Consider the following 55,581-nt stretch of genomic DNA (forward strand, 5'->3'; position numbering starts at 1 on the left):
TCCGCCTGCCTCGATACGCAAGAAGCTTATGCCATCGCCCCCCTCCACACAAAATCCACCCTCCGATTGTCAAAGCGGAAAGTCTGTGTTGCCAGGTGCTTTCGCGGGTCGCCAACCCCGCTTTGCTGGAGTAGGAGTTTCGGTTCGCTCTGGAGTTGTCAAAGAACGGTAGCGCGGGGCGGGCGGCGGGCGGGGCGGGAATGCGTGGTGGTCAGTACTGGTGGGGCTGGGTGGTGTAGTGGCGGCCCTGGGGAGTGACCCAGTGCAGAGTGCCGTCGTCGTCGAGGGTGACGGTGTGGTCGCCATGCTTGATGTGGTGGTGGTGTTGGCAGTAGCCCTTGAGCTGGTCCGGATTCGTCTTACCCTGGGGCCAGGGAACGGTGTGGTCGATTTCCTGGATCGGGTTGACACAGCCCGGTGCGCAGCAGGTACCGCCGTCACGGAGCTTGGTGAACTCCCGACACCGCGCCGGGGGCTTGTAGAGGTGGGTGGCCAGGGCGGCGGCCCGCTGATACTCATCGAGCAGGACCCCGCGCCACGGGCCGAGCATCGCGAGTTCGCGGGCGGAGTCGGCGCTGATCGGGCCGTAGCCATCGAGCAGACCCGGGTCCTCGGTCAGGCCCATGAGGGTTTCCATGGAGAGGGTGACGTGGACCTGGACTTTGCGGTCGATGCCGTACCCGAGGAAGCGGTCCAGGAACGCGTCGACTCGTTTCTGGTCGGTGGTGCGGCAGTCCTTGCACAGCGCGCGGGCGTCGGCGGTGGTGATGTCGTAGCACTGGCGGGCGTCGATGGCGGACATGCGGATGCGGAGTTCGGCCATGCCGTTGGGCAGCGGGTAGAACTCGATCCGGCGTTCCTTGTCACGGGCCTTCTGGCGGCGCTGCTCGTAGCCCAGCGGGTCGGCCTCGGCGACCAGCTTGGTGGTCCGGCGCGCGAGTTGGGTGCGGGTCAGCTCAGCGGCCACTCCGACCAGTTGGTCTTCGATGTGGGGGATCGTGGCGGGGTCGAGGTGGACCACCCGCTCGTCCACGGTCTCCACCCGGCGCAGGTCGATCTCCCCGCGTCGCAGCTGCTCACACAGCCGAGGAAGCCGGTCCAGGACCTCGGCGCGCTCCTGCTGGCGGAACAGGGACTGTTCGGACTCGTGGGTGGCCATGGACATCTCGGCCAGGTCCTCGAAATTCCGGAGAATGCACAGCCGAGCATGGTCGGCAACCGCTGTAATCTTGCGGGCCATGACGAATGCGGTGACTTGTTGCTCGGGTGTGAGGGTGGAGAGATCCGCGCCGAGGAGCAGGTCCAGCATCGCTCCCGAAGGCTCAGCAGACTCCAGCTCCCGGGCGATTTCTTCCATACCCCAACGATACCCCTATTGAAGATCCAAATCGAACCACTAACGGGTGAAATCCCGTTTCATGCATAATCGCGACGACGACCCCACAGAAAGCACCACGGCGACCATCATCTACACCTCCAGGCTCCGGAGGGTGGATTTTACGCGGAGGGGGGCGATGGCATAAGCTTGTTGCGTATCGAGGCAGGCGGAGCCTGCCCGATAGCGCCTTGATACGCCATCGCCCAGAGGTCTCCGCGTAAAATCCACCCGGAGTCAGCTGGATAACGGCCCCTCACCCCTCAAACAGACGCCACCCCGCCGCCACCAACCCAAAACGATCCACCCCACCCCCAGCCGGACAACCCCCACCCCTCACCGCAATCCACACCCCCGGCAACCGCGCGGCGCGGGCACAAGAATCACACCCACCCCACAGACACCACTCACGCCGCCGACCCGAACTTGGCGTCGATATCGCGAACCGCAAGATCAGCAATACGTGCCGCCGCCGAGCGCGGAGTGATGGCAGCACGGTCGGCCTCATCCAGAACCGCCGCCACCAGCCGGCGCATCGCCGCGCGGATCTTGGCGAAGGCGCTGTCGGAGTCGGGCTGGACGTCGCCGAACAGGGTCCACCACCACCAGGTGCTGGTGGCGGAGTTGGCGACGACGTCGGGAATGACCAGCGCGCCCCGCTGCACCAGCCGGCGTTCGGCCTCGGGCAGCACGGGCATGTTGGCGGCCTCGACGACGACCCGGGCCCGCACCTGGTCGACGTTGCGCTCGTCGATGGCGTAGGAGAACGCGGCGGGCACGAGGATCTCGGCGTCGACGTCGAGCCAGCGGTCGCCGGGCAGCAGGTGGTCGCCGGGGCTGAGGTCGTCGCGGTCGAAGGTGCCGTGGGCGTCCCGGCCGCGCAGCAGCCGTTCCACGTCTAGACCGTCCTGATTGGCCACGATGCCTTTGACGTCGGCGATGCCGACGACCCGCACGCCGGCTTCGGACAGGAATCGGGCGCTGGCCCCGCCGATGGCCCCGAAGCCCTGGACGAACGCGCGCACGCCATCGGCGGGCAGAGCCAACCGGTCGAGGGCGGCAAGTGCGGCCTCGGCGACTCCGCAGCCGCCGACGAGCTCGTCGAGCGTGATGCCGCCGACCCGGACCTGGAAAGCCTTGCGCAGCCGGGCCCGCGCGGCCCGCTCGTCGTCCAGCAGCGGGTACACGGCCTGGATCGACGAGGAGAAGCCGAGTTCGGCGAGCACCTTGTCGATCGTGGACTGTCGCAGCCCGAGATCTTCGCCCATGGTCCAGAACCGCTCGACGTAGGGCCGCATCGCGGTCAGGTACCGCCGCAGCACGTCGGTCGCCCTCGGGTCGTACGGATCCCAGTCGATGCCGCCTTTCGCGCCACCCAACGGGATGTAGCGTCCGGACGGGTCGTAGTTGAGCGCCTCCCGCACCGATGTGCCGGCGGCCAGGCCGCGCACCTCGTCGAGGGTGCAGCCCGCCCGCATCCGCAGTCCGCCACTGCTCACTCCGCGCACCAGCCGGTCGATCACGAGATAGCCGTGGCAGCCGGTCACGGGGTCGGTCCAGGTGACCTGAAGGTAGGGTTCGCGCACCTGGCCACCTCCTCGCTGGTGACGTGCGGATATGCAGGTACCGCACAGTTGACCCGACGGCTGACTGATGTGTCAATCAACGCGCCCCGACCGCAACCGATGCGTCAGCTGCCGGACACCAAAGCCGAGGCCACGGGTGGTGAGGCGGCGGCGACGATACGTGCTCACACCGCCCCGACGGTCGCGCACAGTGATCATGCGATGACACTTTGAGTCCACTGTGGACCATCCGAAGAGAACCGTCCGCAGTGGACTATTCGACGCCGATCAGGGCCACGCTCTCGTTCTGGCCGCCGGAATATCCGGTCAGTTCCACCTCCGGATGGCTCAACCGCAGGTGCCGACCCAGCTCGTCGCCCAGACCGGCGGGCGCGTCGGCCCCGTCGAAGACCGTGACCAACTCGCCGCCGGCATCCAACATCCGGTCGACCAGACGGCAGGCGGTGGCGACCAGATCGGCCGGCGCGGGCTCGATGAGCACCACTTCGCCGTCGATCAGCCCGAGCGCGTCCCCCGGTTGGCAGCGGCCGACCCAGGTCATCGCCTCCCGCTGGGCGATGACCAGCTCGCCCCGCCGGGTCGCGGCGGCGGCCTCGGCCATCGCGACGACATCGTCGCCCGAGCGCCGGCTCGGGTCGTGCACGGCCAGCGCGGCCAGGCCCTGCACCGGCGATGCGGTCGGCACGAGAACGACGTCACGGCCGTCGGCCTCGGCCAGTTCGGCCGCCTCGGAGACCAGACCGGCCAACGCGATGTCGTTGGGCAGCACCACAACCTGGGCCGCGCCGGTCTGGGCCAGCACCTCGAGCAGATCGTCGACGGCCGGTTCCCATCCCTGCTGCCGTTCGAGCACGATCGCCCCCTCGGCCCGGAACAGTTCGGCGACGCCGTCGCCGGCCACCACGGCGACCACCGCCCGGTCACGTTCGAAACGGGCTTTCTGATCGGCGAACCGCGTGACGCTGATCCGGTGCGGGCGGCCGTTCTCGATGCCGACCTCGATCGCCGCGCCGATGTCGTCGCAGTGCACGTGGACCGACCACAGCCCGTGCCCGTCGCCGGCCACCACCACGCTGTCGCCGAGCTCGGCCAGCCGGTCCCGCAGCGCCTGCTCGTCGGCGAGACCGTCGAGCAGGTACATCACCTCGTACGCGAAGCCGCTGCTCTCGTGCACCAAGGCGGCCTTGGTCGCACTCATCGGCGGCAGGTCGTGGTCGACGTCACGCTCGACCCGCTCCGCCACGACCGTGGCCAACGCGTCGAGCAGCACCAGCAGGCCCCGGCCGCCGGCGTCCACGACCCCGCGTTCGGCCAGCACGGCCAGCTGGCGCGGGGTGTCCGCAAGCGCTTGCGCGGCCGCCTTCACGGCGGCGGTCGCCACCTCGTCCAGCAGGTCGGAGCCGCATTCCTCGGCTGCGTCGGCGGCCGCCGTGAGCACCGACAACACGGTGCCGGCGGCCGGCTTCGACACGGCGGCGGTGGCCAGTTCGTCCGCCCGCCGCAGCGCCGACCGCAACGCCGCCCCGCTGACCGTGCGGGCGCCTTCCCAGCTCTCGGCCAGCCCGCGCAGCACCTGCGAGAGGATCACGCCCGAGTTGCCGCGGGCCCCCGCCACCGCCCCCTTGGCCAGCGCCGACACCGCCGCGCCGACGGCGTCGGCCGGGTCGCGGACCAGGGCGTCCAGCGCCGACCGCATGGTGTGCAGCAGATTGGTGCCGGTGTCGCCGTCGGCGACCGGGAACACGTTGATCCGGTCGATCGCCTCGCGGTCGGCGTCCAGGGCGCGCACGACGGCCGCCGCCCACCGGCGGACCGCGTCGGCGTCCAGCGCCTGAAGCACGTCCGGCCCCTCCTCTCCCAGCCCTCCGCGGCGAGGGTAGCGGGGGCGGTTTGGAGCGGCGCCGGATCACCGGTTACCCTGTCCAGGTTGCTCTGGTCCGTGATTGGCCCGGATCAGCGCGTCCGCACCGGTGGCAACGATCGGTCGGATGCCACCTGAGGACTCGCATTTACTTGAAGGAGTGTCTGACATGGCTGCCGTCTGCGACGTCTGCGGCAAGGGGCCGGGCTTCGGCATGTCGGTCTCGCACTCGCACCGCCGGACCAACCGCCGGTGGAACCCGAACATCCAGTCGGTGCGCGCCAAGGTCGCGCCCGGCCAGCGTGCCCGGGTCAACGTGTGCACCTCGTGCCTGAAGGCCGGCAAGGTCGTCCGCGGCTGAGAAAGCTGACGCTGCACCACAGGCGGTGAGGCCAAGCCTCACCGCCTTTTGGCGTGCGGGCAAGACGAAGAGCCCGAGGGATGTCGGTCCCTCGGGCTCTTCGCCGCGTCCTGGTCAGGCCACGAGCGCGGGTTCCGGGCCGGGCGCGGGGGTCCGGGCGAACCGCTGGGCCAGCCAGGCGCAGACCATGAGCTGGATCTGGTGGAACAGCATCAGCGGCAGCACGATCAGGCCGACGCTCTGCCCGGCGAACAGCACGCTGGCCATCGGCAGGCCGCTGGCCAGGGACTTCTTCGAGCCGCAGAACATGATCGTGATGCGGTCCTCGCGGGAGAAGCCGAGCAGCTTGGGCCCGAACCAGGTGACCGCCAGCACCAACGCCAGCAGCGCCGCGTTCACGCCGACCAGGACCAGCAGGCTCGTCACCGACAGCTGGCCCCAGATGCCGGCGACCACGCCCTCGCTGAACGCCGTGTAGACGACCAGCAGCACCGAGCCGCGGTCGACCAGCCCCAGCACCGCCTTGTGCCGGGTCACGAAGCCGGTGAGCCAGCGGCGGGTCAGCTGTCCGAGCACGAACGGCAACAGCAGTTGCAGCATGATGTCGCCGACCGCGCCGGCCGAGAAGCCGCCGCCGTTGGTGGTCAGCAGCGCCCCGACCAGCAGCGGCGTCAGCACGATGCCGACCAGGTTGGAGAACGACGCGCTGCAGATGGCCGCCGACACGTTGCCGCGGGCGATGGACGTGAACGCGATCGAGGACTGCACCGTCGAGGGCAGGCAGCAGACGTAGAGCAGGCCGATGTAGAGGTCCGGCGAGATCACCCCCGGCGCCAACACCCGCAATGCCAGCCCCAGCAGCGGGAACAGCACGAACGTCGAGGCGAACACGATGCCGTGCAGCCGCCAGTGCTTGATGCCGGCCAGCGCCTCGCGGGGCGACAGGCGGATGCCGTACAGGAAGAACAGCAGGCCGATCGCCACCGTCGTCGCGTTGCCGAACACCGGTACCCACAGTCCCCGCGCCGGCAGCAGGGACGCGAGGGCGACGGTGCCCAGGATGGCCACGATGTAGGGGTCGATTCGACGCATACGTCCAGCATCGGCCCTACCCAGCGATTCGGAAACACGCTAACCGCTCTGACTGTGTTCACGAAACGCGATAACGTCGGGGGCGGTCGCACAATGGCCGCATGTGCCGAAGCATCAAGACCCTGCGCCCGCCGTTCACCGACCACGTCACCGACGCCGACGTCCGGGCCGCCGCCCTCCAGTACGTCCGCAAGCTCTCCGGCTTCCGCCAGCCCGCCGCCCACAACGCCGCCGCCTTCAATCAGGCCGTGGACGCCGTAGCCGCCGCGACCGCGGAGTTGCTGTCATCCCTGGAGGTCCGCGGCCACCAGCACTAGCGCTGCCTCAGCCTCCGCACCACGACCAGCGCCAGGAGCAGATAGAAGACGGTCGCCACAGCCGGATGCTGCGCGCCGCCGCTGGCACTGGGCTGCGGCTGGTCGGCGACACTGACGATCACCGCGCCCCAGCCGACCACCGTCAAGCAGATGAGCGCCGCCCGCCCGATCGTGGCCAGTCGCCTGAACGCGAGCCCGTCCAAGGCCCACAGCACGAACATCCCCAACGACAACTGGCTCCGGCTCCGCGTGACCAGCCACCACACCGAACCGATCGCACCCAGGACCACCACGCCGACGACCAGGCCGGCCAGCCGCGCCCCGACCGAATCGTCGCCGGCGATGGCGAACGCCAGGAAGCCCGGAAGGATCGACAACCCGAAGATCGGGGCGAGGCTGAGCAGCCATTCGCCGCACCATCGCGCGAACCGGGCCAGCCACCTCCGACGGGGCTTGGCCGGCAAGGCGTAAGGGATCGCCGCCGCGGCGGCGGGCGTGACCGGCGACGACATGCCCAGCGGCGGGGTGGCCGGCGGCTGGTAGCTCAGTGGCGGCGGCGTGGCCGGCGCAGACTGCTGGCCCGGCGGTGTCAGGGCCGCGCCGTGGTAGTGGATGTGGTTGTGGATGCCGCCGGCGACGTCCCCCGTCTGGAACAGCGCGCCGTGCACCTCGCCCGACATGTCGTTGTCGGTGCTGCGGGTCAGCCGCCGGGGGTCCTCGCCCGGCGGCTCCGGTCTTCCGCTGGTCATGGCAGTTTCCAGTCGATGGGCTGCGCGCCCTGGCGGGTGAGCAGGTCGTTGGCGCGGCTGAAGGGCTTGGAGCCGAAGAAGCCCCGGTCGGCCGACATCGGGCTGGGGTGGGCGGACTCGATGCACGGCACGCCGGACAGCAGGGGGGCGAGGCTGCGGGCGTTGCTGCCCCAGAGGATGGCGACCAGCGGGGTGCGGCGGCCGGCGAGGGCGCGGATGGCCTGCTCGGTGACTTCCTCCCAGCCCTTGCCCTTGTGCGAGTTGGGGCGGCCGGGGGCGACGGTCAGGGACCGGTTGAGCAGCAGCACTCCCTGCTCGGCCCACGGCGACAGGTCGCCGTTGGACGGCCGTGGCAGGCCGAGGTCGGACTCCAGCTCGGTGTAGATGTTGGCCAGGCTGCGCGGAATCGGCCGCACCTCGGGCGCGACGGAGAAGCTGAGGCCGACGGCGTGCCCGGGGGTGGGGTACGGGTCCTGGCCGACGATGAGCACCCGCACGTCGGCGAAGGGCTGCTTGAACGCCCGCAGCACGTTCTCGCCGGCCGGCAGGTAGGTGCGGCCGGCGGCCACCTCGGCCCGCAGGAAGTCGCCCATCGAGGCGATCCGGTCGGCCACGGGGGCCAGCGCCTGCGCCCAGCCGGCTTCGACAACTTCGGTCAACGGACGGGTAACCATGCCGCGAACTGTATCCGCCGCCCCCGACACTCCCGACGCCAGCGGTTGCGCCACATGTGGCCCACAATCCGCATCGGATGTCGAATGTGGTCCACATGTGGCGAAAAAAGACCGGGCCGGCGGCGCGGCAGCCGCCCGCGCCGCCGGGGAGGAGCCGGGTGGGCGGGCCTGTGGCCAGGACAGGACCCCGAGGACCCGCCCACCCGGTTCAGGCGCTGGCGAGCGCGACGGCCTCCTTGCGGGCGCCGTACCGTCGCGCCAGCCAGGCGCACACCATGAGCTGCAGCTGGTGGAACAGCATCAGCGGCAGCACGGCCAGGCCGACGGTGGCCGCGGGGAACAGCACTGTTCCCATGGGCAGGCCGCTGGCCAGGGACTTCTTGGAGCCGCAGAAGACGATGGCGATCTCGTCCTCGGTGGCGAACTTCAGCCGCCGGGCGGCGACGGTGGTCGCGACCATCACGATCGCCAGCAGCACCGCGTTGACTGCCAGCAGGACCACCAGCGACACCCACGACAGCCGGCCCCAGATGCCGGCCACGACGCCCTCGCTGAAGGCGGCGTAGACGACGAGCAGGATGGAGCCGCGATCGACGTAGCCGAGCACCTTCTTGTGCCTGGTGACGAATCCGCCGATCCACCGCCGCAGCAGCTGGCCGGCGATGAACGGGGCCAGCAGCTGCACCATGATGTCCCGCACCGCGCCGAAGGAGATGCCGCCGGCGCCGGTGAACAGGAACACGGTGACCAGCAGCGGCGTGAGCACGATGCCGACCAGGTTGGAGAACGAGGCGCTGCAGATGGCCGCGGCGACGTTGCCGCGGGCGATCGAGGTGAACGCGATCGAGGACTGCACCGTGGAGGGCAGGCAGCACAGGAACATCAGCCCGGTCCACAGCTCCGGCGTCAGCGCCCACGGCACCAGCAGCCGACACAGCAGGCCCAGCAACGGAAACAGCACGAACGTGGCCGTGAAGACCAGGCTGTGCAGTCGCCAGTGCTTGAGGCCGTCGATCGCCTCCCGGGTGGAAAGCCTTGCCCCGTAAAGAAAGAACAGCAGGCCGATCGCGATCGTCGTCGCGTGGCCGAAGCCGGTGGCCACCGCCCCGCTCGCCGGGAGCAGCGAGGCGACGGCCACCGTCAACAGCAGTGCGACGATGTACGGATCAACCCGCAACCGGGACATCGACACGGTCCTGCTTGGGGTGGTGCCGGGAGATGTTGCGCTCCATGAGCTCGATCGACGCGGCCACGCCGACGTCGCCCTCCTTGACCTCGGGCAGCCGGCCGTCGTTGGCCCGCAGCTCCAGCAGCGCGTTGTCGATGGCGGTGTGCGCGGCGAACAGGCACGGCGTGGAGTAGATGGCCACGTTGACGCCGAGGTCCTCGAGCTCGGTCAGCGACAGCCGCGGCGACTTGCCGCCGGCGATCTGGTTGAACAGCAGCGGCTTGTCGCCGATCACGGCGCGCACCTTGGTGATCCAGTCCACGCTGCGCACGCCGTCGACCAGCAGCACGTCGGCGTCGGTCTGGGCCAGGGCCTCGGCCCGGCGCAGGATCTCGGCCTCCTCGGTGGCGTCGGTGCGGGCGACGACCACCAGGTCGCGGCGGGTCTCCAGGACCAGGTTGAGCTTCTCGAGGTACTCCTCGAGCGGGAGGATCTGCTTGCCGTCGACGTGGCCGCAGCGGCGCGGCCGCTTCTGGTCCTCCAGGATCACGCCGGACGCGCCGATGCGCTCCAGGTTCTCCACCACATGGCAGGCGACCTCGGGGTCGACGTAACCGTCGTCGATGTCCACGAGCAGGTGCTGCTGCGGGAAGGCCAACCGCAGCCGCTGCACGAAATTGACCATGTCCGGCCACGCGATGAACCCGATGTCCGGCAGCCCGTAGTAGGACGCCGCGAAACCGAATCCGGAGATGAACATGCCACCGTAATGCTGCGCGGCCAGTGATGCGGAGAACATGTCGAACACACCGATCAGCGGCGTGATGCTGTCGCCCTGAACGTCGCGGCGCAGTGCGCTGCCGTAAGTCATGCGTGAACCCCTTTGAATGAGCGAAGACGTCTCATTGCCCCACAGTGAGATGCATTCGAACCGCGAAGGTCAAGAGAACATTACCTTGACCGTCCGCACCGACGGTAGTGACTGAAGATCGGGACTACCAGCGTCCAAACGGGCAAACATCCCATGTGAGCGTCACTCACAGTAGTCAGATGCCACTCTTATGCAGTAACGATCGATCCGCTGCCCGACCTGCGAAAAAAAACGGAATGGCGGACTGTAAAACCTAAGTAAAGTATGCGAGTGATCTGGAACACCGATTGGTCGTAATGGGTTCCGCGATCACCGGACCGGCGGTCGTCGGCGGTCCGATGCCCACGGTAAAACGCGCTCGATCGGCGTCACCATAGACCGACCGAGTGACTCTCATGTCTACTCAGCGTGTCAGCGAAGCCGACCACTCACTCGGGTGAGCACAACGGCGGGCCAATCTGCGCCGTAAAGAAGTATTTCGACGTCACCGGGCGCCTCGGGATCCATGCGCCACTTCGGCCGCACGGCCACCAGCGAGGCCAGCGGACGGGTGGCCAGCCGGCGCGCCGCCCACGGCAGCCGGGCGTGGGCCAGCAGGGCGCCGTCGTCGGGATCGGCCAGCACCACGCGGGTCCAGTCGCCGCGCACCGGGAGCAGCCGGACGTCCGTCCAATCAGGACCGTCCTGGAGCCACTTGGCCGCCATCGCGGCCTTGCCCCGCAGCCGCAGCGGGACCAGCACCGGCGCGGTCGGGCCGGGGGCCTGGAACACGTGCCCGAACTGTCGCGGGCGCAAGAACTTGCGGCCCTTGGGCTGGTACGGCAGTGACAACGGCAGCACCTGCTCGTTGCCGTCGAGCACGAGCACCCCGTGCTTGCCGTGCTCGATGTCGCCGAGCAGCACCGCCGACGCGGGCTCGCCGTCCACCCGCAGGCCGCCGAGGTCGATTCCCTCCGGCACGCCGAACAACTGGTCGACCGGGCCGCCCTGCTCCGAGCCGACGGAGATCTCCGGCATCGCCCGGCCGCCCGGGCTGTACCAGCGCATCTGGGCGTAGACCCGACGCCTCGGCTCGCGGTGGGCGACCAGCGAGATGAGCTCGTTGCGGCGGGGTTCGCGGGCGCTGTCGCCGCGGATCAGGGACAGGCCGGCGGCGCCGAGCGCGATCGCCGCGCCCACCAGGACCAGCCACAACGGCAGCCAGCCGGACACCAGGACGATCGCCAGCGAGCCGACGACGCGTAACCACATGGGCACCCGGGAGTGGGTGATCGGCGGCGGCGCGTCAAAACGTGCCGGCAACACCAGCTCATCCGGTAACGCGTCGTCCTCGACGGTGGCCACAACGCCCCTCTCCAGTGTCCCCCGGAAGGGTACTAGTCGAGGCGACGCAGACCGTGGCGATACGCCCGCGCGTTGCCGACATAGAGCTCGACGATGCCCTTGGTCATGTCCTCTGGGACCTCATGCCCCTCGCGGACGCGGGCCGGCACGCCCAGCGCCATCGACCGCGGCGGCACCACGCCGCCGAACGAGACCACCGCGCCGGCTCCGACCACCGCGCCGTCGCCGACGACGGAACCGTTGAGCACCACCGAACCGGAGGCGATCAGGCAGCGGTCGCCGACGGTCGCGCCCTCCACGTGCGCGTTGTGCCCGAGCACGCAGTCGGAGCCGATGACCGTCGGGTGGATCTGGGTGCAGTGCAGCACCGTGCCGTCCTGCACGCTGGTGCGCTCGCCGACGGTGATCGTGCCGTAGTCGCCGCGCAGCACCGCGTGCGGCCACACCGAGGAGTCGGCCCCGATGGTCACCGCGCCGATCACGGTGGCGTCGGGATGCACGTAGGCACCGGGGTGGATGGAGGGGACGAGATCGCCCAACGCGTAGATCGCCACGAGAACTTCCTTCACTGCCAGACAGTCAACGCCAGTGTTCCCAGCCGGAGGTGCCCTCGTACGGCCGGCCGTCCACCGTCACGCCGGCGCCGCGGCGCACGGTGCCGATGGTGGCCCAGCCGTCGGGCACGTCGGCCGGTTCGGGGAAGGTGGCGGCCAGGGCGTGGTCCTCGCCGCCGGTGAGCACCCAGTGCCGCGGGTTCGCGCCCAGCGCCGATCCGACGTCGATCAGCCGCTGGTGCACCGGGAGGAGATCGGTCCGGATGTCGATCGCCACACCCGAGGCTTCGGCAATGTGGCCGACATCACTGAGCAATCCGTCGGACACATCGAGCATGGCCGACGCGCCCGCCTCGGCCGCCTGCGGGCCGGCCGCGTAGGGCGGTTCCGGGGCCTGCTGCGCGCCCACGATCGCCACCGGCGACCGGAAGCCGCGGCCCAGAACCGCGAGCCCCGCGGCGGCCCAACCGAGCCTTCCGCACACCGCCAACACGTCCCCGGGGGCCGCGCCGGAGCGGGTCACGGGGGCCAGTCCGCGCATGTCTCCCAGCGCTGTAATAGAGATCACGAGCGTCGGACAGCCGACCATGTCGCCGCCGACGACCCCGGCGCCGGCTCGGCGGGCCTCGTCCCACAGGCCGTTGGTGATGCCCTCGACCAGCGCGGCCGGAGTGTCGGCGGGGCAGGCCATGCCGACCAGCAGCGCGGTCGGGGACGCCCCCATGGCCGCCACGTCGGCCAGGTTCACCGCCGCCGCCTTGCGTCCGACCTGCTCGGGCGTCGACCAGTCGAGTCGGAAGTGGACACCCTCGACGAGCACGTCCGTGCTGGCCACCACCCGACCGTCGGGGGCGGCCACCACCGCGGCGTCGTCACCGGGGCCGAGCAGGGTCGAGGAGGGCTGGGCGCGGCCGCGCGTGACCCTCCTGATGAGACCGAACTCACCCACTCCGGCGACCGTGTCCGCGTCTGGGGGCGGCTCCGGGCGCAAGATTGCCTCCGATCATGAGCAGTCGGAACCCCGACTGAGGTACGTTCTGGCCACGTTCCTACCCCGTGCCGGCTGATCGAGACGAAGGGGCGCGCCGTGGTCCACGCGTACATCCTGATCCAAACCGAGGTCGGAAAGGCGGCTGCGGTGGCAGCTGAGATCTCCGGCATAGCCGGCGTCACCACCGCGGAGGACGTCACCGGCCCGTACGACGTGATCGTGCGCGCCGACGCCGACACCGTCGACCAGCTGGGGCAGCTGGTGGTGGCCCGGATCCAGAACGTGGAGGGCATCACCCGGACCCTGACGTGTCCGGTCGTGCACCTGTGATGGAGTAGCGGGGTGAGCGTCACCCCGTCCAAGCCCGTGCTGGCCGTCGCGATCGGCCTGCCGGCGCTGCTCGCCGTCGTCGTGGCGGCGTTCGGCGTGATCGGCGGGTCGGCCGCGGCGCCGCCGCCCCCGTCCGCCGGCGACGACCGGACCGGCCCGCTGGCCCTGGTCACGATCGACGCGCCGGACGCCGGGTCCAAGGCGTGCGACGACCTGCTCAAGGCGTTGCCGACGCAGGTCACCGACGCCGGGCAGCAGGTGCCGCGGCGCGAGCTGGCCAAGCCCGCGCCGCCGGCCACCGTGGCCTGGGGCGACGCCCAGCACGAGCCGATCGTGCTGCGCTGCGGCATGGGCCGGCCGCCCGAGCTGACCCAGACCGCCCAGCTCGGCGCCGTGAACGCGGTGCAGTGGCTGGACGTCGTCGGCGACGCCGGCACGCTCACCCACTACGTCGTGGACCGGTCGGTGTACATCGCCCTGACCGAGTCCAAGGACGCCGGCACCGGTCCGGTGCAGGAGGTGTCGGCGGCGGTGAAGAAGGTCCTGCCGCCCCAGGCGGTCGCCGCCAACCCAGGCTGACCTTGCCTGGAGTTGACAGATCAACGAGGCTATCCGGCCAGCAGGTCGATGAGCGGCGGCAGGACGCTGATCAGCTGGTCCCGCGAGCAAGCGGTGTAGCCGATCGCAACGCCGTGCCAGCGCGGCGGTCCGGCATGGCGGCGCTCCAGCCCGTCGAGCCGGACCCCGAGCCGCGCGGCCCGCCGCACCACCTCGCGTTCCCGTTCCACCGACGGCAACAGCACCACGACGTGCGAGCCGGCGTCGTCGCCGAGGATGGGAATCCCGGCGGCGCGAAGGCTTTCCACCACGAGCACCCGCCGCTCGGACAACTCGCGCCGCAGCCGGCGCAGGTGCCGCCCGAGATCTCCGTTGCGCGCCAACTCGACCAGCACCCGCTGCCCGGACGGCGCGGGCCCGATGCCGGTCAGCTCGCGGTAGGCCAGCACCGCGCCGGCCACCTCCGGCGGCGCGACGAGCCAGCCGGCGCCGAGGGTCGGGGTGAGGATCTTGCTGGTGGTGCCCAGGTGCACGACGACGTCGGGGGCCAGCGCGGCCAGCAGCGGCAACGGGGCGACGTCGTAGCGGAGCTCGCCGTCGTAGTCGTCCTCGATGATCAGCCAGCCCTCGCGGCGGGCCCGTTCCACCAGCGCGACCCGGCGGGCAGCCGGCAGCCGGCTGCCCAACGGGTACTGGTGGGCCGGCGAGCAGTAGACCGCCTTGACACCACTGGGAATCTGGTCGACGAGGATGCCGTCACGGTCCAGCGGCGCGGGCAGCACGTGGATGCCGCCGGCCTTGAACGCCTCGACCGCCCGCAGGTAACCGGGTTCCTCCACCGCGACCGTGTCACCGGGACGGAACACGCTCACCGCCATCTCGGCCACGGCGGCGCTGGTGCCGCTGGTGGCCAGCACGGCCTCGGTCGCGAGCCCTCCTCGGATCGTCAAACCCCGGTGCCGCAACAGGTGCTCGGCCACGGCCTCGCGGTACTCGGGCAGCCCCGGCGGATAGTGGCTCACCAGCGGATCGGCGTCGGCGGCCGAGCGCCAGGCCCGTCGCCAGGCGGCGCGGTCCAGCCCGCCGACCCACGGCCGGCCCAGTTCCAGGGAGACGACCTCCGGCTCGGGCGCGGCGGCGCGGGCCCGGTCGGCCGGCTCCGGCGAGGTGCCGGGCGGAGTGGTCGTCACATACGTGCCGGAGCCGTGCCGGCCGGCGATCCAGCCCTCGGCCAGCAACTGGTCGTACGCGGCCGAGGTGACGGTCCGGCTCACCTTGAGGTGGCTGGCCAGCGTGCGGGTGGACGGCAGCCGGTCGCCGGCCCGCAGCTGGCCGGCCGCGGCGGCCGAGCGCAGGGCGTCGGCCAGCTGCACGGCCAGCGGCGTGCGGGCCTCCCGGTCCAGCCTGATCAGCAGCGCGTCGTCCGAGTCCGGCAAAGTGGCCTTCTCAAATCGGGAAGTAGTGGCACTTCCATAATGCCACTTGCCGGCCGATGCTGGTCAGCGTGAGCCGAACTCCACTGTCACCGACACCACGGACCATCGTCAACCGACATCGGGAACGCGCCCAGACCGACCGCGCGGCCCTGGACGCCGTGCTCGACGCCGGCCTGATCTGCCACCTGGGCGTGGTGTGGGACGACGCGCCGGTGGTGCTGCCCACCGGCTACGGCCGCATCGACGACACGCTCTACCTGCACGGATCCACCGGATCGCGGAGCATGGGCCCCGGGCCGGTATGCGTCACCGTGACCATTGTGGACGGCATCGTCTACGCCCGGTCGGTCATGCACCACTCGATGAACTACCGCAGCGCCGTGGTGCACGGCGCCACCCGGTTGGTCGACGACCCGGAGGAGAAGCTGCGCGGCCTCCAGGCCGTCACCGAGCACCTCGCCCCCGGGTCCTGGGACCACGCGCGGCTGCCCAACAAGAAGGAGCTGGCCGCCACCGTCGTGCTCGCGCTGGACCTCACCGAGGCGTCGGTGAAGATCCGCGCCAAGGGCCCGGTGGACGAGGACTTCGACATCGAGGCCAACACCGCATGGGCCGGCGTGCTCCCGCTGAGCAGCCAGTGGGGCGTTCCCGAGTCGGACTCACCCTTGCCCGTGCCGGAGCACGTGCTCAAGCGGTGACCGGGCCGGCCACCGGGTCGAAGCGGTACGGCGTCATGCGCTGCCGGGTCGGGCCGAACACATGGATGCTCACCGCCGGGTCGTCGCCCTCGTTGCGCATCTGGTGCACGTAGTTCGGCCCGAACACCCGGGACTGCCCGGCGCGCAGCACGTGCAGGGCCTGACCGGCGCGCCCGGGCCGGCCGACCAGCTCGGTCAGCACGCCGTGGACCACGGTGAACGCCCCTTCGGCCCCGCCGTGGTCGTGCAGCTCGGCGCCCTGGCCGGGCAGCCAGCTCATCAGCCACACCTCGTAGTCGGGCGTGCTCTGGATGAGCGCGGTCCAGCGCTCGGCCGGGTCGTAGCGCAGCAGGTGGGCCCAGCCGGCCCGGTCGGCAGCGACCTCACGGACGATCTTGGTGGGCTGCTGCGGCGCGACACGGACGGCCGACAGCACGGTGTTTTCCGGAACGGCGAACATGATGGACTTGTCTTCCTGGTGGGTGCGAGCGAAGGCGTCGGAACGATCACCGAGGAAGACACAGCGCGCCACAGACCCGACAGAGGTCGATGTGACCCCGTCGTTCGGTCATGGCACGCAGCAACATGGTCGCTATTGAACCGGCCCCGCCAGCGCCCGGTCAAGGGCGGCCAGCACGTCCCGTACCAGATCGTGGGAATCCTCCAGTCCGGCGGAGAACCGGACCAGTCCCTCCGGAACAGGGTCGCCCCATCGGGCCCGCCGGTCAGCGGTGCTGTGCAGGCCGCCGAAGCTGGTCGCCGCGGCCACCAGCCGGCTCTCGGCGACGAACTTCGTCACATGCTCGGCCGACGGCAGCACGAACGTGAAGACGCCGCCGAACCGCCGCATCTGCCGGACGGCGACGGCGTGCGACGGGTCGGTGGGCCAGCCGGGCCAGCGCACGTCGGCCACTCCCCCGTGCCGGTGCAGCACCTCGACCAGGGCGGCGGCGTTCTCGGCCTGCCGGGCCAGCCGCACGTCCAGGGTGCCCAGCCCGCGGTGCACCATCCACGTCTCGAACGGGCCGGGGATCGCGCCGCCCATCGACCGCTGCCGCTGCAACTGCGTCCACAGCGCCTCGTCGGTCACCGAGATGTGTCCGAAAAGGACATCGCTGTGGCCGGCGACCGCCTTGGTGTCGCTGGCCACGGAGATGTCCGCGCCCAGCTCCAGCGGCCGCTGGCCGATCGGCGTCGCCGTGGTGTTGTCCACGGCCACCAACGCGCCGGCGGCGTGGGCCAGTTCGGCGATCTCCTTGATGTCGCACACATCCAGGCCCGGATTCGACGGCGTCTCCAGCAGCACCAGCCGCGCCCCGGCCACGACTTCCGGCGTCCACGGGCCGACCGTCGGCACCTCGCGCGCCCGGACGTCGAGCTCGGCGAGGAAGGTCCGCACGAGGTAGTACCCATCAGCGGGAACGACTATCACATCGCCCGGAGACAGCAGTGTCCGCAGGAGCGTGGTGATCGCCGCCATGCCGGACGGGAACACCGTGCACAGGCCCCCGTCCAGGCCGCCGATCGCCGACTCCAGCGCCCGCCAGGTCGGATTGCCGGCGCGGCCGTAGAAGTCGTCCGCGCCGAGGTGGCCAGGGCCTAGATGATACGGGGCGGCCAGCACTGGGCCGGCCAGAAAGGGTTGCCCGGCAACGGGTTCGGCCGAACCCGTGTGCACACACCGGGTGCCGTCGCCCCATTCGGTCATGACCGTTCCGCCTTCTGCGCTCGGCCCAACAGCTCGGCGGCCATCCGGCGCGGGTCGAGGCCGTCGTGGCAGACCCGGCGGACGCCGTCGGTGATCGGCATGTCCACGCCGTGCTTGGCCCCCAGGTCCTGGATGGAGGAACACGACTTCACGCCCTCGGCCACCTGCCCGTGCGTGGCCTCCTGGGCCTGCGCCAGCGTCTCCCCCAGCCCCAGGCGCTCGCCGAAGCTGCGGTTGCGGGACAGCGGCGAGGCACAGGTGGCGACCAGGTCGCCGAGCCCGGCCAGGCCGGCGAAGGTCAGCGGGTCCGCCCCGAGGGCCGCGCCCAGCCGTGCGGTCTCGGCCAGCCCGCGCGTGATCAGCGACGCCATCGTGTTGTCGCCGAAGCCGAGCCCGTGGGCGATGCCACAGGCCAACGCGATCACGTTCTTGCACGCGCCGCCGAGTTCGCAGCCGACGACGTCGGTCAGCGTGTACGGCCGGAAGTAGCCGTTGGCGCTCGCGCGCTGGAGCGCCACCGCGCGCTCGTGGTCCGTGCAGGCGATGACGGTCGCGGTCGGCTGCTGCGCGGCGATCTCCCGGGCCAGGTTCGGCCCCGACACCACCGCCACCTGCGCGGCCGGCACCTGCGCGACCTCGGCCACCACCTCGCTCATCCGCTTGCCGGTGCCCAGCTCGATGCCCTTGGCCAGGCTGACCAGCGTCGCACCGGCCGGCAGCAGTTCCCGCCACGGGGCCAGGTTGGCCCGCAGGGTCTGGCTCGGCACCGCCAGCACCACGGCCTCGGCGCCGTCCAGCGCCAGCAGCGGATCGGCGGTGGCGCGCAGCGTCTCCGGCAGCCGGATGCCCGGCAAGTAGCCGGTGTTCAGCTTCTGGTTGGTGATCTCGTCGGCCACCTCCGGCCGGCGCGCCCACAGCACGACGTCGCGGCCCGCGTCGGCCAGCACCTTGGCGAACGTGGTGCCCCACGACCCGGCTCCCAGCACCGCGATGCGCTGCAACTCCACGTCACTCCCCGTTCTGCTTGGCCTTGGCCGGGGAGTAGAAGCCGGCCGGCGCCTGCTCGTCGCGCGCCTGCGCCACCAGCTCCTTGACCTTCTCCATGATCAGGTCGGTCACCTCGCGCAGCACCTGCGCGGTGACCGGCTGGTTCCGGTAGGCCGACAGGTCGATCGGCTCGCCCAGGATGGAGGTGACGGTCTTGCGCGGGAACGGCCGGAACTTCTTGTTGTAGCCGTCGTAGATCTCGCGGGTGCCCCAGCGGGCGGCCGGGATCACCGGCACGTCGCTGGCCAGGGCCAGCCGGGCCGCGCCGGTGCGGGGGGCCATCGGCCAGCCGTCCGGGTCCTTGGTGATCGTGCCCTCCGGATAGATCACCAGCAGCTTGCCCTCGGCCAGGCCCTTGTTGGCCACGTCCAGGCTCTCCTTGGCCGCGCGCAGGCTCTCCCGCGCGTCACCGCCGCGGTAGACCGGCACCTGGCCGGCGCCGACCAGGACCTTGCCCAGCACCGGGACCTTCCACAGCGAGGCCTTGGCCATGAAGCGCGGCACCCGGTCGTTGTTGTGCACCAGGATCGCGTCGAACACCGGGTCGAGGTGCGAGATGTGGTTCATCACCAGCAGCGCGCCGCCGTGCCGTGGCAGCTTCGGCCCCTTGATGACCCGGTGCGCCAGCAGCTTCACCGTCGGATAGAGGACGATGGCGCACATCCTGATCCACGGCCCGCCCTTCTCCTTGCGCATCCGCACTCCCTCGTTCGTTTTCGTCGGGCCGAGTCTGCATGATGGAGATGTGCGGAGCTACCTCGACCTCGTGGTGCCGGTGAAGCGGCTGGAGCGGGCCAAGTCCCGGCTGGTCGGGGCGGCCGACGGCGGCATCGGCGACCGGCGGGCGCACGCGGACCTGGTGGTGGCTTTGGCGCTGGACACGATCACCGCCGCGGCCGGCGCCGACGGCGTGCGGGACGTGGTGGTCGTCACGTCCGATCCCATGCTCACGGCGGTGTTGCGGGCCGAGGGAATTCGGACCGTGCCGGAGGCGGAGCCGGGCCTGAACGAGGCCTACCGGCACGGCGCGTCGGCGCTGGGTGCTCACGTCGGGGCGTTGCAGGCGGACCTGCCGGCGCTGCGGTCGGCCGAGCTGGCCGCCGCCATCGCGGCCGCCGACGGCAAGCGGGCGTTCGTGCCGGACCGTCAGGGCACCGGCACCACGCTGCTGATCTCCGCCCCCGGCGAGCCGCTGGACCCTCGGTTCGGCGTCGGCTCGGCGCAGGCGCACCGGGCCTCCGGCGCGGTCGAACTCACCGGCGACTGGCCGTCGCTGCGCTGCGACGTCGACACCGAGTCCGATCTGTCCGTCGCCGCCGGGCTCGGCCTGGGCCCGCGCACCGCGCAGCGGTTCCGGCTGTCGGCGTGATCCACAGTGGACCGCGCTAACCTCCCTGTCATGGATTCGGCCGGCATGGAGCAGGCCACCGTGCACACCGCCCACGCGGACGGGTCGGTGACCGTGCTCAAGGACGACGGTCTGCTGGTCGACGTGCCCGCGGCGGCAGTCGCCGCCGGCAGATGGCGGTCGCCGCGGCCCGGCCAGCGGGTGACGCTCGACCGGCAGGACGGTGTGATCGTCGCGATGCGGGCCCCGTCGTAGCTCTGGGTGTTCACCGTGTCGTTCCTCCCGAGCAGCGCCTTTTCTCTTCAGCTGGGGAACAATGGCCACCGTGCGTACGGATACCAACGACGAGGCCACGGCCGAGCAGACCAAGCCCGCCACCGCCAGGGCGCGGCAGCCACGAGCGACCCCCAGGCGGACGAGCACCCGTAGCACCGCGGCCACCGCCAAGGCCGCGGCGGAGACGCCCACGCCCAGCCGTCGGCGCAGCACCGCGAAGGCGGAGCCCGAACCAACGCCCAAGCCCGCGCCCAAGACCCGAGCCCGGGCCGCGAAGGCCGCCCCCGCGGCCAAGAGCACGGAACCGGCGGCGGCCAAGACCGCGGCCGCCGCGAAGGGCTCGGCCGAGAAGCCGACCCGCAGTCGGGCGGCCAAGGCGGCCCCCGCCAGCGAGACCACAGCCGAGACCACGGAAACCGCGAACCCCACACGCACGACGCGGAGCCGGGCCAAGGCCGCCACTGCCCGTACGACGGCCAAGCCCAAGGCCGCTCCCAAGACCCGGACGCCGCGTGCCCGGGCCGTCGCCCCCAAGGCGGAGTCCGTCCCGCTGGCCGACGCCAAGACCGCTGTCGTGACACCCGTTCCGCCGGCCGAACGCACCCGGCTGCCGCGCACCGACAGCCCGGCGCACCGCGTCAGCACGCCGCCGGCCGTGACCGACAAGGAAATCGAGACGGACCTGCCCGACGACCGGTACTTCAACCGGGAGCTGTCGTGGCTGGACTTCAACGCCCGCGTGCTGGCGCTGGCCGAGGACGCCTCGCAGCCGCTGCTGGAGCGGGCCAAGTTCCTCGCCATCTTCGCGTCGAACCTGGACGAGTTCTACATGGTGCGGGTGGCCGGCCTGAAGCGCCGCGAGGAGACCGGCCTGACCGTGCGCAGCGCCGACGGCCTCACGCCGAGCGAACAGCTCAGCCGGATCGCCGCCCGCACCCAGGAACTGGTCGACCAGCACGCCAAGGCGTTCCTCAACGAGATCCGCCCCGGCCTCGAGCAGCACGGCGTGCGCATCGTGTCCTGGCAGGACCTGGAGGAGTCCGACCAGCTGCGGCTGTCCAACTACTTCAGCGAGCAGGTCTTCCCGGTGCTCACCCCGCTCGCGGTGGACCCGGCCCATCCCTTCCCTTATATCTCCGGGCTGTCGCTGAACCTGGCCGTCACCGTGCGCTCCCCCGAGGGCGGGCCGGAGCAGTTCGCCCGCGTGAAGGTGCCGGACAACGTGCCGCGGCTGATCCGGGTCGAGGCCGACCGGCGCAGCGGCACCGCCACTTTCCTGCCGCTGGAGGAACTGATCGCCGCGCACCTGCGCGAGCTGTTCGCCGGCATGGACATCATCGAGTGCCACGTCTTCCGCATCACCCGCAACGCCGACCTGGAGGTCGAGGAGGACCAGGACGAGGACCTGCTCAAGGCCCTGGAACGGGAACTGGCCCGCCGCCGCTTCGGCCCGCCGGTGCGGCTGGAGGTCGGCGACGACATGACCGACCACGTGCTTCGCCTGCTGCTGCGGGAGATGGACGTGGAGCCGGACGAGGTCGTGGAGGTGCCGGGTTTACTGGACCTGTCGTGCCTGTGGCAGGTGTACGGCGTGGACCGCAAGGAGCTCAAGGACCCGCCGTTCGTGCCGGCCACGCATCCCGCCTTCGCCGACCGGGAGACGCCGCGCAGCGTGTTCGCCACCCTGCGGGACGGGGACGTGCTGGTGCACCACCCGTACGACTCGTTCTCCACCAGCGTGCAGCGGTTCATCGAGCAGGCCGCGGCCGACCCGAACGTGCTGGCCATCAAGCAGACCCTGTACCGCACCTCGGGTGACTCGCCGATCGTGGACGCGTTGATGGACGCGGCCGAGGCCGGCAAGCAGGTGGTGGCGCTGGTCGAACTCAAGGCGCGGTTCGACGAGGAGGCCAACATCAAGTGGGCCCGGGCGCTGGAGAAGGCCGGCGTGCACGTGGTCTACGGCCTGGTGGGCCTCAAGACGCACTGCAAGACGGCGCTGGTGATCCGCCAGGAAGGCTCGTCCATCAAGCGCTACTGCCACATCGGCACCGGCAACTACAACCCGAAGACCGCGCGGCTGTACGAGGACGTCGGCATCCTCACCGCCGAGCCGACGATCGGCGCGGACCTCACCGATCTGTTCAACGTGCTGACCGGCTATGCCCGGCAGGACAACTACCGCAGCCTGATGGTCGCGCCCTACGGCGTGCGGCGCGGCATCGTGCGGCGGATCGAGCAGGAGATCGAGCACGCGCGGGCCGGGCGGCGGGCGGGCGTGCGGATCAAGGTGAACTCGCTGGTGGACGAGCAGGTCATCGACGCGCTGTACCGCGCGTCGCAGGCCGGCGTGCCGGTCGAGGTCGTGGTGCGCGGCATCTGCGCGCTCAAGCCGGGGGTGCCCGGACTGTCGGAGAACATCGTCGTGCGGTCGATCCTGGGACGTTTCCTGGAGCACTCCCGGATCTTCCGGTTCCTCGGCAACGACGAACTGTGGATCGGCAGCGCCGACATGATGCACCGCAATCTGGACCGCCGGGTCGAGGTGCTGGTGAAGGTGACCGACCCGAAACTGGTGGCCCAGTTGGACAGCGTGCTGGATTCGGCGCTGGATCCGGCCACCCGGTGCTGGGTGTTGTCGGCCAGTGGCAACTGGGATCCGTCCCCGGCCGACGGTTCGCGGGTTCGCGACCACCAGGTCGAACTGATGAAACTGCACAGCGCGAAGGAACAGCAGGTGTGACTATCTCCGCCGCCGGCGCCGTTGTCTGGCGTCCGACCAGTGTGACCGGGCAGGTCGAAGTCGCCGTGGTGCATCGCCCACGATATGACGATTGGTCACTGCCCAAGGGAAAATTGGACGCTGACGAAACGGAGCCGGCCGCCGCGGTTCGAGAAGTGCTGGAGGAGACCGGCTTCTCCATCGCGTTGGGCCGTCGCTTGCCGTCGACCGAATACACGGTCGACGGCAAGACGAAGGTCGTCTACTACTTCGCGGCCCGGTGCACTGATGGCGACTTCGCCGCCAACGACGAGGTGGACCGGCTCAAATGGGTCTCGCCCGATGCCGCCGGGGATCTGCTGTCCTATGGGCACGACCGGCTCGTGCTGACCGAATTCACCGCCCTACCAGCGCGTTTGAGCACGCTGCTGCTGGTGCGGCACGCCAAGGCCGGCAAGCGCGACGAGTGGGACGGCGACGACGACCTGCGGCCGCTGAGCCCGGCCGGACGGCGGCAGGCAGCGGGCCTGGCCCGGATTCTGCCGCTGTTCGGGGCTGATCGCGTCCATGCGGCCCCGCGGACGCGCTGCGTGGACACGGTGGCCGGGCTGGGCCTGGAGATCCGCAGCGAGCCGCTGCTGTCCGAGGAGGGCTACTGGGTGAGCCCGTCGGCCGGGGTGGCCCGGCTGCTGGACATCGTGGCCGGCGGCGGCACTCCGGTGGTGAGCAGCCAGGGTGGCGTCATTCCCGACGTCATCGCCCGTCTGGCCGACATGAGCGGCCTGCGGCTGGCCGAGATCGCCAGCAAGAAGGGCAGTTTCTGGGTGTTGTCGTTCCGGCCGCCGAAGGCCGGGCGGGAGCCGCGTCTGGTCGCCGCCGACTACTTTCCCAGCCCGCTCCCGAAACCGTCCGGCCGCTAGCCCTGGGGGTCGCCAGACCCCTTGGGCCCCAGGGGTTGTGTCGACAACCCCTGCCGGACCTGGACTTTCCCGGTTCCTGAACCCCGACAACGTGATCAGGGGCCCGTGCTGGACGCACAGGCGGGGTGTCCCCCGGAAAACACGCGAGCGAGGTCTGCGCGACAGCGCAGACCTCGCTCACTCGCGAGTTCACGAATCCGGTACGCGCGGGTCGTGCACCGGGGTTCGTTTCACTGCTTCATGACTTCGCCCGGCCGAGCGGGTGACTCGGCCGCGTGAGGTCACTTCTTGGCGGCAGCGGCCTTCTTCGGCGCGGCCTTCTTGGCGGCGGGCGCGGCCTTCTTCGGCGCGGCCTTGGCGGCGGCCGGCTTCGCGGCAGCGGTCGTGGTCGCGGCCGCGGCGGCCGGCTTGGCGGCGGCCGTGGTGCGCTTCGGCGCGGCCTTCCGCGTGGTGGCGGGCTTCGCGGCGGCAGCGGCCGGCTTGGCGGCAGCCGTACGACGCGTGGTGGCCGGCTTGGCGGCGGCAGCGGTGGCGGCCGGCTTGGCGGCAGCGGTGCGGCGCGTGGTGGCCGGCTTCGCGGCAGCGGTGCTGGCAGCGGCCGCCCGCGTGGTGGTGGCAGCGGCCGGCTTGGCGGCGACGACCTTCGGCAGCTTCTTGGCGCCGCTGATGACGTCCTTGAACGTCGTGCCGGCACGGAAAGCGGGAACGTTGGTCTTCTTGACCTTCACGGTCTCGCCGGTGCGCGGGTTGCGCGCGGTGCGCGCGGCCCGAGCCCGCTTCTCGAACACACCAAAGCCCGTGACGTTGACCTTCTCGCCCTTGTGGACGGTGCGGACGACGATGTCGACGATGCCGTCGACAGCGGAGCTGGCGGCCTTCTTGTCGCCGAGACGCTCGGCCAGAGCCTCAATGAGTTGGGCCTTGTTCACTTCAGTCCCTCCCAGGACACCATCGGCCCTGTAGTTGGGCCACTTCTCGCACACGGTAAGCCAACGCGGCAAGAATTTCCACGCGCCACGCCCATTTTTTTGTTGATGGCGCGTTGGATCCGCCCCACCGGGGGACATAAGCCCGGTTTTCGAAGCGGCGATGGCGGCGGGGATGGGCCGCCGGAAACCCCTTCCGGCGGCCCGGTGTTCAGCCCGCCGCGACAGGGTTCGTTGTGGGCAGCCAAGTTGGCCGGCCGCCCTCGAATTCCCCGATCGCGTCGACGTTTCGCAAGGTCAGGCCGATATCGTCCAGCCCTTCCAGCAAGCGCCAACGGGTGTAGTCGTCGATCTGGAAGGGGGCCGAGAAGTCCTTGGCGCGGACCGTCTTCGCGGTCAGGTCGACCGTCACCTCGGTGCCGGGCTCGTTCTCCAGCAGCTTCCACAACAGTTCGATGTCGGACTGCTCACACTGCGCGGCCACGAGGCCCTGCTTGCCGGAGTTGCCCCGGAAGATGTCGGCGAAGCGGGACGACAGCACCACCCGGAAGCCGTAGTCCATCAGCGCCCAGACGGCGTGCTCGCGGGACGAGCCGGTGCCGAAGTCCGGTCCGGCGACCAGAACACTGCCGCCGCGGAAGGGCTCCTGGTTGAGGATGAAGCTCTCGTCGGCCCGCCAGGCCGCGAACAGGCCGTCCTCGAAACCGGTGCGGGTGACGCGCTTCAGATAGACGGCGGGGATGATCTGGTCGGTGTCCACGTTGGACCGGCGCAGCGGGACGCCGACCCCGGTGTGGCTGGTGAAGGGTTCCATCGGTCTACTCCCGTTCTCTCAGTCCAGGTCGGCCGGCGAGGACAGCGTGCCGCGCACCGCGGTGGCCGCGGCGACCAGCGGCGACACCAGGTGGGTGCGGCCGCCCTTGCCCTGCCGGCCCTCGAAGTTGCGGTTGGAGGTGGACGCGCTGCGCTCGCCCGGCTTGAGCTGATCGGGGTTCATGCCCAGGCACATGGAGCAGCCGGCCGACCGCCACTCGGCGCCCGCGGCCGTGAAGACCTTGTCCAGTCCCTCGGACTCGGCCTGCGCGCGCACCCGCATCGAACCGGGCACCACCAGCATGCGTACGTCCGAGGCGACCTTGCGCCCCTGGAGAACCGCCGCCGCCGCGCGGAGGTCCTCGATGCGCCCATTGGTGCAGGAGCCGAGGAAGACGGTGTCCACGTGGATCTCACGCAGCGGCGTGCCCGGCTCCAGGCCCATGTACGCCAGCGCCTTCTCCGCCGCGACCTTCGCGTTCTCGTCGCCGATGTCCTCGGGGTCGGGCACGCGGTCGCCCAGCGGCAGGCCCTGTCCGGGATTTGTGCCCCACGTGACAAACGGCGTCAGCGTGTTCGCGTCGATGTCCACCTCGACGTCGAACGTCGCGTCCGCGTCGGTGGCCAGCGACCGCCAGTACTCCACCGCGGTGTCCCAGTCCGCGCCCCGCGGCGCGTGCTGGCGGCCCTTGATGTAGTCGAAGGTCGTGTCGTCCGGCGCGATCATGCCGGCGCGGGCGCCCGCCTCGATCGACATGTTGCAGACGGTCATGCGCGCTTCCATCGACATCGCCTCGATGGCGTCGCCGCGGTACTCCAGGATGTAGCCCTGCCCGCCGCCGGTGCCGATCTTCGCGATCACCGCCAGGATCACGTCCTTGGCCGTCACGCCCTCGCCCAGGGTTCCGTTGACGTTGATCGCCATCGTCTTGAACGGCTTGAGCGGCAGGGTCTGCGTGGCCAGCACGTGCTCGACCTCGGAGGTGCCGATGCCGAAGGCGATCGAGCCGAACGCGCCGTGCGTCGAGGTGTGGCTGTCGCCGCACACCACCGTCATGCCCGGCTGGGTCAGGCCCAGCTGCGGGCCGACCACGTGCACGATGCCCTGTTCCGCGTCGCCCATCGGGTGCAGCCGCACCCCGAACTCCGCGCAGTTGCGCCGAAGCGTCTCCACCTGGGTCCGGGACACCGGGTCCGCGATGGGAAGTTCGATGTCCACCGTAGGAACGTTGTGGTCCTCGGTGGCGATGGTCAGGTCGGGCCGGCGGACCGGTCGGCCGGCGAGCCGCAGCCCGTCGAACGCCTGCGGGCTGGTGACTTCGTGCACCAGGTGCAGGTCGATGTAGATGAGGTCCGGTTCGGCTCCGTCGCCCTTGCGCACCAGATGCGCGTCCCAGACTTTCTCCGCGAGCGTGCGGCCCATGGTCTCCTCCCCCTTCGGGGATGTCGGTGTCAGATCGGGATTCTCACATGCTGAGCGACTGGACTTCCCACATGCCGGGAAGCTAATATCGCGCTGTGGGACAGCATAGCGGGATCGGCGTTCTGGACAAGGCGGTGGCGGTGCTCAGCGCCGTCGCCAAGGACCCCTGTGGCTTGGCGGAACTCTGCAACCGCACCGGCTTGCCGCGCGCCACCGCGCACCGCCTCGCCGTGGGTCTGGAGGTGCATCGCTTGCTACGCCGTGGTTCCGACGGCCGTTGGCGTCCTGGCGCCGCCCTCGCCGAACTGGCCGGCGGCGCCACCGATCCCCTCCTGGACGCCGCTTCCTCGGTCCTGCCGCGCCTGCGCGACATCACCGGCGAGTCCGTCCAGCTCTACCGCCGTGACGGCATGCAACGCATCTGCGTCGCCGCCGCCGAGCCCCCTTCCGGCCTCCGCGACACCGTCCCCGTCGGCGCCCGTCTCCCCATGACCGCCGGCTCCGGCGCCAAGGTTCTCGCGGCTTGGGCCGACACCCCCACCCAACGCGCCCTCCTGACCGACGCCCTCTTCGGCGAACGCACTCTCCTGGAAGTGCGACGCCGCGGCTGGGCCCAGTCGGTCGGCGAACGCGAACCCGGCGTCGCCTCCGTCTCCGCCCCCGTCCGCGACTCCTCCGGCACCGTCATCGCGGCCGTCTCCGTCTCCGGCCCCGTAGACCGCATTGGCCGCCGCCCCGGCGGCCGCTGGGCCGCCGACCTCCTAGCCGCCGCCGAAGCCCTCCAAAACCGCCTCTAGCGCGGGACGGAGGTAGGGGTCCTAGAGAGAGCCCAAGGGTGAGGGTTTCGAGTACCCCTCCTCCCCCCTCCCCCCACCCCCCACACACACAAGCACACACACAAGGGCGAGCGAAGCGAAGCCCCCCGGATGCAATGGCGAGCGCCAGCGAGCCGAGCCGAAGGGGGGTGCAGGGGGGCGAAGCCCCTCCTGCCTCGGGGTCTGGGGCGGGAGCCCCAGAGGGCACAACGAAAGATCCCCCTGACTTCCGAAGGAAGTCAGGGGGATCCCGGATCTGTAGCCCCGACGGGATTCGAACCCGCGCTACCGCCTTGAGAGGGCGGCGTCCTAGGCCGCTAGACGACGGGGCCAGGACTTCTGTTTTCTTGCTGGGAGATACCCTAGCACATCGCTTTGGGTGCCTCGCGCTGGGGTACCAGGACTCGAACCTAGACTAACTGAACCAGAATCAGTCGTGCTGCCAATTACACCATACCCCATTGGCATTCTGGATCAGCTTGGTGTTACCGGCCGCTGTCCGCCCTGCCGGAATGAATACTAGACCATGGTTGCCCTGATCGTGAAATCGACCCCGCTGGGGGGCGGATCGCGCAGGTCAGAGGCCGTCGGGGTCGGCTCCGGTGAGCTCGCAGACGAGCAGCTCGGGCAGGTCGGCGAGGCTGGTGATGGTCCACACGCCGGTGGGGGCGGCCTGGTCGCTGACGCCGTCGCGGTTGAGCCAGACGCCGTGCATGCCGGCGTCGCGGGCGCCGATGGCGTCGAGGTCGAGCCGGTCGCCGACGTGCACGGTCTCGGTAGGCAGCACGTCGAGGTCGAGGCAGGCCGTGTGGAATATCACCGGGTCGGGTTTGGCGACGCCCAGTTCACCTGCGATGACGACGCGGTCGAAGAATTCGGACAGGCCGACGGCGGCGATCTTGGCGCGTTGCCGGGGGCCGGAGGCGTTGGTGACGGCGGCGATCTTGATGCCGCTCTCGCGGAGCCAGTCGAGCAGGGGCAGGGTGTCGTCGAACACCCGCCAGGACCGTTCCATGACGGCGAGCCGGCTGTCTTCGCGGCGGCGGACCTCGGCGTCGTCGAGGTGTTCGCCGAGGACGGCGAAGAAGGCCTTGGTGCGCTCCCAGCGCATGGTGTCGTAGTCGAACTCGCCGGAGATGGCGCGGGCGACGTGCTCGTCGGTGGTGCGCTGCCAGGCGGGCCACGCCTGGTCGTGTCCGACAAGGGCGGTCAACGCGGTTCTCGCCGATCCGTCGTAGTCAATCAGCGTGTCGTCGATGTCCAGGCAAACGGCGCGGATTTCGACGGCGGTGCGGGTGGTGAATGCGGAGAGAACTGGCGTCACCAGGAGAGGCTAGGTGCGGATCCCTTGTCCGCGATTCGGCTAACAAGGTGAAGCTGCCCCTTGTTCGCGGTCACTCTCCGCCGTCTGGCGATTCCGCTGCGCGTGCGGCACGGCCCGTTTCCCGCGGCCCGACAACGGGTTTGTCCGACTCGTGGCGCATCGGTGACGGGGTGCGACCGGTCGGGGGTGCGGGGCGTCACGTCGGCCTGTTCGGGTGATGCGGCTTGACGGGGGCGGCGTCCGGGAGCACTCTGAGCTTATTCAACAAGCGTTGAAAAGAGGGAGAACGATGGAGCGCACGACCTGCTGCGTGGTGGGTGGCGGCCCGGCCGGGATGATGCTGGGCCTGCTGTTGGCCCGGGCCGGAGTGGACGTGACGGTGCTGGAGAAGCACGGCGACTTCCTGCGGGACTTCCGCGGCGACACGGTGCACGCCTCGACGCTGCGGCTGCTGGACGAGCTGGGGCTGGGCGAGCGGTTCGCCAAGGTGCCGCACCAGCTGCTGACCAAGATGGCCCTGCCGCTCGGGCCGCGGGACAACGTGGCGATGGACCTGACGGCCCTGCCCGGCCCGCACAAGCACATCGCGATGGTTCCTCAGTGGGACCTGCTCGACCTGCTGGCCGAGGCCGCGAGTGAGGAGCCCAGCTTCCACCTGCGGATGAACACCGAGGCCACCGGCGTGACCACGAAGGACGGCCGCGTCACCGGCGTCACCTACCGCACCCAGGACGGCGAGACCGGGGAGATCGCCGCCGACCTCACCGTGGCCTGCGACGGCCGCCGCTCGATCCTGCGCAGCGCGCTGGGGCTGGGCATCCACAGCTGGCGAGTGCCGATGGACTGCTGGTGGCTGCGGGTGCCGCGCCACGAGGGCGACCCCAGCGGCATGGGCGGCGTGATCGGCGGCAAGCGCATGCTGGTCTACATCGACCGCGGCGAGTACTTCCAGCTCGCCTTCCTGATCGAGAAGGGCTCGGACGCGCGCTGGCGCGAGGCCGGCCTCCAGGCGTTCCGGGACAGCGTCGCCGAGATCGTGCCGTGGCTGGCCGACCGGGTCGACAGCGTCGAGTCGCTGGACGAGGCCAAGCTGCTGGACGTCAAGCTGGACCGGCTGACCGAGTGGTACAGCGACGGCCTGCTGTGCATCGGCGACGCCGCGCACGCCATGTCGCCGGTCGGCGGCGTGGGCATCAACCTGGCCGTGCAGGATGCCGTTGCCGCGGCCCGGATCCTGGCCGGCCCGCTGCGCCGAGGAACCGTCACGACCGCGGACCTGGCCAAGGTGCAGCGCCGCCGTGGGCCCGCCACCAGCATCACCCAGGGCCTGCAACGGCTGATGCACGCCAACGCCGTCGCCCCGGCGCTGAAGGGCACGCTGGACCTCACCCGGCGGACCCCGTTCGTGCTGCGACTGGCCCAGCGGTTCCCGAAGCTGACCGTGATTCCCGCCTATCTGATCGCGATCGGCTTCCGCCCCGAACACGCCCCCGAATTCGCCAGGAAGTGATTGCCTTCATCGCCAACCCAGGAGAGTGCGAGGCCCCGCCGATGCTTCGCACGGTTGGCGGCGCCGTTCAACACGGCACTCGTCCACTCAGGACCATTGCCACCACCTGGGCCCGGTCCTTCGCGCCCAGTTTGCGCAGAATCGCCTTCACGTGGGTTTTCACCGTGTCCGTGCTGATGAACAGGTGGTGGGCGATGGTCTGGTTGTCCAGGCCTTTGATCATCTCGGCCAGCACGTCGAACTCGCGGGCCGACAACTGGGGCAGCACGGCGTGCGGCGGCAGGTCCGAGGACAGCTGGACCTGGCCGCCAAGGCGGGGGTCGAGCACGTGGGTGGCGCCGGCCAGCACCTCGGTGAACACCGACACCAGCTCGCGCAGCGGCGTCGTCTTGAGCATGTAGCCGGCGGCGCCCTGGCTCAGCGCCGCCTTGGCCCACTCGGGGCTGTCCATGTCGCTGACCACCACGGTGACCGCCGACGGCCGCTGCGCCCGCACGTCGCGCACCGTCCGCAGCGCGCCCGCGCCGGGCACGGCCAGGTCGGTGACGACGAGGTCGACCAGCAGGCCCCTCAGGCAGCGCAGCGCCTCGGACGAGGTGTGCGCCACACCCACGACCCGGAAGCGCTGGGTGCGCTGCAGGCAGACGCGCATGCCCTCGGTGATCAGCTGAGAGGCGTCGACCAGCAGCACCCTTGCGGGGTCGGGGACCACCATGCGATCACCTCCGCTGCGCCGCGGCCAACCGGTCCTGCCCGATTGCTGACCTCACTGGTTTCGCAATCGGCTCAACGCGGAATAGCACGCCATGGTTCAGCAGCGGAAGCCGCCGAAGGGCCGGTCGGCGCGAAGTTGCGCCGACCGGCCCTTCGATCATGGGCCAACGCGACTAGACGGCGGCGACCTTGTTGGTGAGTGTGCCGATCCCCTCGATGGACACCGAGACCGTCTGCCCGTCGGTCATCGGGCCCACGCCGGCCGGGGTGCCGGTCAGCACCACGTCGCCGGGCAGCAGGGTCATGCCGGCCGTGATCCACTCCAGGATCTCGCCGACCCCGTGCAGCAGGTCGCTGGTGTTGCCGTCCTGCTTGAGCTCGCCGTCCAGCTCGGTGCGCAGCTCCAGGTTCGACGGGTCGAGGTTGGTCTCGATCCACGGGCCCAGCGGGCAGAACGTGTCGTGGCCCTTGCCGCGCGTCCACTGGCCGTCGGCCTTCTGCTGCTCGCGGGCCGTGACGTCGTTGGCGATGGTGTAGCCCAGGATGGCCGAGCCCGCGTCCTCGGCCCGCAGCCGGCGCACCGGCCGGGCCCCGATCACGACCGCCAGCTCGCCCTCGTAGTCCACCCGGCCGAGGCCATCGGGCACCTCGATCCGCGCGTCCGGGCCGATCACCGAGGTCGACGGCTTGATGAAGATGACCGGGTCGGCCGGCGGCTCGCCGCCCATCTCGCGGGCGTGGTCGGCGTAGTTCTTGCCGATGCACACCACCTTGGACGGGCGGATCGGGGCCAGCAGCTGGACCGAGGCCAGCGGCCAGGTGCGCCCGGAGAACTTCGGGTCCTCGAACACCGAGGTCGACAGTTCCGCGGCGATCAGGCTGTCCGGCTCGCCGCCGATGGCGACGAAGGACGCCCCTTCAGAGTGAGAGATCCGAGCGAAACGCATACCCAGAGCCTATGCGGCGCCTATGCCGCGCGTTCCGCGCGGGGCTCGGCCCCCGGGTAGCCGATGCCTCGCCCAGGGCGAAACATCGGCGGGGCCTCGCACTCTCTTGCGTTGGCGGCCTCACGCAGCCCTCAGGCCAGGGCCTTCACCCGCATGGCCTTGTGGGCCAGGGCGTCGCACAGGGCCAGCCAGCTGGCCTCGACGATGTTGTCGTGCACGCCGACCGTGGTCCACTCGTGCTCGCCGTCGGTGGACTCCACCAGCACCCGGGTGACCGCGTCGGTGCCGGGGTGGTCGGTGAGGATGCGAACCTTGTAGTCGGCCAGCTCGACACTGTCCATCCAGGACAGATGGGGCCGCAAAGCCTGGCGCAGCGCGGCGTCCAGCGCGTGCACCGGGCCGGTGCCCTCGGCGGTGGCGATGACCCGCTCGCCGCCGACGTGCACCTTGACCGTGGCCTCGGACACGACCACGCCGTCCTGCCGGTGGTCCAGCAGCACCCGGTAGGACTCCAGGGTGAACGGCGGCTCGTCCACTTCGGACAGCTCGCTGCGCAGCAACAGCTCCAGCGAGGCGTCGGCGGCCTCGAAGGACCAGCCCCGCGCCTCCAGGTCCTTGACCTTGCGCACCGCGTTGCCCACGGCGTCGGGCCGACCGGCCAGGTCGAGTCCGAGCTCTCGTCCCTTGAGCTCAAGACTCGCCCGGCCGGCCATCTCGGTGACCAGGACCCGCATGCCGTTGCCGACGGTGGCCGGATCGATGTGGTTGTACAGATCCGGATCCACCTTGATCGCGCTCGCGTGCAGCCCCGCCTTGTGGGCGAAGGCCGACGTCCCGACATAGGCCTGGTGGGTTTCGGGAGCGATGTTCGCGATCTCGGCGAGGGCATGGGACACGCGGGTCAGCTCGGCGACGGATTCGGCGGGTATCACCGGCATCCCGAGCTTGGTCACGAGGTTCCCGAGCACGGCGAACAGGTCGGCGTTGCCGGCCCGCTCGCCGTAGCCGTTGGCGGTGCACTGCACGTGGGTCGCCCCGGCCTGCACCGCGGCGATGGTGTTGGCCACCGCGCAGGACGTGTCGTCCTGGCAGTGGATGCCGACCCGCAGCCCGGTGCGGGCCATCACCTCGGTGACGGTCTGCCCGAGCCCGACCGGCAGCTGGCCGCCGTTGGTGTCGCACAGCACCACCACGTCGGCCCCGGCGTCGCCGGCGGCCCGCAGCACACGCAGCGAGCACTCCGGGTCGTAGGCGTAGCCGTCGAAGAAGTGCTCCGCGTCGAGGAACACGCGGCGGCCGTTGTCGACCAGGTACCGGACGGTGTCCGCGACCATGGCGCAGTTCTCGTCGACGTCGGTGCGCAGCGCCCGTTCGATGTGCCGGCGGTCGGACTTGGCCACCAGCGTGACGACCGGGGCCTTGGAGTCGAGCAAGGCCCGGACCTGCGCGTCGTCCTCGACTTTGACGCCGGCCTTGCGGGTGGAGCCGAACGCCACCAGCACCGCGTGGTGCAGCTCCAGCTCACCGGCCGCCGCGCGGGCGAAGAACTCGGTGTCCTTGGGCAGAGCGCCGGGCCAGCCGCCCTCGATGAAGCCGACGCCGAGACCGTCCAGCAGGCGGGCCACCGCGAGCTTGTCCGTGACGGAGTAGGTGATGCCCTCGCGCTGGGCGCCGTCCCGCAGGGTGGTGTCGAAGACGTGGAAGCCGTCGCCGAGCGGCGTGCCGGCCGGGGTTGTCCTGCTCAACGGTCTACTCCTTGCCAGAAGGTGGCTGACGTGGCCCAGAAAAGCAAAAAGACCCCCTGCGGAAGCAAGAGGTCTGCGCGCCGGGTGCCTCGAGGGCACGGTCCCGGCGCGCTACGAAATGATGATCACGGTGTGGAGAGCCACACCCGCATGCTGCCACACCTGTCCCCTTCCGACCAAGCCTCGGACGAAAATTCCCACCAGTCGGGAATTTTCACCAAGTCAGCCCATGACCGGTCCACCTGACCGAAATTGGACTGGTCCAATTTCGGGATTGGTAGCAGCCTTGTGCGTAGCCGCCTTCGTCGAAGGGAGAAGGCTGCGTGGTCACTGTTGTCCTGCTGGGCGCGCCGAACGCCGAGGGAGCCGAGTACGCCTGGCTGATGGACCGCGTCCGGGTGGGAGGCTGCGAGCCGGTCGCCCTGGACGGCGCATCGGCCGCGGATGTCCTCGTCAAGCTGCACGAGCAGGGCCGCTTGCACGGCGTCCTGGCCGTCGGCGGGCGCACCGGCGGCTCCCCCGCCTTCGCCGCCCTGCGGGCGCTGCCCATCGGCGTGCCCAAGCTCCTGGTCACCGCTCGGGACCACAACACCCACGGCGGCGTCACCGACGTCACCACCATGCACTCCGTGGTCGACATCGACGGCATCGACCAGGTCTCCGAACGCATCCTCGACAACGCCGCCGCCGCCATCACCGGCATGGCCCGCAGCTACCACGCCGGGCGGCACAACCCCACCCGCCATCACCGGCCGCTCGTCGCCACCACCGTGCCCGCCACGCGGCCGCGCCTGGAGCACTGGGGCTACGCCGTCGTCGTCGTGCCCGACAGCCGCCCCTTACCGTCCCTTGTGGACAGCGGCTTCCTCGCCGGCGTCATCTCCACCGACACCGCCGCCGCCTACACCGTCCCCCACGTCGTCTGCGACGACGCCGCCTACGCCCCCGAAGCCGCCGACGACCTCCACCACGTCATCACCGGCTCCCCATAACCCCGGCGAGTCCCGCTCAGCGTCGGTGCGAATGCACGTTTCCGGCAGAAATTGCAGCCAGTGCAACGAACCCGGGCGGTACGGGCCACCGTGGTGTCGATGGACACTGCTCGCCTGCCCGGGTTCACACTCATGCGTCGATCAACCAGGTGATGGCGAGGTCGTCCGGGGCGCTGTCGGTCAGACCGGCGATCAGATCGCGCACCTCGGTCTCCAGCTCCCCGAAATGCTCGACGTCGGTGGCAGCGGGCGGGAGTCCCGCTACGACAGCGACCCAGAGGTTGTCCTCACGGCTCACGGTGACCTCGTAGGCGGTCGCCATCGGTCCTCCATGCCTCGGCAAGTCGCGCTCAGCGACAGGGCGAATGTCGATTCCAGGTAGATCCACGGAGCCAGACGCGGTCCTGCACTCGGTGTCCCTGAGGTGTCCCAGATCGTCACTCGCCGGGACACACGTGTGCCCCCGGCTCGGAGGGAGCCGGGGGCACACGGGGTGGAGCTCGGTCAGGCGGTGGTGCGGGTGTTGCTGGACACCAGGGCCGCGAGGCGGTCGCCGATGGCGTAGGTGGCGCCGGGCGAGGCGTGGTCGCGGGTGGCGAGATCGAAGGCGACGGAGGCCTCGATGCGCCGGGCGGCCTCGTGCTCGCCGAGGTGGTCGAGCATCAGGGCCACCGACAGCACCGCGGCGGTGGGGTCGGCGATGCCCTGGCCGGCGATGTCGGGCGCCGAGCCGTGCACGGGCTCGAACATGCTGGGGTTGCGGCGGGTCACGTCGAGATTGCCGCTGGCGGCCAGGCCGATGCCACCGGTGACGGCGGCGGCGAGGTCGGTGAGGATGTCGCCGAACAGGTTGTCGGTGACGATGACGTCGAACCGGCCCGGGTCGGTGACCATGTGGATGGTGGCGGAGTCGACGTGCTGGTAGTTGACGGTCACGTCGGGGTGCAGCAGCGACACCTCCTCCACCACACGGGACCACAGCGAGCCGGCGTGGGTCAGGACGTTGGTCTTGTGCACCAGCGTGAGGTGCTTGCGGGGACGGGCCGCGGCGCGGTCGAAGGCGTCGCGGACGACCCGGTCGACGCCGAACGAGGTGTTGATGCTGACCTCGGTGGCGATCTCGTGCGGGGTGTCCTTGCGCAGCAGGCCGCCGTTGCCGGCGTAGAGGCCCTCGGTGCCCTCACGCACGACGACCATGTCGATGTCGGGCGGATCGGCGATCGGGCTGCGCACGCCCGGATACAGCCGAGCCGGCCTCAGGTTCACGTGATGGTCGAGTTCGAACCGGAGCCGCAGCAGCAGCCCCCGCTCCAGAATCCCGCTGGGCACCGACGGGTCGCCGACCGCGCCGAGCAGGATCGCGTCGTGCTGGCGCAGTTCGCCGAGCACCGACTCCGGCAGCAGCTCCCCGGTGGCGTGCCACCGCGCCGCACCAAGGTCGTACCGGGTGATCTCCGCCGTCGGAACCACCTCGCCGAGCACCTTCAGCGCCTCGGCAACCACCTCGGGCCCGATCCCGTCACCTGGGATCACCGCGAGCCGCATCCACACACCTCCCGGAGTTCGGTCCCATCACGGGACCATCCATCTCTCGCGTGAGGCTACCCGTACTTCCCCTACTAATCGGAGTCCGGACACGCTTCTGGGGTGATCTCTCCCGAAGTGCGGGACACCCGGATGGCGCAATCGCCACCCATACGGGTGACAACAGCCCCGTGAGCGGCCCCAACATGCGGTGAAGGCGTCCTTCCCGGCGATGTCCGCCAGGAAGGACGCCTTCCTCACAAAACGGTCAGATCAGCGAGATGGACCGCACGGTGTGCGCGCCCACGGCGGCGCCGATCGGCTCCAGCACGCCGGCGTCCACGTGCCGGTCGGCCCGCAGCAGCATGACGGCGTCGGAGCCGTCCTTGGTCTGCGAGATCTGAGCCGCCTCGATGTTCACGCCGGCCTCGCCGAGCAGCGTGCCGACGGTGCCCATGACGCCCGGGCGGTCCTGGTACTCCAGCAGCACGAGCTCGCCGGCGGCGCGCAGGTCGAAGCCGCGGCCGTTGACCTCCACCAGCTTCTCCACCGCGTCCAGGCCGGACAGCGTGCCGGACACCCGCAGCGCGGCGCCGTCGGGCAGCGCGGCGCTCACGGTGACCAGGCTGCGGTGGTTGGCGCTCTCCGGCTCCTTCACCAGGTTCACGCTCACGCCCAGCGTCTCGGCCAGGGCCGGCGCGTTCACGAACGTGACCTGCTCCTCGACGATGCCGGAGAACACGCCGCGCAGCGCGGCCAGCGGCAGCACCGAAACGTCCTCGTTGGACAGTTCGCCGCGGACGGTCACGGTCACCGAGGCCGGGGCCTTGCCGGCCAGCGCCGACAGCACCACGCCCAGCTTCTGCACCAGCGGCAGGTACGGGCGGACCTCGTCGTTGACCACGCCGCCGCTGGCCACGTTCACCGCGTCCGGCACGAAGTCGCCGCGCAGGGCCAGCCGCACCGAGCGGGCCACGTCGGTGCCGGCGCGGTCCTGGGCCTCGGCGGTGGAGGCGCCCAGGTGCGGCGTGACGACCACATTGGGCAGCTCGAACAGCGGCGAGGCGGTGGTCGGCTCGGTCTCGAAGACGTCGATGCCGGCGCCGCCGACGTGACCGTCGCGAATGGACTCCGCCAGCGCCGTCTCGTCGACCAGGCCGCCGCGGGCGGCGTTGACGATGATGACGCCCTTCTTGGCCCGCGCCAGCTGCTCCTTGCCGATCAGGCCCTTGGTCTCCGGGGTCTTGGGCAGGTGGATGGAGATGGCGTCGGCCCGCTCCAGCAGCTCGTCCAGGCTGACCAGCTCGATGCCCAGCTGGGCGGCGCGGGCCGGGGCCACGTACGGGTCGTAGGCGATCAGCTCGGTGCCGAAGGCGGCCAGCCGGGCCGCGAACAGCTGGCCGATCTTGCCCAGGCCGACCACGCCGACGGTCTTGCCCGACAGCTCCACGCCCGAGTACGAGCTGCGCTTCCAGGCCCCGCCGCGCAGGCTGGCCGAGGCCTCCGGGATGCGGCGGGCCACCGCCAGCAGCAGGCCCACCGCGTGCTCAGCGGCCGAGGTGATGTTGGACGTGGGCGCGTTGACCACGAGCACGCCGTGCTTGGTGGCCGCCGGCACCTCGACGTTGTCCAGGCCGACACCGGCGCGGGCGACCACCTTGAGCTTGCTGGTGGCCTCGAACACCTCGGCGTCGACCTGGGTGGCCGAGCGGACCAGCAGCGCGTCCGCGTCGGCGACGGCGGACAGCAGCGCCGGGCGGTCGGTGCCGTCGACGTGGCGGATCTCCACCTCGTCCCCGAACACCTCGATGACGGAGGGCGCGAGCTTCTCGGCGATCAGGACGACGGGACGACTGGCATTGGTCACGACACAGCTCCAGGTTTCGGCGCGCGACTGTCTGGGGACGGCCCACCGGCACGACGCTGTGCTGGACCTCGTCGCATCCTACGAGTCGGCCGTCCAGTTGGATGCGCGAATGTTAACGCCCGTGTAACTACCAGCGTCCCTCGAACTCGCCATGCTTCGCCCCTTTGACGAAGGCGTCCCACTCCGCGGGAGTGAACACCAGCACCAGCCTGTCCGGCTCGGTCGCCTTGCGCACCGCCATATAGGTGACACCGTCGGTGTGCAGCACCGGCGCCACCTCGAAGTCGTCCTCGCCCGCCACCGCCCCGTCGCTGGACTGCCACCGCGCCCCGGTCAGGTCCAGGCTCCCCCGCAGCTCGGCCTTGTCGTCATAGATCGGCGCCGCGTCGTCAGTCATGTCGGCAGCGTAACGGCAGACTGCAGCCATGAAGCGAACAGCGCTGGTGGCCGGCATCGTCCTGGTGGGCGGGCTGCTCGGCCTCGCCCCGGCTCACGCCGCCGCCGGTCCCGACCGGATCAAGGCCGACGCGAACCGGCTGTACGACACGGTCACGGGCCTGACCTTCACGCCCCGCGGCGCCAACTACATCCGGTTGGCCGACAGGGGTCACGGGGTCTACCACTCCGCCTTCGAGCCCGGGCAGTACTCGCCGGCCGACGCCCAGGGCATGCTCAACCAGCTGCACCACGACGGCTACAACACGGTCCGGGTGTTCGTGGACGCCGGCACCTGGGACTTCGACCACGGCCTGGACACCGATCCGAGCCCGGACGCGCCATGGCTGAACACGCCATATCTGGACAATCTGGTCGATTTCATCGGCCGGGCCGCGGCCGCCGGCGTCTATGTGCTGCCGACGTTCGAGTACGCGCCGATGAACCAGCACTACGCCGACATCGCCGGCGGCGCCCGCAATCCGAACGTGGGCGGCACCAACCTCTGGTACATGGACCGCGGCATGATCGCGGCCAAGAAGGCGTACCTGACCGCCATCGTGGCCACGCTGGGCAGCCGGCTCGGCCCGAACCGGACCGACATCCTGTCCTACGAGATCGACAACGAGGTGTTCTGGCAGACCGACGCCGCCCCGTTCGCGACCATGTCCGGGACCGTCGTCGGCGCGGACGGCCTGACCTACGACATGTCCAAGCCCGCCGACCGCCAGCAGGCCGGCGACGCCAGCCTGGTCTGGTACATCGACCAGGCGGTCGCCGGCGTGCACGCGTCCGATCCCGACGCCCTGGTGTCGATCGGCATGTTCACCAACAACGCCGTCGGCCGGGCCGGATTCGACGGCATGCAGCCGGATCCGGGCGCGCGGCCCATGTCGCCCGGCAACCCCGTGGCGATCGCGAAGTGGAGCGACATCGACCTCGTCGACATGCACATCTACCCCAGCGGTGGCAGCTACACACCCGCGGCCGACCTGGCCAGCTCCGACCTCGGCCGCGCCGGGGTGGAGTCGATGCCCAAGCCGTACGTCATCGGCGAACTGGGCGCACGCAAGGACGTCTACGGCAACAGCGTCACCGCCGCCGCGGTGGACATGCGCAACCGGCAGGTCCAGACCTGCTCCGTCGACAAGGGCGCGCGCGGCTGGCTGTTCTGGACCTACGACACCGACCTGGTCGATCCCGACCTGGCCGACCAGGGCCTGTTCTACTCGCTCATCGACAACTCCGGCGCGATCAACGGCCAGCTGGCGCCGATCGTGCGGGCCGATCCCTGCCGGTGAAAGCGAAACGGCCGTGGGGCGGGACGCCTCACGGCCGCTTCCGGCAACCAGAAAAAGATCAGGCCGTCTCGGTGATGGGACGGTCCACCCAGGACATCAGGCCGCGCAGCTTCTTGCCGACCTCCTCGATCGGGTGGGCCGCACCCTCGTTCTGGAGCTTGGTGAAGTTGGGCCGCCCGGCCTCGTCCTCACCGACCCACTCGGTGGCGAAGGTGCCGTCCTGGATCTCGCCCAGGATCTTGCGCATCTCCTCCTTGACCGAGGAGGTGATCACGCGCGGGCCGCGGGTGAGGTCGCCGTACTCGGCGGTGTCGGAGATCGAGTAGCGCATCTTGGCGATGCCGCCCTCGTACATCAGGTCGACGATGAGCTTGAGCTCGTGCAGCACCTCGAAGTAGGCGATCTCCGGGGCGTAGCCGGCCTCGGTGAGCACCTCGAAACCGGTCTGCACCAGGGCGGAGGCGCCGCCGCAGAGCACGGCCTGCTCGCCGAACAGGTCGGTCTCGGTCTCCTCGGTGAAGGTCGTCTTGATGACGCCGGCCCGCGCGCCGCCGATGCCCTTGGCGTAGGACAGGGCCAGCGCCTGCGCGCCGCCGGTGGCGTCCTGCTCCACGGCGATCAGGCAGGGCACGCCCTTGCCGTCCACGAACTGGCGGCGGACCAGGTGGCCCGGGCCCTTGGGCGCCACCATCGCGACGTCCACGTTCGACGGCGGGGTGATCAGGCCGTAGCGGATGTTGAAGCCGTGCCCGAAGAAGATCGCGTCGCCGTCCTTGAGGTTCGGCGCGATGTCCTCGGCGTAGATCTTGCGCTGCTTGGTGTCCGGAGCCAGGATCATGATCAGGTCCGCCTCGGCCGACGCCTCGGCCGGGGTGAGCACCCGCAGGCCCTCCTCCTCGGCCTTGGCCCGCGACTTCGAACCCTCCGGCAGGCCGATGCGAACGTCCACACCGGAGTCGCGCAGGCTCAGCGCGTGGGCGTGGCCCTGGCTGCCGTAGCCGATGACGGCCACCTTGCGGCCCTGGATGATGCTGAGGTCGGCGTCGTCGTCGTAGAAGATCTCGACAGTCATGACTTTTCTCAGGTTCCTTCCGAACTAATGATTCAGCGGGCCGCAGTGGCGGTGATGGACCGGGCGCCGCGTCCGATGGCGACCATGCCGGACTGCACCATCTCACGCAGACCGTAGGGCTCCAACATCCGCAGCAGCGCGTCGAGCTTGTCGCCGGTCCCGGTTGCCTCGATGGTCAGCGCCTCGGGCGAGACGTCGACCACCTTGGCCCGGAACAGCTGCACCGTCTCCAGCACCTGGCTGCGCACGGTGGCGTCGGCGCGGACCTTGACCAGCAGCAGCTCCCGCTGCACGGCCGTGGTCGGCTCCAGCTCGACGATCTTGATGACGTTGATCAGCTTGTTCAGCTGCTTGGTGACCTGCTCCAGCGGTAGCTCGTCGACGCCGACGACGATGGTCATGCGGGAGATGTCCGGGTGCTCGGTCGGGCCGACCGCGAGCGACTCGATGTTGAAGCCCCGCCGGGAGAACAGGCCGGCGACACGAGCGAGGACACCGGGCTTGTTCTCGACCAGGACGGACAGGGTGTGCTTGGTCATGCTCATTACACGTCCTCGTCGAACAGCGGGCGGATGCCGCGGGCGGCCATGATCTGGTCGTTGCCGGTGCCGGCGGCCACCATCGGCCACACCTGCGCGTCCTTGCCGACCACGAAGTCGATGACGACCGGCCGGTCATTGATCTCCATGGCCTGCTGGATGGTCGCGTCCACGTCCTCGCGGCTCTCGCAGCGCAGCCCGGCGCAACCCAGCGCCTCGGCCAGCATCTTGAAGTCGGGGATGCGGTGCTTGTGGGTGCCCAGGTCGGTGTGCGAGTAGCGCTCCGCGTAGAACAGCGTCTGCCACTGCCGGACCATGCCCAGGTTGCCGTTGTTGATCACGGCGACCTTGATCGGCGCGCCCTCGATGGCGCAGGTGGCCAGCTCCTGGTTGGTCATCTGGAAGCAGCCGTCGCCGTCGATGGCCCACACGACCTTGTCCGGCGCGCCGAACTTCGCGCCCATGGCCGCCGGCACCGCGAAGCCCATGGTGCCAAGGCCGCCGGAGTTGATCCAGGTGCCGGGCTTCTCGTACTTGATGAACTGCGCGGCCCACATCTGGTGCTGGCCGACGCCCGCGGTGTAGATGGCGTCCGGCCCGGCGATCCGGCCGATGCGCTCGATCACGAACTGCGGCGACAGCGAGCCGTCGGACGGCCAGTCGTAGCCCAGCGGATAGGTCTCCTGCCAGCCGCGGGTGTCGGTGATCCACGGCGTGAGGTCGGCGGTCGCGGTGTGCTCCCGCTCGGCCTTCACGGCGGCGATCAGGTCGCCCAGGATCTCCTTGCAGTCCCCGACGATCGGCACGTCGGCCCGGCGGTTCTTGGAGATCTCGGCCGGGTCGATGTCGGCGTGCACGACCTGGGCGTCCGGCGCGAACGAGCTGAGCTGGCCGGTGACCCGGTCGTCGAAGCGGGTGCCCAGGGCGATCAGCAGGTCGGCCTTCTGCATGGCGGCGACCGCGGCCACCGTGCCGTGCATGCCGGGCATGCCCAGGTGCTGGGGGTGCGAGTCGGGGAACGCGCCGCGGGCCATCAGCGTGGTGACGACCGGGATGCCGGTCAGCTCGGCCAGCTCCCGCAGCTCGGCGGTGGCCCCGGACTTGATGATGCCGCCGCCGACGTAGAGCACCGGCCGGTGCGCGGCGGTGATCAGCTTCGCCGCCTCGCGGACCTGCTTGCCGTGCGGACGCGTGGTCGGGCGGTAGCCCGGCAGGCGCATCTCGGGCGGCCAGGAGAAGGAGGTGGTCTCCTGGAGCACGTCCTTGGGGATGTCGACCAGCACGGGGCCGGGTCGGCCGGTGCTGGCGATGTGGAACGCCTCGGCGATCGCCCGCGGGATCTCCGCCGGGTCGGTCACCAGGACGTTGTGCTTGGTGATCGGCATGGTGATGCCGCAGATGTCGGCTTCCTGGAACGCGTCGGTGCCGATCAGCGCCCGGCTCTGCTGGCCGGTGATGGCGACCACGGGGACCGAGTCCATGTAGGCGTCGGCCAGCGGGGTGACCAGGTTGGTCGCGCCCGGGCCGGAGGTGGCCATGCACACACCGACCTTGCCGGTGGCCTGGGCGTAGCCGGTGGCCGCGTGGCCCGCGCCCTGCTCGTGGCGGACCAGCACGTGGCGCAGGGACGTGGAGTCGAGCAGCGCGTCGTAGGCCGGCATGATCGTGCCGCCGGGAATGCCGAACACGACCTCGCAACCGACGGCCTCGAGCGAGCGGACGAGCGAGGCGGAGCCGGTCACGCGGACCGGGGCGCCGCCGGGCGGCGCCGGTTTCGGGGGCGGGCCGGGGCGCGGGGGTGTCGCGCCGGGGACCGGGGCTTGTCGCGAGGGTGCGCTGGTCATCGGGGCTGCCTCGGGGTCGGTGGTCCTGCGGAAAGTAGGTGGTCCAACAAAAGCCACAAGCATGAAAAAACCCCCGGCCAACCACGGGAAAACGTGGTCGAACGAGGGTCGCGCGCCGACGCGGACTCAGGTGTCCTAGGCGTCGGCGCGCCTCGGAAGTACGAGGCCGGTGTCACGCAGCATGTCCGGGACGGTACTGCCGGTCCGCCCCGAGCGTCAACTCTGCGGGAAAACGCTCCCGAATGGTGGAACGGAAAGTCCGGGTGCGAGGATCGGACGGTGACCGAGTCCACGCCCTCCTCAGTCCAACGGGTGATATTCCGGATGCCGACGACCGGCCTGCTCCCGGTCGGCCTGCTCGCCATCTGCGAGACGCCGGTGGTGACCACCGCCGGGCCCGCGTTCGCCGCGCTGTACCTGGTCCCGATCCTGCTCGCGGTGTGGATCGTGCGCACCAGGACGGTCGTGGACGCCGAGCAGCTGCGCACCCGCAGCCTGTTCGGCGCGCGCACCCTCGCCTGGGCCGAGGTCCGCTCGCTCAAGCTGCCCCGCCGCGGCTGGGTGAACGCCGTGCTGGCCGACGACGAGCTGGCCCCGCTGCCGGGCGTGCGCACCCGGCACCTGCCGATGCTGGCGGCCGTGTCGGGCGGGCGGCTGTCCGATCCGAACGCCGCCGCCGACGGCGCGGAGTAACCTGGTTCGCGAGCCGCGACCCGGTCCACGTCAACTTTTCCGCAAGGCCAATTCGTTTTTGGAGGAGCAGTGCCCCAGCTGCGCTCCCGCACCACGACCCACGGACGCAACGCCGCGGGCGCCCGCGCGCTCTGGCGGGCCACCGGCATGACCGACAGCGATTTCGGCAAGCCGATCGTGGCGATCGCCAACTCCTACACCCAGTTCGTGCCCGGCCACGTGCACCTGCGCGACCTCGGCGACATCGTGGCCGAGGGCGTGCGCGCGGCCGGCGGCGTGCCCCGGGAGTTCCACACCATCGCCGTCGACGACGGCATCGCGATGGGCCACAGCGGCATGCTCTACTCGCTGCCATCCCGCGAGATCATCGCCGACTCGGTGGAGTACATGGTCAACGCGCACCAGGCCGACGCGCTGGTGTGCATCTCCAACTGCGACAAGATCACCCCGGGCATGCTCAACGCCGCGCTGCGGCTGAACATCCCGGTGGTCTTCGTCTCCGGCGGCCCGATGGAGGCCGGCAAGGCGGTCGTGGTCGGCGGCGTGGCCCAGGCCCCGACCGACCTGATCACCGCCATCTCGGCCTCGGCCAACCAGGCCGTCGACGAGGACGGGCTGGCGATCGTGGAGCGGTCGGCCTGCCCCACCTGCGGCTCGTGCTCGGGCATGTTCACCGCCAACTCGATGAACTGCCTCACCGAGGCGCTGGGCCTGTCGCTGCCCGGCAACGGCTCCACGCTGGCCACCCACGCCGCCCGCCGGTCGCTGTTCGAGAAGGCCGGCTCCACCGTCGTCGAGCTGTGCAAGCGCTGGTACGGCGAGGACGACGACTCCGTGCTGCCGCGCTCCATCGCCAACCGCAAGGCGTTCGAGAACGCCATGGCCCTGGACATGGCCATGGGCGGCTCCACCAACACGGTGCTGCACATCCTGGCCGCCGCGCAGGAGGGTGAGATCGACTTCACGCTGGCCGACATCGACGCGATCGGCCGCCGCGTGCCCTGCCTGTCCAAGGTGGCGCCGAACTCCGATTACCACATGGAGGACGTGCACCGGGCCGGCGGCATTCCCGCGCTGCTGGGCGAACTGTGGCGGGGCGGGCTGCTCAACGAGGACGTGCACGCGGTGCACAGCCCGTCGCTGGCCGAGTGGCTGTCCACTTGGGACGTTCGCGCCGAGTCGCCGTCGGCCGAGGCGGTGGAGCTGTTCCACGCCGCCCCGGGCGGAGTCCGCACCACCAAGGCGTTCTCGACCGACGCGCGGTGGTCTTCCCTGGACACCGACGCCGAGGGCGGCTGCATCCGCGACGTGGCCCACGCGTACACCAAGGACGGCGGACTGGCCGTGCTGCGCGGCAACCTGTCCGTGGACGGCGCCGTGATCAAGTCGGCCGGCATCGAGGAAGAGCTGTGGCGCTTCCAGGGCCCGGCGCGGGTCGTGGAGAGCCAGGAGGAGGCCGTGTCGGTCATCCTCAACAAGGAGGTCCAGCCGGGCGAGGTCATCGTCGTGCGCTACGAGGGCCCGGCCGGCGGTCCCGGCATGCAGGAGATGCTGCACCCGACCGCGTTCCTCAAGGGCTCCGGCCTTGGCAAGAAGTGCGCGCTGATCACCGACGGCCGGTTCTCCGGCGGCTCCTCGGGCATCTCGGTCGGGCACATCTCGCCCGAGGCCGCGCACGGCGGCGTCATCGGCCTGGTCGAGAACGGCGACCAGATCCTGATCGACGTGCACCAGCGCAAGCTGGAGCTGCTGGTCGACGAGGCCGTGCTGGCCGAGCGCCGGGCCAAGATGGACTCCAGCGAGCGGCCGTGGCAGCCGCGCGACCGCCAGCGCCCGGTCACCCTGGCCCTGCGCGCCTACGCCAAGCTCACCACCTCGGCCGCCACCGGCGCCGTCCGCGACCCCAGCCTCTGACCCCGACCCCCCACAACCCCGCTCCGTAACCGCTGCTTTGTTTGGAAGGGGGCCTTCCTCCACTCCGAGTGGAGGAAGGCCCCCTTCCAAGCGTTCAAGTCAGTTCCAGGGGCGGGGGTCGGTTACCAGGAGTGACCAGATCTCGGCGTCGTGGCGGCGGCCGCCGAACAGGTAGGACTCGCGCATGACGCCGTCCAGGGTCATGCCCAGCCGCTTGGCCACCGCCTTGCTGCGCTCGTTGGCCGGCATGGTGATCCACTCGATGCGGTGCATGCCCCGCACCTCGAAGGCCCAGTCGATCATCAGCTGAGCCGCCTTGGTGATCAGGCCGTGGCCCTGGGCGTGCGGGGCGAGCCAGACGCCGAGCTCGCAGTTGCCGGCGGCCGGGTCGAACTGCGGGAACAGGATCGCCCCGACCAGCTCGCCGTGCTGGCGGATGCCCAGCAGCCGGCCCGCGCCGTTGGCCTGGCGCTCGGCGTAGCGCTGCAGCAGCTCGCGGGCGCTCTCGGTGTCGGTGACGGTGTGGGCGAGCGGGATCCACGGCTCCAGGTGCTCGCGGTGCCGGTCGATGTGCTCGGCGAACTCGTCGGCCTGCCACGGTTCGAGGGAGGTCAGTTCGGCGTCGGGGGCCAGCGGCAGCGAGAGCATGGGTCAGTTATCTCAGCAGCAGCTGCAACGCGGCAACCGCGATGACGGCCAGCGAGAACAGCGAGGTGCCGTAGCCGAGGGCGTGCCGGTACCAGTGCGTGGGACGGTCCAGCGAGATCCGGCCGGGTCCGCAGAACAGCACCGCGAACGCCGCGCCGGCCAGCGACGCGGCCAGCTCGTAGGCCGACAGCCCACCGTTCCACTGCAGGATGATCGTGTTGCCCACCACCGCCAGCACGGCCGCCGCCGCCAGCGGCGTGAACAGGCCCAGCACCAGCAGCACCGCGCCGCCCAGCTCGGCGTAGCCCAGCGCCGGGGCGAGGATGTCGGTGTAGCGGAAACCGGCCTGCTGCAAGGATTTCGTGAAGTCGCCGAGGCCATGGCCGCCGAACCAGCCGAACACCCGCTGGGCCCCGTGCACGCCCACCAGCCCGCCCAGCATCAGCCGCAGGGCCAGCAGCCCCAGGTCCGCGCCGCCGTGCCAGGCCGCTACCGGCCGTGCCGGTTCCTCGTAGGCGACGGTGTTGCCGTAGCCGGGCTCTTCGTCGTCCTCCAGGTGGTGCAACCCTGTGTCGTAGGTGCTCACCGCCGGCAGGGTAGGCAACCTTCTGCGGCCGAACGACCGCCGAACAGAGCAGCTAGACGTGCGCGATTCGCTCCAGCAGGGCGATCAGGCGGGCCCGGTCCTCGGCCGACACGTCGGCCAGCAGCCGGTCGTCGGCCTCGGCGACCAGCCGGTCGAAGCCCTCCAACGCCCGCAGGCCGGCGTCACTGATCGTGACGATGTTGCGCCGGCGGTCGGCCGGATCCGGCTCGCGAGTCACGTAGCCGTCGCCCTGGAGGTCGTTGAGCACGGCGACCACGTCGCTGCGGTCCAGGCTCAGGCGACGGCCGATGTCGGCCTGGGACTGCTGGCCGTACTCGGCCAGCGCGGCCAGCACCGCGTAGTGCCACTTGCGGATGCCCGCCGCCGCCAGCCGCTCCTGGGCCTGCTGGTGGCCTCGCTGCGCCGCGCGGCCGAGCAGCCAGATCACGGTGCCGCTGAGCCGGTGCGGATCGGACATGGCGTCAAGGTACCTCTCGCGCTATCGTTGGCTACGCCAACGTTGGTGTCACCAACAAAAAGGGGTGGATGACGTGCGACTCGTTCGCTTGCACGCGTACGGCGGTCCCGAGGTGCTTCAGGTCGACGAGGCGCCGGTGCCGGAACCGGGGCCGGGCCAGGTGGTGGTGCGGCCCGAGGTGATCGCCGTGAACTTCGCCGACACCAAGATCCGGGCCGGGGGCGGCGGAATCTTCACCCGGCCGGTGCCCTACGGCCCGACCGGCGAGGTGGTCGGCGAGGTCACCGCCGTCGGCCCGGAGGTCACGTCCCTGGCCGTCGGCGACCGGATCTCGGCCCTGGCCGGCGAGAACGCCTATGCGGACTTCGTGGCCGTGGACGCCGCGTGGGCGGCCTTGGTGCCGCCGGACATGGACGCCGCGTCGGCCACCGTGCTGGCGATGCTGGGGCCGACGGCCCTGGGCGTGCTCCACATGGGCCGGGTCGCCCCCGGCGAGACCGTGCTGGTGCAGTCAGCCGCCGGCGGCGTCGGCCATCTCGCCGTGCAGTTGGCGAAGGTGCTTGGCGCGAAGGTGGTCGGGGTTGTCGGCTCCGCAACGAAGGCGGACTTCGTTCGCTCCCTCGGCGCCGACGACGTCGTCACCACCGACGGCGAGTGGCCCACCGGCGTCGACGTGGTCCTGGACGCCGTCGGCGGCTCGATTCTGTTGCGGGGACTGGAATCCCTGGCGCCGCTGGGCCGAGCCGTGATGTACGGCGCGGCCAGCGGCGAGATCCCGGACGTGCCGTCGCGCAGCCTCTTCGGCCTGCGTTCCCTGGCCGGCTTCGGTGTGCTGGCCTGGCGGGAATCCCGGCCCGACGAGGCCCGCGCGGACACCGCGAAGGTGACGCAGCTGATCGCCGACGGTCGACTCCGGGTCGCCCAGCACGCCACGTTCGCCCTGACCGACGCGGCCAAAGCCCACCAGGTCATGGACGAGCGCGCGAACCTGGGCCGGGTCCTGCTCGTGCCCTAGGGGGTGTCCCGTGGATCTGGGCGATGAGAGTCGGGATCGAGGTGGTTCCTGGTGGCGCTGCGGGAACGCCCTCATACCGGGTCGTATTCGGGCGTTTCCGCGGTGTCGTCAGGGGCCGCGTCGGCGCGGCTATCGCGGTCTTGATCCGCGGGACACCCCCTAGTACTCGCCGCGCACCAGGTTCTGCGGCTCCTCACCGCGGACGAAGCGGGCCACCTCGGCGGCGGCGATGCTGTAGGCCCGCTTCTCCCGGCCGGTGCAACTGCCGGCCACGTGCGGGGTCAGCAGCAGGCCGTCCACGCTCCACAGTGGATGGTCGGGAGGGAGCGGCTCCGGGTCGGTGACGTCGAGCGCCGCCCGGAGCCGACCACTGCTCAGTTCGGCGACCAGCGCGTCGGTGTCGACCACCGGGCCCCGCGCGGCGTTGACCAGAATCGCGCCGTCGGCCATGCGGGACAGGAACTCGGCGTCGACCATCCCGGAAGTGTCGGACGTGAGTGGTACGACTAGGACAACCGCGTCGTGCGTGCCGAGCAGCTCGGGCAACCGGTCCTCCCCGAGCACCCCGTCCCGCGCGGTGCGGCCGACCAGCGTGGTCGTCACGTCGAACGGCTCCAGCCGCCGCACCAGCTGGCGGCCGAGGTCGCCGGCGCCGACGATCAGCACCCGCTTGTCCTGCAAGGTGTCGGTGACCTGGAAGTCCCAGCGCCCGGCCCGCTGGGCGTCGAGGAAGAAAGGCAGGTGACGGTAGAAGGACAACAGAACGCCGACGACCCACTCCGCGGTGCTGCCCCCGTGAGCGCCCCGGCAGGTCGACAACGCCACCCCGTCGGGCAGCCGGCCCAGCCACACCTCGGCCCCGGCGCTGAGCAGCTGCACCAGCCGGAGCTTGGGCAGCTTGTCGACCAGCGGAACGGCCCGCTTGCCGGCCAGGAACGGCGGGATCAGCACCTCGGCCGTGGCCGCCTCGGCCGGCAGCTCGCCCTCGACGTCGTAACGGACCGGGTGGACGCCCTCCAGCGAGGACAGCGCGGCCAGCGCGTGCTCATCGGGCACCAGCACGGTGATCGTGTCGTGATCGGTCACGCCCTGACCCTAGTCCGCGCCGACGCTCACCTGGGGTTCACGTGGGCGCGCTTACGCTCGGGCATCATGCGGAGCGCGAGCCGGGTAGTGGCCACGTCGGTGGCACTCGGCCTGTTGGTGGCCGGGTGCGCGAGCTTCCCCGACCAGTCCAACGGCGCCAACGTGGAGAACTGGCAGCCGCAGCCCCAGCTGACCGAGGCCCCGGGGCCGCAGCCCAGCGCGCCCGGCGGCTCGGACGCCGGCGGCGGGGGCACGATCCCCGGCCCCAACGGCACGGCCCGGTCGGTGCCGCCGCCGCAGGGCTGCACCGACTTCGACCAGAACGTGATCGGCACCTGCATGGCGCCGCTGGCCGCCGTGGCCGCGCTGCCCGGCGGGGCCACCGGCCTGGCCGCCGAGCGCACCACCGGGCGGGTGCTGGCGGTGCAGCACGGCCAGGACCCGAAGCCGGTGGCCACCATCGGCGTGGACGCCTCCACCGACGGCGGGCTGACCGGCCTGGCCCTGTCGCCCACCTACCAGCAGGACCAACTGGTGTACGCCTACGTGACCACGGCCACCGACAACCGGGTCATGCGCTTCGCGGTCGGCGACACGCCCAAGCCGGTGCTCACCGGCATTCCCAAGGGGCCGACCCACAACCGCGGCGTGCTGGCCGTGGACCACAGCGGCGCGCTGCTGGTCGCCACCGGCGACGCCGGCAACCCCGCAGCCGCGGCCGACCCGAACTCGCTGGCCGGCAAGGTGCTGCGCATCGACGGGCTCGGCAAGCCGGCCGGCGGCAACCCCAATCCCAACTCGGCCGTGGTCGCTTCCGGGCTCCAGGACCCCGGCGGCATGTGCACCGCCGCCGACGGCAGCTCGGCCTGGGTCACCGACCAGACCGACAGCGCCGACCAGCTGTACCGGATCACGCCTGGCCAAGCCCAGCTGAGCAGCCCGGCCTGGTCGTGGCCGGACAAGCCGGGCGTGGCCGGCTGCGCCGCGTTCACCGACGAGATCAGCGTCGCCACCGTGCGCAAGCCCGGCCTCCAGGTGCTGTCCCTGGCCCGGACCGGCGGCTTCAGCGGCAAGCCCAGCACCATCATGGACGGCCCCGAGGGCTACGGCCTGATCGGCGCGATGGACGTCATCGACCAGAACACCCTGCTGGTCGGCACCGTGAACAAGGACGGCAGCAAGCCCGTCTCCAGCGACGACCGCGCGATCATCATCCCCAAGCCCAACGGCGGCCAGCCCAAGGACTGAGTTTTTGGCGCCGCCTTCGGCGTCGCGGCTCGGCCCCCGGGTAGCCGATGCCTCGCCCTTGCTGGATTTAGCCCGCCGCATCGGCTCGGGTGGGTGGTTGCATCGGGTGGCGGCGGTCGAAATCCAGCAACCGGGCGAAGCACCGGCGGGGCCTCGCATACTCCGCAGCAAAGGGGCCTCCCGGCGGTCCGGGAGGCCCCTTGCGTTCACCTAGTCGTCAGCCGCCGCAGCGTTCGATGATGAGCTCGCGGACCCGCTTGGCGTCGGCCTGGCCCTTGGTGGCCTTCATGACCGCGCCGACGATCGCGCCGGCGGCGGCGACCTTGCCGCTGCGGATCTTCTCGGCCACGTCGGGCTGGGCGGCCAGGGCCGCGTCGACCGCCGCGGTCAGGGCCGAGTCGTCGGAGACGACCTTGAGGCCCCGCTTCTCCACGATCTCGTCCGGCTCGCCCTCGCCGGCCAGCACGCCGTCGACGACGGCCCGGGCCAGCTTGTTGGTCAGGCTGCCGTCCGCGACCAGCGCCGACACCCGGGCCACCTGGGCCGGGGTGATGGGCAGCTCGGCCAGCTCCTTGTTCAGGGTCTTGGCCTGCTGCGACAGGTAGGCCACCCACCAGGACCGCGCGTCGTCCGGCTTGGCGCCGGCGTCGACGGTGGCCGCGACCAGGTCCAGCGCGTCGGCGTTGACCAGGTCCCGCAGCTCCAGGTCGGTCAGGCCCCACTCGCGCTGGATGGTCTTGCGACGCACCCACGGCGGCTCGGGCAGGCTGGCCCGCAGCTCCTCCACCCACTCCCGCGACGGCGCGATCGGCACCAGGTCGGGCTCGGGGAAGTAGCGATAGTCCTCGGCGGTCTCCTTGGTCCGGCCGGGCCGCGTGGTGGCGGTCGACTCGTCGAAGTGCCGGGTCTCCTGCTTGATCTTGCCGCCGCCGGCCAGCACCGCGGCGTGCCGGGTCATCTCGTAGCGCACGGCCCGCTCGACCGAGCGCAGCGAGTTGACGTTCTTCGTCTCGGTGCGGGTGCCGAACTCGGTGGCGCCCTTGGGCATCAGCGACACGTTGGCGTCGCAGCGCAGCGAGCCCTGGTCCATCCGCACGTCGGAGACGTTCAGGCCGCGCAGCAGGTCCCGCAGCGCGGCGACGTAGGCCCGGGCCACCTCGGGGGCCCGGGCGCCGGTGCCGACCAGCGGCTTGGTGACGATCTCGATCAGCGGCACGCCGGCCCGGTTGTAGTCCAGCAGCGAGTAGTCGGCGCCGTGGATGCGGCCGGTGGCCCCGCCCACGTGCAGCGACTTGCCGGTGTCTTCCTCCATGTGCGCCCGCTCGATGTCCACCCGGTAGGTGCTGCCGTCGTCCAGCTCGACGTCGAGGTAGCCGTTGAAGGCGATCGGCTCGTCGTACTGCGAGGTCTGGAAGTTCTTCGGCATGTCCGGGTAGAAGTAGTTCTTCCGGGCGAACCGGCACCACTGCGCGATCTCGCAGTTGAGCGCGAGGCCGATGCGCATCGCCGACTCGACGGCCTTGCCGTTCACGGCCGGCAGCGCGCCGGGCATGCCCAGGCACACCGGGCAGACGTGGGTGTTGGGCTCGCCGCCGAACACGTTGGCGCAGCCGCAGAACATCTTGGTGTTGGTGTTGAGCTCGACGTGCACCTCGAGCCCGAGCACGGGGTCGTAGCGCTCGATGACCTCGTCGTAGTCCATCACCTCGGCAATGGCGGTCACTCCGCGCCGTCCTTTCGTGCCCCACGGATCGCCAGCGCCCCACCGGTGACCGCAACCAGCACGCTGGCGATCGCGTTGACCAGGGACAGCTTGTCGCCCTTCTGCAGCGCCTTGCGGGCCTGCGCGCCGGCCGCGACCACACCGATGGCCGAGCCGATGATCGAGATGGCCAGGCGGGCCTTGTTCACGTTCATCGGGAGATCGCCTCCAGTTCGGGCACACGGTTGATCAGCGGACCGCCCTGGGCGGCGTCGCGGGCGACCTCGTACGCGGCGGCGACGCGGTACATCCGCTCGTCGGCCAGCGCGGGCGCCATCACCTGGAGGCCCACCGGCAGGCCGGTGTCGGCGGCCAGGCCGCACGGCACGCTCATCGCGCCGTTGCCGGCCATGTTGGCCGGGATGGTGCACAGGTCGTTGAGGTACATCGCGAGCGGGTCGTCGATCCGCTCGCCGATCTTGAACGCGGTGGTCGGCGTCGTCGGCGCGACCAGCACGTCCACCTGCTCGAACGCGGCGGCGAAGTCCCGCGAGATGAGCGTGCGGACCTTCTGGGCCGAGCCGTAGTAGGCGTCGTAGTAGCCGGCCGACAGGGCGTAGGTGCCGAGGATGATGCGCCGCTTGACCTCGGGGCCGAAGCCGGCCTCCCGGGTCAGCGACATGACCTGCTCGGCCGACAGCTCGCCCAGCGCCCCGTCGTCGACCCGCAGGCCGTAGCGCATCGCGTCGAAGCGGGCGAGGTTGGACGAGGCCTCGCTCGGCGCGATCAGGTAGTAGGCGCCCAGCGCGTACTTGAAGTGCGGGCAGGAGACCTCGACCACCTCGGCGCCCAGCTCGCGCAGCTGCTGCACGGCGGCGTCGAAGGAGTCGAGCACGCCCTGCTGGTAGCCCTCGCCGCGGAACTCCTTGACCACGCCGACCTTGACGCCCTTGAGGTCGCCGGTCGCGCCCTGGCGGGCGGCCTCGACGACCGGACGCACCGGGGCGTTGATCGAGGTGGAGTCCATCGGGTCGTAGCCGGCGATCACCTCGTGCAGCAGCGCCGCGTCCAGCACCGTGCGGGTGCAGGGGCCGGCCTGGTCCAGCGAGGAGGAGAAGGCCACCAGGCCGTAGCGGGAGACCGTGCCGTAGGTCGGCTTCACGCCGACGGTGCCGGTGACCGCGCCCGGCTGGCGGATCGAGCCGCCGGTGTCGGTGCCGATGGCCAGCGGGGCCTCGAACGCGGCCAGCGAGGCCGACGAGCCGCCGCCCGAGCCGCCCGGGATGCGGTCAAGGTCCCACGGGTTGCGGGTCGGGCCGTAGGCCGAGTTCTCGGTGGAGGAGCCCATCGCGAACTCGTCCATGTTGGTCTTGCCGAGGATCACGATGCCGGCCGCGCGCAGCCGCGCGGTGACCGTGGCGTCGTAGGGCGGCAGCCAGTTCTCGAGGATCTTGGAGCCGACCGTGGTGGGCTCGTCGACCGTGGTCAGCACGTCCTTGAGGGCCAGCGGCACGCCGGCCAGCGGCGAGGCGATCTCGCCCACCGCGACCTGCTCGTCGACCTTGGCCGCCGCGGCCAGCGCGCCCTCGGTGTTGACGTGCAGGAAGGCGTTGACCGCGCCGTCGACCTCGGCGATGCGGTCCAGGTGGGCCTGCGCGACCTCGACCGCGGAGACCTCACGCTTGTGGATCTTGTCCGCAAGGTCGGCCGCGGACAGACGAATGAGCTCGCTCACTGTTCCTCCCCCAGGATCCGGGGCACGCGGAAGCGCCCCTCCTCGGCGGCCGGCGCGCCGGACAGCGCCTGCTGCTGGGTCAGGCACGGGCGGACGACGTCCTCGCGGAAGACGTTGGTCAGCGGCACGGCGTGCGAGGTCGGCGGCACGTCCTGCTGGGAAACCTCGCCGACCTGGGCCACCGCGTTCAGGATGGTGTCGAGCTGGCCGGCGAACAGGTCCAGCTCGTCATCTGTCACGGCCAACCTGGCCAGCCGGGCGAGGTGTGCCACCTCGTCTCGGGAGATGCTGGGCATGCGGAGGTGCTCCTCCAAGAGTGAGCGGGGCTTGCGGGCATGACCGACCGAGTCTAGGACGCGTGTGCGCGCAGCTCCGAACGGGTATCACGGGTGGTGCGGTTTCCCGGCACTCGGACGACGATCCTCATCCGCGCCGCCGGTCTGCGACAATCGGCGGCCGGGTGCGGGCGGCAGGGTCCCGCGCCACGAGCCAAGGCATGGAGGCGTTCCGCGGTGTCCTTCCTGATCCGGGTCCAGCTCCCGGACCGACCCGGCACGCTGGGCGCGGTGGCGACCGCGCTCGGTGAGATCGGGGCTGACATCCTCAGCGTGGACGTGGTGGAGCGCTCCCCCGGCCTGGCCATCGACGACCTCGTCGTCGAGCTGCCGTCCGGCCGCCTGCCGGACGCCCTGATCACCG

56 protein-coding genes and 2 tRNA genes (1 of these 58 only partly in view) are annotated in these 55,581 nt (G+C 70.7%); 18 read left to right on the plus strand and 40 right to left on the minus strand.

The features are described 5' to 3' along the window. Positions 1–211 precede the first annotated feature (211 nt). The 3 genes from ACIG5F_RS30670 to ACIG5F_RS30680 form a co-directional block, all read right to left on the minus strand. Positions 212–1,357 carry a DUF222 domain-containing protein gene (locus ACIG5F_RS30670; protein WP_396523386.1) on the minus strand — a complete coding sequence of 382 codons (1,146 nt, stop codon included), beginning with the start codon at positions 1,355–1,357 and terminating at the stop codon, positions 212–214. A 425-nt stretch (positions 1,358–1,782) separates the two neighbouring features. After that, entirely contained in the window at positions 1,783–2,961 is a 1,179-nt protein-coding gene (locus ACIG5F_RS30675; protein ID WP_396523387.1) for a Glu/Leu/Phe/Val dehydrogenase dimerization domain-containing protein, read from the minus strand. A 253-nt stretch (positions 2,962–3,214) separates the two neighbouring features. Continuing rightward, positions 3,215–4,801 carry a DAK2 domain-containing protein gene (locus tag ACIG5F_RS30680; RefSeq protein WP_396523388.1) on the minus strand — a complete coding sequence of 529 codons (1,587 nt, stop codon included), beginning with the start codon at positions 4,799–4,801 and terminating at the stop codon, positions 3,215–3,217. A gap of 190 nt (positions 4,802–4,991) precedes the next feature. On the opposite strand from ACIG5F_RS30680, the gene rpmB reads away from it, so the two are divergent. Beyond that, positions 4,992–5,183 carry a 50S ribosomal protein L28 gene (gene rpmB, locus ACIG5F_RS30685; protein WP_043722728.1) on the plus strand — a complete coding sequence of 64 codons (192 nt, stop codon included), beginning with the start codon at positions 4,992–4,994 and terminating at the stop codon, positions 5,181–5,183. A 114-nt stretch (positions 5,184–5,297) separates the two neighbouring features. On the opposite strand, the gene ACIG5F_RS30690 is transcribed toward rpmB, so the two are convergent. Next, on the minus strand, positions 5,298–6,275 hold the full coding sequence (locus ACIG5F_RS30690) for a bile acid:sodium symporter family protein (protein WP_396523389.1): 978 nt from the start codon (positions 6,273–6,275) through the stop codon (positions 5,298–5,300). A gap of 101 nt (positions 6,276–6,376) precedes the next feature. Here ACIG5F_RS30690 and ACIG5F_RS30695 point away from each other — a divergent pair, with 101 nt between their 5' ends. Further along, positions 6,377–6,592: a DUF2277 domain-containing protein gene (locus ACIG5F_RS30695; protein ID WP_396523390.1), complete on the plus strand. Its 216-nt coding sequence runs from the start codon at positions 6,377–6,379 to the stop codon at positions 6,590–6,592. Here ACIG5F_RS30695 and ACIG5F_RS30700 read toward each other — a convergent pair. From ACIG5F_RS30700 to ACIG5F_RS30730, 7 genes are all read right to left on the minus strand, one after another. Then, positions 6,589–7,341, minus strand: coding sequence for a hypothetical protein (locus ACIG5F_RS30700; protein WP_396523391.1), 753 nt, complete (start codon positions 7,339–7,341; stop codon positions 6,589–6,591). The genes ACIG5F_RS30695 and ACIG5F_RS30700 overlap by 4 nt on opposite strands. Beyond that, positions 7,338–8,015: a uracil-DNA glycosylase gene (locus ACIG5F_RS30705; protein ID WP_396523392.1), complete on the minus strand. Its 678-nt coding sequence runs from the start codon at positions 8,013–8,015 to the stop codon at positions 7,338–7,340. Before ACIG5F_RS30705 ends, ACIG5F_RS30700 begins: the two co-directional genes overlap by 4 nt. A 208-nt stretch (positions 8,016–8,223) precedes the next feature. Continuing rightward, on the minus strand, positions 8,224–9,201 hold the full coding sequence (locus ACIG5F_RS30710) for a bile acid:sodium symporter family protein (protein ID WP_396523393.1): 978 nt from the start codon (positions 9,199–9,201) through the stop codon (positions 8,224–8,226). Then, positions 9,182–10,054: an oxaloacetate decarboxylase gene (locus tag ACIG5F_RS30715; RefSeq protein WP_396523394.1), complete on the minus strand. Its 873-nt coding sequence runs from the start codon at positions 10,052–10,054 to the stop codon at positions 9,182–9,184. Before ACIG5F_RS30715 ends, ACIG5F_RS30710 begins: the two co-directional genes overlap by 20 nt. Before the next feature lie 411 nt (positions 10,055–10,465). Then, a complete protein-coding gene (locus ACIG5F_RS30720; protein ID WP_396523395.1) occupies positions 10,466–11,398 on the minus strand; it encodes a hypothetical protein in 933 nt (310 codons plus the stop codon). 32 nt (positions 11,399–11,430) lie between these two features. Then, positions 11,431–11,952 (minus strand): gamma carbonic anhydrase family protein, encoded by a 522-nt coding sequence (locus ACIG5F_RS30725; protein ID WP_396523544.1) that lies wholly within the window; start codon positions 11,950–11,952, stop codon positions 11,431–11,433. Between the two features lie 25 nt (positions 11,953–11,977). Continuing rightward, a complete protein-coding gene (locus ACIG5F_RS30730; RefSeq protein ID WP_396523396.1) occupies positions 11,978–12,943 on the minus strand; it encodes a thiamine-phosphate kinase in 966 nt (321 codons plus the stop codon). Between the two features lie 96 nt (positions 12,944–13,039). Between ACIG5F_RS30730 and ACIG5F_RS30735 the strand changes: the two genes are divergently transcribed. Both ACIG5F_RS30735 and ACIG5F_RS30740 read left to right on the plus strand, forming a co-directional pair. Further along, positions 13,040–13,273 carry an Lrp/AsnC ligand binding domain-containing protein gene (locus ACIG5F_RS30735; protein WP_273935268.1) on the plus strand — a complete coding sequence of 78 codons (234 nt, stop codon included), beginning with the start codon at positions 13,040–13,042 and terminating at the stop codon, positions 13,271–13,273. A gap of 12 nt (positions 13,274–13,285) precedes the next feature. Next, entirely contained in the window at positions 13,286–13,852 is a 567-nt protein-coding gene (locus tag ACIG5F_RS30740; RefSeq protein WP_396523397.1) for a DUF3515 domain-containing protein, read from the plus strand. A 29-nt stretch (positions 13,853–13,881) separates the two neighbouring features. On the opposite strand, the gene ACIG5F_RS30745 is transcribed toward ACIG5F_RS30740, so the two are convergent. Continuing rightward, on the minus strand, positions 13,882–15,267 hold the full coding sequence (locus ACIG5F_RS30745) for a PLP-dependent aminotransferase family protein (protein ID WP_396523398.1): 1,386 nt from the start codon (positions 15,265–15,267) through the stop codon (positions 13,882–13,884). Positions 15,268–15,323: 56 nt separating this feature from the next. Between ACIG5F_RS30745 and ACIG5F_RS30750 the strand changes: the two genes are divergently transcribed. Next, complete coding sequence (locus ACIG5F_RS30750; protein ID WP_396523399.1) at positions 15,324–15,965, plus strand: pyridoxamine 5'-phosphate oxidase family protein; 642 nt, start codon at positions 15,324–15,326, stop codon at positions 15,963–15,965. Here the strand turns inward: ACIG5F_RS30750 and ACIG5F_RS30755 are convergent. The 4 genes from ACIG5F_RS30755 to ACIG5F_RS30770 form a co-directional block, all read right to left on the minus strand. Further along, complete coding sequence (locus ACIG5F_RS30755) at positions 15,955–16,425, minus strand: cysteine dioxygenase (RefSeq protein ID WP_396523400.1); 471 nt, start codon at positions 16,423–16,425, stop codon at positions 15,955–15,957. The genes ACIG5F_RS30750 and ACIG5F_RS30755 overlap by 11 nt on opposite strands. Before the next feature lie 132 nt (positions 16,426–16,557). Continuing rightward, positions 16,558–17,673: a cystathionine gamma-lyase gene (locus ACIG5F_RS30760; RefSeq protein WP_396523401.1), complete on the minus strand. Its 1,116-nt coding sequence runs from the start codon at positions 17,671–17,673 to the stop codon at positions 16,558–16,560. Next, positions 17,670–18,674: an NAD(P)H-dependent glycerol-3-phosphate dehydrogenase gene (locus tag ACIG5F_RS30765; RefSeq protein ID WP_396523545.1), complete on the minus strand. Its 1,005-nt coding sequence runs from the start codon at positions 18,672–18,674 to the stop codon at positions 17,670–17,672. The genes ACIG5F_RS30760 and ACIG5F_RS30765 overlap by 4 nt, the downstream gene beginning before the upstream one ends. Positions 18,675–18,681: 7 nt before the next feature. Beyond that, positions 18,682–19,416, minus strand: coding sequence for a lysophospholipid acyltransferase family protein (locus ACIG5F_RS30770; protein ID WP_396523402.1), 735 nt, complete (start codon positions 19,414–19,416; stop codon positions 18,682–18,684). 49 nt (positions 19,417–19,465) lie between these two features. Between ACIG5F_RS30770 and cofC the strand changes: the two genes are divergently transcribed. The 4 genes from cofC (at position 19,466) to ACIG5F_RS30790 (ending at position 23,986) form a co-directional block, all read left to right on the plus strand. Next, on the plus strand, positions 19,466–20,089 hold the full coding sequence (cofC, locus tag ACIG5F_RS30775; RefSeq protein WP_396523403.1) for a 2-phospho-L-lactate guanylyltransferase: 624 nt from the start codon (positions 19,466–19,468) through the stop codon (positions 20,087–20,089). Between the two features lie 30 nt (positions 20,090–20,119). Further along, positions 20,120–20,323: a hypothetical protein gene (locus ACIG5F_RS30780; protein ID WP_396523404.1), complete on the plus strand. Its 204-nt coding sequence runs from the start codon at positions 20,120–20,122 to the stop codon at positions 20,321–20,323. A 70-nt stretch (positions 20,324–20,393) separates the two neighbouring features. Beyond that, positions 20,394–23,087, plus strand: a complete 2,694-nt coding sequence (locus tag ACIG5F_RS30785) for an RNA degradosome polyphosphate kinase (protein ID WP_396523405.1) — start codon at positions 20,394–20,396, stop codon at positions 23,085–23,087. Positions 23,088–23,089: 2 nt separating this feature from the next. Further along, positions 23,090–23,986, plus strand: coding sequence for an NUDIX domain-containing protein (locus tag ACIG5F_RS30790; RefSeq protein WP_396523546.1), 897 nt, complete (start codon positions 23,090–23,092; stop codon positions 23,984–23,986). A gap of 281 nt (positions 23,987–24,267) precedes the next feature. On the opposite strand, the gene ACIG5F_RS30795 is transcribed toward ACIG5F_RS30790, so the two are convergent. From ACIG5F_RS30795 to leuC, 3 genes are all read right to left on the minus strand, one after another. After that, a complete protein-coding gene (locus ACIG5F_RS30795) occupies positions 24,268–24,915 on the minus strand; it encodes an HU family DNA-binding protein (RefSeq protein ID WP_396523406.1) in 648 nt (215 codons plus the stop codon). 208 nt (positions 24,916–25,123) lie between these two features. After that, positions 25,124–25,726 carry a 3-isopropylmalate dehydratase small subunit gene (gene leuD / locus ACIG5F_RS30800; RefSeq protein ID WP_396523407.1) on the minus strand — a complete coding sequence of 201 codons (603 nt, stop codon included), beginning with the start codon at positions 25,724–25,726 and terminating at the stop codon, positions 25,124–25,126. Positions 25,727–25,744: 18 nt separating this feature from the next. Next, positions 25,745–27,148, minus strand: a complete 1,404-nt coding sequence (gene leuC / locus ACIG5F_RS30805; RefSeq protein WP_396523408.1) for a 3-isopropylmalate dehydratase large subunit — start codon at positions 27,146–27,148, stop codon at positions 25,745–25,747. Between the two features lie 95 nt (positions 27,149–27,243). Between leuC and ACIG5F_RS30810 the strand changes: the two genes are divergently transcribed. Beyond that, on the plus strand, positions 27,244–27,945 hold the full coding sequence (locus ACIG5F_RS30810; RefSeq protein ID WP_396523409.1) for an IclR family transcriptional regulator: 702 nt from the start codon (positions 27,244–27,246) through the stop codon (positions 27,943–27,945). A gap of 277 nt (positions 27,946–28,222) precedes the next feature. On the opposite strand, the gene ACIG5F_RS30815 is transcribed toward ACIG5F_RS30810, so the two are convergent. From ACIG5F_RS30815 to ACIG5F_RS30825, 3 genes are all read right to left on the minus strand, one after another. Then, positions 28,223–28,295, minus strand: a tRNA-Glu gene (locus ACIG5F_RS30815). A gap of 57 nt (positions 28,296–28,352) precedes the next feature. After that, positions 28,353–28,424, minus strand: a tRNA-Gln gene (locus tag ACIG5F_RS30820). Positions 28,425–28,540: 116 nt separating this feature from the next. Beyond that, entirely contained in the window at positions 28,541–29,287 is a 747-nt protein-coding gene (locus ACIG5F_RS30825; protein WP_396523410.1) for an HAD family hydrolase, read from the minus strand. Between the two features lie 289 nt (positions 29,288–29,576). On the opposite strand from ACIG5F_RS30825, the gene ACIG5F_RS30830 reads away from it, so the two are divergent. Further along, positions 29,577–30,797 carry an FAD-dependent oxidoreductase gene (locus ACIG5F_RS30830; protein WP_396523411.1) on the plus strand — a complete coding sequence of 407 codons (1,221 nt, stop codon included), beginning with the start codon at positions 29,577–29,579 and terminating at the stop codon, positions 30,795–30,797. Between the two features lie 67 nt (positions 30,798–30,864). On the opposite strand, the gene ACIG5F_RS30835 is transcribed toward ACIG5F_RS30830, so the two are convergent. The 3 genes from ACIG5F_RS30835 to cimA all read right to left on the minus strand — a co-directional run bounded on the left by ACIG5F_RS30835 (position 30,865) and on the right by cimA (position 34,203). Continuing rightward, entirely contained in the window at positions 30,865–31,512 is a 648-nt protein-coding gene (locus ACIG5F_RS30835; RefSeq protein ID WP_396523412.1) for a LuxR C-terminal-related transcriptional regulator, read from the minus strand. 172 nt (positions 31,513–31,684) lie between these two features. After that, entirely contained in the window at positions 31,685–32,458 is a 774-nt protein-coding gene (locus ACIG5F_RS30840; RefSeq protein ID WP_396523413.1) for a fumarylacetoacetate hydrolase family protein, read from the minus strand. 131 nt (positions 32,459–32,589) lie between these two features. Then, positions 32,590–34,203 (minus strand): citramalate synthase, encoded by a 1,614-nt coding sequence (gene cimA, locus ACIG5F_RS30845; protein ID WP_396523414.1) that lies wholly within the window; start codon positions 34,201–34,203, stop codon positions 32,590–32,592. A 323-nt stretch (positions 34,204–34,526) separates the two neighbouring features. Here cimA and ACIG5F_RS30850 point away from each other — a divergent pair, with 323 nt between their 5' ends. Then, on the plus strand, positions 34,527–35,195 hold the full coding sequence (locus tag ACIG5F_RS30850) for a Tm-1-like ATP-binding domain-containing protein (RefSeq protein ID WP_396523415.1): 669 nt from the start codon (positions 34,527–34,529) through the stop codon (positions 35,193–35,195). Positions 35,196–35,325: 130 nt separating this feature from the next. On the opposite strand, the gene ACIG5F_RS30855 is transcribed toward ACIG5F_RS30850, so the two are convergent. The 4 genes from ACIG5F_RS30855 to ACIG5F_RS30870 all read right to left on the minus strand — a co-directional run bounded on the left by ACIG5F_RS30855 (position 35,326) and on the right by ACIG5F_RS30870 (position 38,983). After that, entirely contained in the window at positions 35,326–35,517 is a 192-nt protein-coding gene (locus ACIG5F_RS30855) for a hypothetical protein (protein ID WP_396523416.1), read from the minus strand. Positions 35,518–35,699: 182 nt separating this feature from the next. Beyond that, positions 35,700–36,740 carry a 3-isopropylmalate dehydrogenase gene (locus ACIG5F_RS30860; protein WP_211765661.1) on the minus strand — a complete coding sequence of 347 codons (1,041 nt, stop codon included), beginning with the start codon at positions 36,738–36,740 and terminating at the stop codon, positions 35,700–35,702. A gap of 247 nt (positions 36,741–36,987) precedes the next feature. Then, positions 36,988–38,586 carry a phosphoglycerate dehydrogenase gene (serA, locus tag ACIG5F_RS30865; protein ID WP_396523417.1) on the minus strand — a complete coding sequence of 533 codons (1,599 nt, stop codon included), beginning with the start codon at positions 38,584–38,586 and terminating at the stop codon, positions 36,988–36,990. Between the two features lie 127 nt (positions 38,587–38,713). Then, positions 38,714–38,983, minus strand: a complete 270-nt coding sequence (locus tag ACIG5F_RS30870; protein ID WP_396523418.1) for a DUF397 domain-containing protein — start codon at positions 38,981–38,983, stop codon at positions 38,714–38,716. A 28-nt stretch (positions 38,984–39,011) separates the two neighbouring features. Between ACIG5F_RS30870 and ACIG5F_RS30875 the strand changes: the two genes are divergently transcribed. Further along, positions 39,012–40,322, plus strand: a complete 1,311-nt coding sequence (locus tag ACIG5F_RS30875) for a hypothetical protein (protein WP_396523419.1) — start codon at positions 39,012–39,014, stop codon at positions 40,320–40,322. A gap of 58 nt (positions 40,323–40,380) precedes the next feature. On the opposite strand, the gene ilvC is transcribed toward ACIG5F_RS30875, so the two are convergent. The 3 genes from ilvC to ACIG5F_RS30890 are packed head-to-tail and all read right to left on the minus strand — an operon-like array spanning position 40,381 to position 43,777. Continuing rightward, positions 40,381–41,394, minus strand: a complete 1,014-nt coding sequence (ilvC, locus tag ACIG5F_RS30880; RefSeq protein ID WP_396523420.1) for a ketol-acid reductoisomerase — start codon at positions 41,392–41,394, stop codon at positions 40,381–40,383. Between the two features lie 32 nt (positions 41,395–41,426). Further along, positions 41,427–41,933, minus strand: coding sequence for an acetolactate synthase small subunit (gene ilvN / locus ACIG5F_RS30885; protein ID WP_211765656.1), 507 nt, complete (start codon positions 41,931–41,933; stop codon positions 41,427–41,429). 5 nt (positions 41,934–41,938) lie between these two features. After that, entirely contained in the window at positions 41,939–43,777 is a 1,839-nt protein-coding gene (locus ACIG5F_RS30890) for an acetolactate synthase large subunit (protein WP_396523421.1), read from the minus strand. A gap of 324 nt (positions 43,778–44,101) precedes the next feature. Between ACIG5F_RS30890 and ACIG5F_RS30895 the strand changes: the two genes are divergently transcribed. Together ACIG5F_RS30895 and ilvD are read left to right on the plus strand one after the other, a co-directional pair. Further along, on the plus strand, positions 44,102–44,470 hold the full coding sequence (locus ACIG5F_RS30895) for a PH domain-containing protein (protein WP_396523422.1): 369 nt from the start codon (positions 44,102–44,104) through the stop codon (positions 44,468–44,470). Positions 44,471–44,539: 69 nt separating this feature from the next. Beyond that, positions 44,540–46,384 (plus strand): dihydroxy-acid dehydratase, encoded by a 1,845-nt coding sequence (gene ilvD, locus ACIG5F_RS30900; RefSeq protein ID WP_396523423.1) that lies wholly within the window; start codon positions 44,540–44,542, stop codon positions 46,382–46,384. 99 nt (positions 46,385–46,483) lie between these two features. Here the strand turns inward: ilvD and ACIG5F_RS30905 are convergent, their stop codons facing one another. Genes ACIG5F_RS30905 through ACIG5F_RS30915 form a run of 3 tightly spaced genes read right to left on the minus strand, consistent with a single transcriptional unit; the run spans position 46,484 to position 48,096 of the window. Continuing rightward, a complete protein-coding gene (locus ACIG5F_RS30905) occupies positions 46,484–47,032 on the minus strand; it encodes a GNAT family N-acetyltransferase (RefSeq protein WP_396523424.1) in 549 nt (182 codons plus the stop codon). A 7-nt stretch (positions 47,033–47,039) separates the two neighbouring features. Further along, positions 47,040–47,618 (minus strand): DoxX family protein, encoded by a 579-nt coding sequence (locus ACIG5F_RS30910; protein ID WP_396523425.1) that lies wholly within the window; start codon positions 47,616–47,618, stop codon positions 47,040–47,042. 52 nt (positions 47,619–47,670) lie between these two features. Further along, positions 47,671–48,096, minus strand: coding sequence for a MarR family winged helix-turn-helix transcriptional regulator (locus ACIG5F_RS30915; RefSeq protein ID WP_396523426.1), 426 nt, complete (start codon positions 48,094–48,096; stop codon positions 47,671–47,673). Between the two features lie 73 nt (positions 48,097–48,169). On the opposite strand from ACIG5F_RS30915, the gene ACIG5F_RS30920 reads away from it, so the two are divergent. Next, positions 48,170–49,111 carry a zinc-binding alcohol dehydrogenase family protein gene (locus tag ACIG5F_RS30920; protein ID WP_396523427.1) on the plus strand — a complete coding sequence of 314 codons (942 nt, stop codon included), beginning with the start codon at positions 48,170–48,172 and terminating at the stop codon, positions 49,109–49,111. A gap of 159 nt (positions 49,112–49,270) precedes the next feature. Here the strand turns inward: ACIG5F_RS30920 and ACIG5F_RS30925 are convergent, their stop codons facing one another. Further along, positions 49,271–50,197, minus strand: a complete 927-nt coding sequence (locus tag ACIG5F_RS30925; protein ID WP_396523428.1) for a 2-hydroxyacid dehydrogenase — start codon at positions 50,195–50,197, stop codon at positions 49,271–49,273. Positions 50,198–50,263: 66 nt separating this feature from the next. Here ACIG5F_RS30925 and ACIG5F_RS30930 point away from each other — a divergent pair, with 66 nt between their 5' ends. After that, positions 50,264–51,445, plus strand: a complete 1,182-nt coding sequence (locus tag ACIG5F_RS30930; RefSeq protein WP_396523429.1) for a PQQ-dependent sugar dehydrogenase — start codon at positions 50,264–50,266, stop codon at positions 51,443–51,445. Positions 51,446–51,662: 217 nt separating this feature from the next. Here ACIG5F_RS30930 and gatB read toward each other — a convergent pair whose 3' ends face one another. From gatB to gatC, 4 genes are read right to left on the minus strand one after another with little or no spacing between them, the layout of a single operon-like run. After that, positions 51,663–53,168 carry an Asp-tRNA(Asn)/Glu-tRNA(Gln) amidotransferase subunit GatB gene (gene gatB, locus ACIG5F_RS30935; RefSeq protein ID WP_396523430.1) on the minus strand — a complete coding sequence of 502 codons (1,506 nt, stop codon included), beginning with the start codon at positions 53,166–53,168 and terminating at the stop codon, positions 51,663–51,665. After that, complete coding sequence (locus tag ACIG5F_RS30940; RefSeq protein ID WP_396523431.1) at positions 53,165–53,362, minus strand: hypothetical protein; 198 nt, start codon at positions 53,360–53,362, stop codon at positions 53,165–53,167. Before ACIG5F_RS30940 ends, gatB begins: the two co-directional genes overlap by 4 nt. After that, positions 53,359–54,882, minus strand: coding sequence for an Asp-tRNA(Asn)/Glu-tRNA(Gln) amidotransferase subunit GatA (gene gatA, locus ACIG5F_RS30945; protein ID WP_396523432.1), 1,524 nt, complete (start codon positions 54,880–54,882; stop codon positions 53,359–53,361). Before gatA ends, ACIG5F_RS30940 begins: the two co-directional genes overlap by 4 nt. Then, the gene (gene gatC, locus ACIG5F_RS30950; protein WP_211765645.1) at positions 54,879–55,178 is read right to left on the minus strand and encodes an Asp-tRNA(Asn)/Glu-tRNA(Gln) amidotransferase subunit GatC; all 300 of its coding nucleotides are present in this window, start codon (positions 55,176–55,178) and stop codon (positions 54,879–54,881) included. Before gatC ends, gatA begins: the two co-directional genes overlap by 4 nt. Positions 55,179–55,394: 216 nt before the next feature. Between gatC and ACIG5F_RS30955 the strand changes: the two genes are divergently transcribed. Then, on the plus strand, positions 55,395–55,581 hold the 5' end (the start) of the coding sequence (locus ACIG5F_RS30955; RefSeq protein WP_396523433.1) for an ACT domain-containing protein. 467 nt of this gene lie beyond the right edge of the window; the window shows 187 of its 654 coding nt (coding positions 1–187); it begins with the start codon at positions 55,395–55,397; the stop codon falls past the right edge of the window.

It is taken from the genome of Kutzneria sp. NPDC052558 (genome assembly GCF_044547355.1).
In the GTDB taxonomy this organism is placed as follows: domain Bacteria; phylum Actinomycetota; class Actinomycetes; order Mycobacteriales; family Pseudonocardiaceae; genus Kutzneria.

Coding starts and splice junctions, on each gene's coding strand:
- ACIG5F_RS30670 (WP_396523386.1), bottom strand. CDS start 1,357: ATGGAAGAAATCGCCCGGGAGCTGGAGTCTGCTGAGCCTTCGGGAGCG.
- rpmB (WP_043722728.1), top strand. CDS start 4,992: ATGGCTGCCGTCTGCGACGTCTGCGGCAAGGGGCCGGGCTTCGGCATG.
- ACIG5F_RS30690 (WP_396523389.1), bottom strand. CDS start 6,275: ATGCGTCGAATCGACCCCTACATCGTGGCCATCCTGGGCACCGTCGCC.
- ACIG5F_RS30695 (WP_396523390.1), top strand. CDS start 6,377: ATGTGCCGAAGCATCAAGACCCTGCGCCCGCCGTTCACCGACCACGTC.
- ACIG5F_RS30700 (WP_396523391.1), bottom strand. CDS start 7,341: ATGACCAGCGGAAGACCGGAGCCGCCGGGCGAGGACCCCCGGCGGCTG.
- ACIG5F_RS30705 (WP_396523392.1), bottom strand. CDS start 8,015: ATGGTTACCCGTCCGTTGACCGAAGTTGTCGAAGCCGGCTGGGCGCAG.
- ACIG5F_RS30710 (WP_396523393.1), bottom strand. CDS start 9,201: ATGTCCCGGTTGCGGGTTGATCCGTACATCGTCGCACTGCTGTTGACG.
- ACIG5F_RS30715 (WP_396523394.1), bottom strand. CDS start 10,054: ATGACTTACGGCAGCGCACTGCGCCGCGACGTTCAGGGCGACAGCATC.
- ACIG5F_RS30750 (WP_396523399.1), top strand. CDS start 15,324: ATGCTGGTCAGCGTGAGCCGAACTCCACTGTCACCGACACCACGGACC.
- ACIG5F_RS30755 (WP_396523400.1), bottom strand. CDS start 16,425: ATGTTCGCCGTTCCGGAAAACACCGTGCTGTCGGCCGTCCGTGTCGCG.
- ACIG5F_RS30760 (WP_396523401.1), bottom strand. CDS start 17,673: ATGACCGAATGGGGCGACGGCACCCGGTGTGTGCACACGGGTTCGGCC.
- ACIG5F_RS30770 (WP_396523402.1), bottom strand. CDS start 19,416: ATGCGCAAGGAGAAGGGCGGGCCGTGGATCAGGATGTGCGCCATCGTC.
- ACIG5F_RS30780 (WP_396523404.1), top strand. CDS start 20,120: ATGGATTCGGCCGGCATGGAGCAGGCCACCGTGCACACCGCCCACGCG.
- leuD (WP_396523407.1), bottom strand. CDS start 25,726: ATGGAACCCTTCACCAGCCACACCGGGGTCGGCGTCCCGCTGCGCCGG.
- leuC (WP_396523408.1), bottom strand. CDS start 27,148: ATGGGCCGCACGCTCGCGGAGAAAGTCTGGGACGCGCATCTGGTGCGC.
- ACIG5F_RS30830 (WP_396523411.1), top strand. CDS start 29,577: ATGGAGCGCACGACCTGCTGCGTGGTGGGTGGCGGCCCGGCCGGGATG.
- ACIG5F_RS30835 (WP_396523412.1), bottom strand. CDS start 31,512: ATGGTGGTCCCCGACCCCGCAAGGGTGCTGCTGGTCGACGCCTCTCAG.
- ACIG5F_RS30840 (WP_396523413.1), bottom strand. CDS start 32,458: ATGCGTTTCGCTCGGATCTCTCACTCTGAAGGGGCGTCCTTCGTCGCC.
- ACIG5F_RS30855 (WP_396523416.1), bottom strand. CDS start 35,517: ATGGCGACCGCCTACGAGGTCACCGTGAGCCGTGAGGACAACCTCTGG.
- ACIG5F_RS30860 (WP_211765661.1), bottom strand. CDS start 36,740: ATGCGGCTCGCGGTGATCCCAGGTGACGGGATCGGGCCCGAGGTGGTT.
- ACIG5F_RS30870 (WP_396523418.1), bottom strand. CDS start 38,983: ATGACTGACGACGCGGCGCCGATCTATGACGACAAGGCCGAGCTGCGG.
- ACIG5F_RS30875 (WP_396523419.1), top strand. CDS start 39,012: ATGAAGCGAACAGCGCTGGTGGCCGGCATCGTCCTGGTGGGCGGGCTG.
- ilvC (WP_396523420.1), bottom strand. CDS start 41,394: ATGACTGTCGAGATCTTCTACGACGACGACGCCGACCTCAGCATCATC.
- ilvN (WP_211765656.1), bottom strand. CDS start 41,933: ATGACCAAGCACACCCTGTCCGTCCTGGTCGAGAACAAGCCCGGTGTC.
- ACIG5F_RS30890 (WP_396523421.1), bottom strand. CDS start 43,777: ATGACCAGCGCACCCTCGCGACAAGCCCCGGTCCCCGGCGCGACACCC.
- ACIG5F_RS30895 (WP_396523422.1), top strand. CDS start 44,102: ATGCCGACGACCGGCCTGCTCCCGGTCGGCCTGCTCGCCATCTGCGAG.
- ACIG5F_RS30905 (WP_396523424.1), bottom strand. CDS start 47,032: ATGCTCTCGCTGCCGCTGGCCCCCGACGCCGAACTGACCTCCCTCGAA.
- ACIG5F_RS30915 (WP_396523426.1), bottom strand. CDS start 48,096: ATGTCCGATCCGCACCGGCTCAGCGGCACCGTGATCTGGCTGCTCGGC.
- ACIG5F_RS30930 (WP_396523429.1), top strand. CDS start 50,264: ATGCGGAGCGCGAGCCGGGTAGTGGCCACGTCGGTGGCACTCGGCCTG.
- ACIG5F_RS30940 (WP_396523431.1), bottom strand. CDS start 53,362: ATGAACGTGAACAAGGCCCGCCTGGCCATCTCGATCATCGGCTCGGCC.
- gatC (WP_211765645.1), bottom strand. CDS start 55,178: ATGCCCAGCATCTCCCGAGACGAGGTGGCACACCTCGCCCGGCTGGCC.